General features: G+C 65.7%; 48 protein-coding genes, 1 pseudogene and 2 riboswitches (2 of these 51 cut by a window edge). Of the genes and pseudogenes, 21 read left to right on the top strand and 28 right to left on the bottom strand.

Annotated elements, in window-relative coordinates:
• The 20 genes from M2282_RS13475 to rfbB all read right to left on the bottom strand — a co-directional run.
• Positions 1-920: the 5' portion of a glycosyltransferase gene (locus tag M2282_RS13475; protein ID WP_280809281.1), read on the bottom strand. It extends 151 nt beyond the left edge of the window; only the first 920 of its 1,071 coding nucleotides appear in the window; it begins with the start codon at positions 918-920; the stop codon falls past the left edge of the window.
• Complete coding sequence (locus tag M2282_RS13470; protein WP_280809280.1) at positions 917-2,089, bottom strand: glycosyltransferase family 2 protein; 1,173 nt, start codon at positions 2,087-2,089, stop codon at positions 917-919. Before M2282_RS13470 ends, M2282_RS13475 begins: the two co-directional genes overlap by 4 nt.
• Positions 2,086-3,186, bottom strand: coding sequence for a DegT/DnrJ/EryC1/StrS family aminotransferase (locus M2282_RS13465; RefSeq protein WP_280809279.1), 1,101 nt, complete (start codon positions 3,184-3,186; stop codon positions 2,086-2,088). Before M2282_RS13465 ends, M2282_RS13470 begins: the two co-directional genes overlap by 4 nt.
• A gap of 34 nt (positions 3,187-3,220) precedes the next feature.
• Positions 3,221-3,868, bottom strand: coding sequence for a NeuD/PglB/VioB family sugar acetyltransferase (locus M2282_RS13460; RefSeq protein ID WP_280809278.1), 648 nt, complete (start codon positions 3,866-3,868; stop codon positions 3,221-3,223).
• A 164-nt stretch (positions 3,869-4,032) separates the two neighbouring features.
• Positions 4,033-5,202, bottom strand: coding sequence for a glycosyltransferase family 4 protein (locus tag M2282_RS13455; protein WP_280809277.1), 1,170 nt, complete (start codon positions 5,200-5,202; stop codon positions 4,033-4,035).
• Positions 5,202-6,395, bottom strand: a complete 1,194-nt coding sequence (locus M2282_RS13450; protein WP_280809276.1) for a hypothetical protein — start codon at positions 6,393-6,395, stop codon at positions 5,202-5,204. The genes M2282_RS13455 and M2282_RS13450 overlap by 1 nt, the downstream gene beginning before the upstream one ends.
• Before the next feature lie 295 nt (positions 6,396-6,690).
• Positions 6,691-7,131 carry a GtrA family protein gene (locus M2282_RS13445; protein ID WP_280809275.1) on the bottom strand — a complete coding sequence of 147 codons (441 nt, stop codon included), beginning with the start codon at positions 7,129-7,131 and terminating at the stop codon, positions 6,691-6,693.
• Positions 7,128-8,078, bottom strand: a complete 951-nt coding sequence (locus M2282_RS13440) for an NAD-dependent epimerase/dehydratase family protein (protein ID WP_280809274.1) — start codon at positions 8,076-8,078, stop codon at positions 7,128-7,130. Before M2282_RS13440 ends, M2282_RS13445 begins: the two co-directional genes overlap by 4 nt.
• A complete protein-coding gene (locus M2282_RS13435) occupies positions 8,075-9,046 on the bottom strand; it encodes a glycosyltransferase (protein WP_280809273.1) in 972 nt (323 codons plus the stop codon). The genes M2282_RS13440 and M2282_RS13435 overlap by 4 nt, the downstream gene beginning before the upstream one ends.
• Before the next feature lie 70 nt (positions 9,047-9,116).
• A complete protein-coding gene (locus tag M2282_RS13430) occupies positions 9,117-10,685 on the bottom strand; it encodes a glucosyltransferase domain-containing protein (RefSeq protein WP_280809272.1) in 1,569 nt (522 codons plus the stop codon).
• A gap of 120 nt (positions 10,686-10,805) precedes the next feature.
• Positions 10,806-13,049 (bottom strand): glycosyltransferase, encoded by a 2,244-nt coding sequence (locus tag M2282_RS13425; protein WP_280809271.1) that lies wholly within the window; start codon positions 13,047-13,049, stop codon positions 10,806-10,808.
• 188 nt (positions 13,050-13,237) lie between these two features.
• A complete protein-coding gene (galE, locus tag M2282_RS13420) occupies positions 13,238-14,236 on the bottom strand; it encodes a UDP-glucose 4-epimerase GalE (protein WP_280809270.1) in 999 nt (332 codons plus the stop codon).
• Positions 14,233-14,787 carry a dTDP-4-dehydrorhamnose 3,5-epimerase gene (gene rfbC / locus M2282_RS13415; RefSeq protein WP_280809269.1) on the bottom strand — a complete coding sequence of 185 codons (555 nt, stop codon included), beginning with the start codon at positions 14,785-14,787 and terminating at the stop codon, positions 14,233-14,235. The genes galE and rfbC overlap by 4 nt, the downstream gene beginning before the upstream one ends.
• Before the next feature lie 231 nt (positions 14,788-15,018).
• Positions 15,019-18,426, bottom strand: a complete 3,408-nt coding sequence (locus M2282_RS13410) for a glycosyltransferase (protein WP_280809268.1) — start codon at positions 18,424-18,426, stop codon at positions 15,019-15,021.
• A gap of 75 nt (positions 18,427-18,501) precedes the next feature.
• A complete protein-coding gene (locus M2282_RS13405; RefSeq protein WP_280809267.1) occupies positions 18,502-19,428 on the bottom strand; it encodes an NAD-dependent epimerase/dehydratase family protein in 927 nt (308 codons plus the stop codon).
• A 2-nt stretch (positions 19,429-19,430) separates the two neighbouring features.
• Positions 19,431-20,147, bottom strand: a complete 717-nt coding sequence (locus tag M2282_RS13400) for a sugar phosphate nucleotidyltransferase (protein WP_280809266.1) — start codon at positions 20,145-20,147, stop codon at positions 19,431-19,433.
• A 13-nt stretch (positions 20,148-20,160) separates the two neighbouring features.
• Positions 20,161-21,165, bottom strand: coding sequence for a GDP-mannose 4,6-dehydratase (locus M2282_RS13395; protein WP_013539237.1), 1,005 nt, complete (start codon positions 21,163-21,165; stop codon positions 20,161-20,163).
• Positions 21,166-21,197: 32 nt separating this feature from the next.
• On the bottom strand, positions 21,198-22,100 hold the full coding sequence (rfbA, locus tag M2282_RS13390) for a glucose-1-phosphate thymidylyltransferase RfbA (RefSeq protein WP_280809265.1): 903 nt from the start codon (positions 22,098-22,100) through the stop codon (positions 21,198-21,200).
• A 34-nt stretch (positions 22,101-22,134) separates the two neighbouring features.
• Positions 22,135-23,025 carry a dTDP-4-dehydrorhamnose reductase gene (rfbD, locus tag M2282_RS13385; protein ID WP_280809264.1) on the bottom strand — a complete coding sequence of 297 codons (891 nt, stop codon included), beginning with the start codon at positions 23,023-23,025 and terminating at the stop codon, positions 22,135-22,137.
• A complete protein-coding gene (gene rfbB, locus M2282_RS13380) occupies positions 23,022-24,092 on the bottom strand; it encodes a dTDP-glucose 4,6-dehydratase (protein ID WP_280809263.1) in 1,071 nt (356 codons plus the stop codon). Before rfbB ends, rfbD begins: the two co-directional genes overlap by 4 nt.
• A 114-nt stretch (positions 24,093-24,206) precedes the next feature.
• Positions 24,207-24,303, top strand: a riboswitch (glycine riboswitch).
• A gap of 7 nt (positions 24,304-24,310) precedes the next feature.
• Positions 24,311-24,425: riboswitch (glycine riboswitch) on the top strand.
• A 90-nt stretch (positions 24,426-24,515) separates the two neighbouring features.
• Between rfbB and M2282_RS13375 the strand changes: the two genes are divergently transcribed.
• Positions 24,516-25,817 carry a D-amino acid dehydrogenase gene (locus M2282_RS13375; RefSeq protein ID WP_280809262.1) on the top strand — a complete coding sequence of 434 codons (1,302 nt, stop codon included), beginning with the start codon at positions 24,516-24,518 and terminating at the stop codon, positions 25,815-25,817.
• Positions 25,818-25,835: 18 nt separating this feature from the next.
• Here M2282_RS13375 and M2282_RS13370 read toward each other — a convergent pair whose 3' ends face one another.
• The 3 genes from M2282_RS13370 to M2282_RS13360 form a co-directional block, all read right to left on the bottom strand.
• Positions 25,836-27,113: an FIST signal transduction protein gene (locus tag M2282_RS13370; RefSeq protein WP_280809261.1), complete on the bottom strand. Its 1,278-nt coding sequence runs from the start codon at positions 27,111-27,113 to the stop codon at positions 25,836-25,838.
• Between the two features lie 44 nt (positions 27,114-27,157).
• Entirely contained in the window at positions 27,158-27,907 is a 750-nt protein-coding gene (locus tag M2282_RS13365) for a PhaM family polyhydroxyalkanoate granule multifunctional regulatory protein (RefSeq protein WP_280809260.1), read from the bottom strand.
• A 65-nt stretch (positions 27,908-27,972) separates the two neighbouring features.
• Entirely contained in the window at positions 27,973-29,418 is a 1,446-nt protein-coding gene (locus M2282_RS13360; protein WP_280809259.1) for a PLP-dependent aminotransferase family protein, read from the bottom strand.
• A gap of 90 nt (positions 29,419-29,508) precedes the next feature.
• Between M2282_RS13360 and M2282_RS13355 the strand changes: the two genes are divergently transcribed.
• From M2282_RS13355 to M2282_RS13315, 9 genes and pseudogenes are all read left to right on the top strand, one after another.
• A complete protein-coding gene (locus M2282_RS13355; RefSeq protein ID WP_280809258.1) occupies positions 29,509-30,108 on the top strand; it encodes a LysE family translocator in 600 nt (199 codons plus the stop codon).
• Positions 30,105-31,049 (top strand): annotated as a pseudogene (locus tag M2282_RS13350) (DMT family transporter); the annotation flags it as partial. The gene M2282_RS13355 and the pseudogene M2282_RS13350, both read left to right, overlap by 4 nt.
• 120 nt (positions 31,050-31,169) lie before the next feature.
• Positions 31,170-32,372: a PLP-dependent aminotransferase family protein gene (locus M2282_RS13345; protein WP_280809605.1), complete on the top strand. Its 1,203-nt coding sequence runs from the start codon at positions 31,170-31,172 to the stop codon at positions 32,370-32,372.
• 7 nt (positions 32,373-32,379) lie between these two features.
• Positions 32,380-33,042 carry a LysE family translocator gene (locus M2282_RS13340; RefSeq protein ID WP_280809257.1) on the top strand — a complete coding sequence of 221 codons (663 nt, stop codon included), beginning with the start codon at positions 32,380-32,382 and terminating at the stop codon, positions 33,040-33,042.
• 5 nt (positions 33,043-33,047) lie between these two features.
• On the top strand, positions 33,048-33,689 hold the full coding sequence (locus M2282_RS13335; RefSeq protein WP_280809256.1) for a glutathione S-transferase family protein: 642 nt from the start codon (positions 33,048-33,050) through the stop codon (positions 33,687-33,689).
• A 5-nt stretch (positions 33,690-33,694) separates the two neighbouring features.
• Entirely contained in the window at positions 33,695-34,618 is a 924-nt protein-coding gene (locus M2282_RS13330; protein ID WP_280809255.1) for a PhzF family phenazine biosynthesis protein, read from the top strand.
• Positions 34,619-34,639: 21 nt separating this feature from the next.
• Positions 34,640-35,332 (top strand): VOC family protein, encoded by a 693-nt coding sequence (locus M2282_RS13325; protein WP_280809254.1) that lies wholly within the window; start codon positions 34,640-34,642, stop codon positions 35,330-35,332.
• A 2-nt stretch (positions 35,333-35,334) separates the two neighbouring features.
• Positions 35,335-35,967 (top strand): LysE family translocator, encoded by a 633-nt coding sequence (locus tag M2282_RS13320; RefSeq protein ID WP_280809253.1) that lies wholly within the window; start codon positions 35,335-35,337, stop codon positions 35,965-35,967.
• A gap of 7 nt (positions 35,968-35,974) precedes the next feature.
• Complete coding sequence (locus M2282_RS13315; protein WP_280809252.1) at positions 35,975-36,946, top strand: threonine dehydratase; 972 nt, start codon at positions 35,975-35,977, stop codon at positions 36,944-36,946.
• Positions 36,947-36,952: 6 nt separating this feature from the next.
• On the opposite strand, the gene M2282_RS13310 is transcribed toward M2282_RS13315, so the two are convergent.
• On the bottom strand, positions 36,953-37,780 hold the full coding sequence (locus M2282_RS13310; protein ID WP_280809251.1) for a creatininase family protein: 828 nt from the start codon (positions 37,778-37,780) through the stop codon (positions 36,953-36,955).
• Between the two features lie 347 nt (positions 37,781-38,127).
• Between M2282_RS13310 and pgaA the strand changes: the two genes are divergently transcribed.
• From pgaA to M2282_RS13285, 5 genes are all read left to right on the top strand, one after another.
• Entirely contained in the window at positions 38,128-40,665 is a 2,538-nt protein-coding gene (gene pgaA / locus M2282_RS13305) for a poly-beta-1,6 N-acetyl-D-glucosamine export porin PgaA (protein ID WP_280809250.1), read from the top strand.
• A gap of 8 nt (positions 40,666-40,673) precedes the next feature.
• Positions 40,674-42,728, top strand: a complete 2,055-nt coding sequence (gene pgaB, locus M2282_RS13300; RefSeq protein ID WP_280809249.1) for a poly-beta-1,6-N-acetyl-D-glucosamine N-deacetylase PgaB — start codon at positions 40,674-40,676, stop codon at positions 42,726-42,728.
• Entirely contained in the window at positions 42,725-44,002 is a 1,278-nt protein-coding gene (pgaC, locus tag M2282_RS13295) for a poly-beta-1,6-N-acetyl-D-glucosamine synthase (RefSeq protein WP_280809248.1), read from the top strand. The genes pgaB and pgaC overlap by 4 nt, the downstream gene beginning before the upstream one ends.
• Entirely contained in the window at positions 43,992-44,582 is a 591-nt protein-coding gene (gene pgaD / locus M2282_RS13290) for a poly-beta-1,6-N-acetyl-D-glucosamine biosynthesis protein PgaD (RefSeq protein WP_280809247.1), read from the top strand. Before pgaC ends, pgaD begins: the two co-directional genes overlap by 11 nt.
• 96 nt (positions 44,583-44,678) lie before the next feature.
• Complete coding sequence (locus M2282_RS13285) at positions 44,679-45,476, top strand: SDR family oxidoreductase (RefSeq protein WP_280809246.1); 798 nt, start codon at positions 44,679-44,681, stop codon at positions 45,474-45,476.
• Between the two features lie 302 nt (positions 45,477-45,778).
• Here M2282_RS13285 and M2282_RS13280 read toward each other — a convergent pair whose 3' ends face one another.
• On the bottom strand, positions 45,779-46,762 hold the full coding sequence (locus tag M2282_RS13280; protein WP_280809245.1) for a LysR family transcriptional regulator: 984 nt from the start codon (positions 46,760-46,762) through the stop codon (positions 45,779-45,781).
• A gap of 85 nt (positions 46,763-46,847) precedes the next feature.
• Between M2282_RS13280 and M2282_RS13275 the strand changes: the two genes are divergently transcribed.
• Positions 46,848-47,858, top strand: coding sequence for a zinc-binding alcohol dehydrogenase family protein (locus tag M2282_RS13275; RefSeq protein WP_280809244.1), 1,011 nt, complete (start codon positions 46,848-46,850; stop codon positions 47,856-47,858).
• Positions 47,859-47,870: 12 nt separating this feature from the next.
• On the opposite strand, the gene M2282_RS13270 is transcribed toward M2282_RS13275, so the two are convergent.
• Entirely contained in the window at positions 47,871-49,616 is a 1,746-nt protein-coding gene (locus M2282_RS13270; protein ID WP_280809243.1) for a chloride channel protein, read from the bottom strand.
• Positions 49,617-49,702: 86 nt separating this feature from the next.
• Here M2282_RS13270 and M2282_RS13265 point away from each other — a divergent pair, with 86 nt between their 5' ends.
• A complete protein-coding gene (locus tag M2282_RS13265; RefSeq protein WP_280809242.1) occupies positions 49,703-50,257 on the top strand; it encodes a GNAT family N-acetyltransferase in 555 nt (184 codons plus the stop codon).
• A gap of 12 nt (positions 50,258-50,269) precedes the next feature.
• On the opposite strand, the gene M2282_RS13260 is transcribed toward M2282_RS13265, so the two are convergent.
• A complete protein-coding gene (locus M2282_RS13260) occupies positions 50,270-51,646 on the bottom strand; it encodes a PQQ-dependent sugar dehydrogenase (protein ID WP_280809241.1) in 1,377 nt (458 codons plus the stop codon).
• Positions 51,647-51,775: 129 nt separating this feature from the next.
• On the opposite strand from M2282_RS13260, the gene M2282_RS13255 reads away from it, so the two are divergent.
• The 4 genes from M2282_RS13255 (at position 51,776) to M2282_RS13240 (ending at position 57,048) form a co-directional block, all read left to right on the top strand.
• Positions 51,776-52,540, top strand: a complete 765-nt coding sequence (locus M2282_RS13255) for an alanyl-tRNA editing protein (protein WP_280809239.1) — start codon at positions 51,776-51,778, stop codon at positions 52,538-52,540.
• A gap of 47 nt (positions 52,541-52,587) precedes the next feature.
• Positions 52,588-54,807, top strand: a complete 2,220-nt coding sequence (locus M2282_RS13250) for a protein-disulfide reductase DsbD family protein (RefSeq protein WP_280809238.1) — start codon at positions 52,588-52,590, stop codon at positions 54,805-54,807.
• Positions 54,808-54,900: 93 nt separating this feature from the next.
• On the top strand, positions 54,901-55,593 hold the full coding sequence (locus M2282_RS13245) for a redoxin domain-containing protein (RefSeq protein WP_280809237.1): 693 nt from the start codon (positions 54,901-54,903) through the stop codon (positions 55,591-55,593).
• A gap of 114 nt (positions 55,594-55,707) precedes the next feature.
• The gene (locus M2282_RS13240; RefSeq protein WP_280809236.1) at positions 55,708-57,048 is read left to right on the top strand and encodes an MFS transporter; all 1,341 of its coding nucleotides are present in this window, start codon (positions 55,708-55,710) and stop codon (positions 57,046-57,048) included.
• Positions 57,049-57,055: 7 nt separating this feature from the next.
• On the opposite strand, the gene M2282_RS13235 is transcribed toward M2282_RS13240, so the two are convergent.
• Positions 57,056-57,671, bottom strand: the 3' portion of a protein-coding gene (locus M2282_RS13235) for an SDR family oxidoreductase (protein ID WP_280809235.1). The gene runs 104 nt beyond the window's last position; 616 of the gene's 720 nt are visible here — the last part of the coding sequence; the start codon falls outside the window, past its right edge; its stop codon occupies positions 57,056-57,058.

Below are 57,671 nucleotides of genomic sequence, written 5' to 3'. Positions count from 1 at the left end.
CGCTCGGTTTCGGTCGGCGGGATCAGAAAGCCGTTGACCCCGTCGGCCACCAGTTCAGGAATTCCGCCCACCGGGGCTGCGATCACGGGAACGCCGCACGCATTCGCCTCCATCACCAGAACGGGCCTGCCATCGAATTTCGACGGCAGGACGAGCACATCCAATTGATGCAGTGCATCTCTGGCGTGCTCGACAAAGCCGTGATATCTCAGCCTCTCAGCGATCCCACTGGTTGCCACGCGCTCCTTGACCATGGCCGCATCGGGACCCGTACCGAACATCTCGAAATCGAGCACGGGGTTCAGGGGCGCGAGCCGCCGTGCCAACTCGATGAATCCGACCGGATTCTTCTCATCCGACATCCGGCCGACATAGCCGACCTTGAGTCCGGAGCCGCTCTGCGTAGCTGCAGGGGAAAACTCGTCCAGATCGACACCGCTGCGAACGACGACGACGGGAGGATCGGGCCTGCGGGACGATCGCCTGATGTAGTCGCCCATGAAATCACTCTCGACGATCACGGCATCGAAGCATCCTTCATAGAGGAAGTGATTCAACGTATGGCCGATTTCGTTGTAAAGAATGTCGGCGATCCGCAGAGCAGGCAACCGCTCTTTCCAATAGGGAAGCAAGTGATAGAGCTCTCCGGCGCCTATCTGCAGCACGAGATCCACCTTGCTGTCGACAAGCCGTTCCAGAACCAGATCGAACCGGGTCATCGCTGTCATGCCGGACAGATCGAGAAGATGCCCGGTCGAAGCGAAATCCTCCAGCGGGTCAGGTTCGTAGGCTGCCGATGCATCGCCGCAATAGGCAACCGTGATATCCACACCGCGTGCTCTGAGCGCACGGAAGATGGCAATCGAGAGAGCACCCTTCACCAGGAAGGGGAGCAGCGCCAGGATACGAGGCGAATTCATTTGGTCAGGGTCCGGACAAGACGCGACCATGCACGCCGGGGCAAAGAGGGTGAAGAGCCTGAGGCCGGAGCCGGAGCTTCGGCGACCGCCTGGCGCTCAAGCACGAGCGAGCGATAGGCCTGCTCCCATTTTTCGCTTTCCCCCCTGAAATAGTCCCTTGCTTCGATGTAGGCCCGGATGTCGCTGTGAAGCTTGTCGACCTCCTGATATGCATCGGCACTCGGTCCCACGAACGCAAAGGAACGTCGGCCGACTTCGGCAAGTTCAGGCTGAACGCCGTAGTTCCCCAGCATTGCGAGGAAATGCTGGAAATCAGATGCCGCCGTCGATTGCATCATCACGCCGATCAGTCTGTGGGCCTGCAATGGCGGCAATTGGCTCAGCGCCGGATGGCGACACGTCCACGCAACCATTCGAGTGATGGAAAGAAGCAGCGAGCGAGCTTCTGCAAGAGGCACCAGATTGCGCTGCATCGCGTAGCTGACCTCGAGCAGCGTGCCGACCGGATCACCATGTGTCACGCCGCGCGAGTGCGCACGAATAAAGGTCAGGCGCTGCGGAATGATGGCGAACTTGCATCCGTGCTGCAAGGCGCGAGTCCACAGCTCGTAGTCTGGCGCACGCACCATCAGCGGATCATCCAGCCCGATTCGCCTGTGCGCCGAGGCACGCACCATGGTGGAAGACCGGCACAGATGGTTGGCACCGATCCAGGTGTCGACCAGATTCAGGTCGCGCGGCTTGTTGTATCCCGCCTCCAACGCGTCGGCCGATGGGTGCCGATCGTCATTCTCGTCATAGATCTCGACATAGGTGCCGATGACATCGAGTTGTGGATTCCGGGCTGCCGCCTCCAGCTGGATTTCAGCCTTTCGCGGATCGATCCAATCGTCTGCATCCAGGTTGACCAACCACTCGCCGCGCGCCTCCTGAACCGCCCGGTTGTAGCTCGCCGCCCCGCCCAGGTTCTTTTCATTGACGAACAACCTGATGCGCGGGTCTTCGATGGCCGACACGACGGCCACCGAGCTGTCGATGGATCTGTCGTCCACCACCACGATCTCGAAGTCCTGCACCGTCTGGTCCAGGATGCTGCGCAGCGTCTTTCCGATGTAGCGCTCGTAGTTGTACGAGAGAACGATGTACGAAAGAAGCGGGCTCTTGCTCATTGGAGGCAGTCCGCGACGCGATCCAGGTCGTCCGGCGACAGGTCGTCGTGGAAGGGCAAGCCGACGACACACGGCGCGAGAGTGTCGGTGACGGACAGGTTGGACATCGGCACGTCCTTGAACGCCGAATGCCGATGGCAACCCAGTCCCCACCAACGGCGCCACTCGACCTTGGCATCGTCGAGCCGCTGCGTGGTCGCAGCGACGTCTGCAGCCGGAACGATCACGTTCAACGTCATCGTGACCCAATCGGTTCCGACGCCGCGTTGCAAATGCACCGCCTTGCCTTCCAGGCGCCTTGCGTATGCGGCCGTCAATTCGCGCATTTCCTGGATGCGCTTTGGCAGCCCGTCCAACCCCGCCAGGCCCACTGCGGCCGAGTACTCCGAAATGCGGTAGTTGCCCGCGCGCAGCGAAGACTGGCGCTCCTGGCCGACGAACCCGAAGCCGGTCATGGCCGTTGCGCGTTCCATCAGTTCCCGGTCGGCACAGAAGATGGCCCCGCCTTCGCCGATGCCCAGGGTCTTGGTGGCATGAAGGCTCACGCAAACGGGTTGCCGGCCGATGCCCGAGAGCGAGGTCAATGCGGCCGCGGCATCGAAGACGACGGGGATGCCGTGTTGTTGCTCGAACGCGGCCCAGGCGGCGAAGTCCGGCGGCGCGCCGAAGGCGCTGACGACCAATACCGCGGCAACCGGACCGGGCACTGCGTTCAGCGCTGCAGCGGCGATTTCGGGCGTGAGCGCCAGGGAGTTCGGGTCCGTCTCGAGCAGATACGGTGTCAGGCCGGCATTGCACACCGCATGCGCACTGGCGATGAAGGTGAATGCAGGCATCAGGCAATGACCGCCTTGCTGGCAACGCAGCCTCAACGCCAGCTCGATCGCGGTGGTCCCATTGGAGGTCAGCGTCACATGGCTCCCACCGACCAGCTCGCCGAGGCGGCGGGCGAATTCGCCATTGAGCGGCCCGTAGTTGCTGTACGTGCGCGAGCTGTCGATGCGTTCGAGATATGGCAGGAGGCTGGCTGCCGCGGGCAGTCGCGGTCGCAGGACCTTGATCGTCGCAGGGGAAATATTTCGGTCTTGAACGGGCATGACTGTAGGCATCTGGGCAGTTGGACGATAGGAACTAGACCGGAGGCGGGACGGAGGCCGCGGTGCCGCCCCTGCGCTGAATCGGGCGCGCCGGAACGCCAACGACGGTGGAACCGGGCTCGACGTCGCGGATCACCACGGCACCCGCACCCACGGTCGACCAGGCGCCGATCACGACACCAGGCGCCACCGAGACACCCACACCCAGGTTGGCGCCTTCCTGAACGGTGACCCGTCCTGCAAGAGAGCAAGAAGGGCCGAGATTGACGAAATCCCCAAGAACGCAATCGTGGGCGATCGTGCTGCCCGGATTGATCAGCGTGTGGGACCCGATCGAAACGTCCGTCGTGATGCTGCAAAGACCGATGATCAGGGCGCCCGCGCCGACCGAGACGCCCGAACCGATCACTGCGGCCGGATGCCGCACCGCGACGCATTCGACTGCGGTGCCGATCGACAGCGCGGCGCGTTGGCGCGCCCGACCATCCCCGACCGCGAGGACAAGGCGCACGCCAGGATCCGAAAAAGTCTCCAGGCGCTCGGCTCGTACTTGCAGCCCTCGGATATCCGCCACCGGGAAACCCGGGTCAACGACGAAGCCTGCGACGTGCTCCCCGCATGCCTGCAGAGCGGAAAGAACCTCACGGCCCAGTCCGCCTGCTCCATAGATCAAAAGCGTCATGCGCAACGGTGAGATAAATCAGAAGGAGGGGTGGCCGCGCCGGAGCAAGGCAGGCGAGTATACGGCCGCAGTTAACATTGAGTTAACAACAGATACCCGGGCCGCTCTGACATTTGGCGGGGCCTGGAGCTCGGGAAACTCGCTCCAGCGAGGCTGCAGGTACGCTATGGGGCGAGCTGCAATGCACGCAGAACAGCCCCGGTCTGTTCCTGCCAGCTGAACTTCGACAGTGCATCGTTGCGCGCTTCCTGCGCCATCGATTCGTAAGCGTCGCTGCGGTCCATGGCACGCAGAACGACTTCGGCCCATTCGTGCGCCTTGGCCAGGTAGCCGTTTTCGCCGTCGCGAATGGCACGGCGATAGGTGAAGCTCGGCGAAGCGATGCTCAGGGTGCCGACGCTCGCCGCCTCGAAATACTTCAACTCGGACTTGCAATCGGTGAACGTATTCGACTGCAGCGGCATGAGGTTGAACTGCACCGTCCCGAGCAGGCGCTGGAGGTTCACGTAGTCATGAAAAGGCTGGCGGCTGACGCGGTGCGCAAACTCTTGCATCACCGGCCCGTGGTCGATGTAGCCGACGACCATGACCTCGGCCTCCGGTCGCCTGGCCAGCACCTCGGCCAGCGCGGACTCCACGATCGCATAGTCGAGGCGATGCGAAGGAGAGCCGCTGAAGTAGCCGAGCGTCACCTTGCCGTTGCCGGCAAAACGCGCGCGCTCCTTCTCTGCAAAGACGCTCTGCGCGAGCGCGAGCTGCTCCCGGTTCATGAAGTTCGGCACCACGTGCACCGGCAGGCCCGAGTAGTCCGCGAGCTTCTGCGCAAGAAAATCGTTGGTCGTGATCGCGCCGTCGCACAGCTTCAGCGTCTGGCCCATGCGGGCGATCATCGCGAACCAGTCGTCCCAGAGGCCGTTCTGCGTGACGTCAAGGCCCAGAGTGGCGACCACCAGGTGCGCATAGTCGGTGTCGAAGACCAGATCGTCGACATCGAACAGCACGCGTTTTCGGCGCGCGCGGAACTTGGTGACGAGGCCGTTGACCCGATGGCAGTAGCGCGAACGGCAGATGACCAGCACATCGGCAGCGTCGGCGATCTCATCGAAGCGCTCGCTGTCGGACAGAAAAAAATAGCTCGCCGAGACGTGGCCCGCCGCATCGTCGTTGAGTACGTGGGCCATGTTGTAGGCCCGGTAGCGAAACGTGCTGTTGTTCGGCTCCTCGTAGAAATAGGCCACCCGCACCTTGCGCCGGTACAGCATGGCCAACCGTGTCGACAGCGGCTGAAGCCAGGGATCCGCATAGGGAACGGGCGGGGTCTGCAGTGCAAACATCAGCGTCCCGCGGCGAGCGACTCGAGGGTCGATTCGAACGATTGCGTCCAGTCCGAGCCCAGGGCATTGGCTGCGAAATTGCGGCTGCGCGCCTCGTTGTCCCCCGCGAGCGCCACGCCGGCCCTCAGCGCATCGAGCATCGCCTGCGTGTTCAGTTCTGCGGAGAGGATGTTGCGCGAATAGCCCGACAGATCCTGCTTGTTGGCGAACTTGTTGGTCACCACGACGGCACCGCTGGCAGCCAGGTCCAGGGGGGGATAGCTGGGGTGCGGCGTGTACATCAGGCAGAGCCCGAGATCGATCGTTCCCACCAGGCCGGCATAGGCTTCCCAGTCGAGTCCTTCGATGCGCCGGGGCGAATAGCCGTCGCCGAAGGTCACATTGGGAATGTCCTTCCCGACCAGGAAGATGTCCCACTGCTCGAGATCGAGAATCCCTTCGTTGACCGCTCTGTCGATGAGGTCCATGCCAATGTGGAAGAGATTGCGCGAATTGTTCGGGCGCGCATAGAAGAAGAACCGCTTCTTGCCACCTGGCTCGCGCTCGCGCTCGTGGAACAGCGACTTCGGGAATGCGGGCTCGAACCAGCATCCGGCACGCCGCAGGTGATCCAGGCCCGTTGCGATCAGGTGGTCGTACAGGAGTCGGGTGTTGACGACGAACCGGATGTCCTGGTCTTGCAAGACCCGCTCGCATTGAACGCGCTCTTCTCCGAAGGGATAGAACATCCGTTCGTCTTCCTGGAGCAGATAGACGATCGAGGCGCGCGGAACGCTGGGCAGCGCCGCCGCAGTCGTCCACCACGAAGTGGTGACGAAGATTTCGTCGGGGAGGACGTCCAGGCTGGGCGCCGTTGCGCCGGCAGGAAGGGCACTCGGATAGTCGCCTCCGACGTGCGTTGCGTAGGCAAACTGGATTTCCTGCCGCAGCCGGATGCCGTAGGCGCCCAGGACCTGCGAGGCATTCGCCGGTGAGGGCTCCTCGGTCCGGGTCACGATCCGCAGCGTTGCATTCATTCGATTGGCCAGTTGGGCCGCAAACAGCAACGCGGTGCCTACGCCGCCGAAGAGGCTCCCCGAACCGATGCTGTCGGTCACCAGGCTGACTCGCGGCAGCGAGGACTTCGGGATCACATAAGTGTGCAGCGGCTGCTGCGAGACGAATTTCAGCGCCCAAAGTTCGGGCAGCGTCATTTTCGGGTCGTTCGTTTCGCCAGACTTCCTGTTCACACCAACGATCTCGCCCAGCTTCCTGCGAACCAACCGTGCAGCCCCCGGGGTTCCTTGGTCCCACCAGAAGGCTATGAATCTCCGAATCCGCCCAATCATCATGAATTCCTAGTTTTTATTAAATTTTTGATGCAAACATCGATCAAGACGCATGACAACGACGACGAGCCCGTCACGAACTCAATAGAAACAGAATGCAAAATTCTTTCATCATTATTCAACTTGTCGAATAGAAGCCAAGCTGTCGTGGGTCGGCGCCCTACTTCATCGCTTCTACCGGTCGGAACACTATATATCTGCTTGCCACGTAGGCGGTAACTGTATATACGGGCATGCCCATCGCCTGCGCAAGATAGCTATTGAGCCCGAAATAGTTTATTGCCATGATGACCGTCAGGAGATTTGCCCCATAAGCGACCGCAGTGCCAAGAAGAAATTTCGCTGCCGCAGGCAGCACGGCCCCCTCGTAGGCAAAGGTCCACCGGCTGTTGAGAAAGAAACTGACGCAGATGCCGATACCGTAGCCGATGGCATTTGCGACGACATCGCCTGCATGAAAAAAATATTTGGCAGCGTAGATCACCGACAGCCCGACCAATGTATTGGCGACGCCCACGATGAGGAATCGAATGAACTGAAACGAAAGAATCTTGTCCGTCTTCATTTTTGTGGCGCCGCGCGAATCAATATCGCGCTTCATCGACCACCCGGATTGGCGTGCGTGAATCGCTCGGCTTCGAGCAATTGAGCGACACCAACCGCCAGGCTGCGAATTTTTCGGCTTCGACCTCGGCTCGGCACCACGGAGGAAAATCGGATGCGCCGAGAATAGAGCCCGGAGGACTTGTTCACTCCCGTTGTAATTCGGGGCGACTTTCTGGCAATTCTTTTGAATATGGAAATTATTTCGGAAATGGTCGTCGGCTGCTCCGATGCAATGATCTTCGTCAATACGCCCGGGGCCGAATTCAAAACACGGAGTGTTTCGATGATTTCCAGCGCGGCATCGTCGACCGAGATGTAATCGCGAATGGTGTCGATGGGAACGTAGATTCCTATCGGCTTGTTTCGAACGATGCTGCGCGCAATATGAGTCAGAAGCCCTTGCGGCTTGACTGTCGCCTGCCCCACGCCATAGAGCGTGGAAATGCGGGCGAGGAGCACCGTCATCCTCGGATTCGCGGCGCAGAACGATCGCAACAACTCCTCCTGGCTCAATTTCTCCCGCGCGTAAGCGCAGTTGGGCGCCGGCACAGATTCCTCCGTGATGATCTCGTCCGGACAGGCACCATAGATCGCCCCGGCGGAGCTTGAGAACACCAGCGAGCCGGGCATGCCCATCAGAACGGCATCCGCCGCGATCAATTCAAGCAGCAAAGCCAGCGCACGAGTCTCCGGTACGAGGACTGCCTCGGAACTGCCCATCGTGCCGGCGCCAGCCGCCCAATATATTTCCCAGCGGGTGGCACGGCTCGCACTGGCGGAAAACCCGCGAACCGCAGTCTCGATCTGCGAATGCAGCGTCGATTCATCGGTCCATTGGAAGGGCTCGCCGGGCGTGAAGGGCGCCGCGCCGGCCGTCGAGAGCGCGCGGCAAAAAGCCGATCCCAGAAGACCTCGAGCACCCACTACCCAAGACGTTTTCATGGGCGGTTCGGCCGGGTCGGTTTGGAACTCACCACGTAAAGCGGCTTGCCCATCACGATGCCCATCGTCACGGCGAGGTATTCGGCAATCACGCCGAGCGCGGTAAGTATCACGCCCGAAAAGAACGCAACCACGACCGCCAGGGAAGTCCATCCCTCAATGGGAACCTGCCCCGTGTATTTTTTGTACATGGCGTATATCGCAAAACCGATGGCAAACAGGATCGAGAAAAAACCAACAATCGTGATCAGCCTCAGTGGGCGCGTCCCGGTGGTCAGGACAAGGCTCCAGAAATGCTTGACCAATGCCAGAAAAGAATAACCGGAAGGCCGGCCAAATTCCTCCCTGAGCTTCAACGGGCAGTGCCCGACTCGGCCTGTTATCCAAAAAAGTCCGACATCGAGATATACGCCATTCCCGCAGTACGCGGACAAGGTCCGGGCTATTTCACCGTCGATCAATCTGAAACTGTTGAAACGGCCAATCGATTTATTTCCGAGAAGTCGCGTACTGATGATTTTTGCAGTCTTGCTGAAAAAATTCCTGACCAACCCGTGCGGGGCGGCGTTCGTTGGCTGCGCATAAACAAGCTGGAAATTCTCTCGAATTCCCAGATCAATCAGGGCCTTGATGCTTTCCGGGTCCTGTTGGCCGTCCTCGTCCATGGTGACCACCCAGTCGCCGGTTGCGCTTGCCATGCCTGCCATCGTCGCAGCGTGCTGCCCGTAATTCCGCGACAACCATATCGGCCGAATAAAGGAGTGTTTTGCAGCCAATGCATCAATGACTGTGTCCGATCGGTCGGGTCCGCAATCGTGAACAAGCAATAATTCGCACACGACGAATTCGTGGCCTTCGGGCGAAATCTGAGGCGAATTGAATTTTTCGATTTCCGCGACAACCATGGGGAGCGAGCGCTCCCCTGCATAAACCGGGATGACAATGGATACTCTTTGAAGGTTTTTCATTGCAGCGCGTTAATATTCAATTTCAATTGATGGATTCCAGCCTTCGGCCGCCAAGAGCCGCCGAACACCTTCAAGGACTTAATTCCAGGCAAACGATCGCCAAACTCCCGACAATAGAAACCGATTGCTCGCTCGGCCAAGCCGGTGCAGATTTGCAATAGCCTTCACCAAAAGCAATTTGTGTGCCTGTCGCCGGTTTGAACGCATATCCAGAGGCTTCGATCAAGAGCGGCACCCTTGAGTACTCGGGGGTAAGAGCAGATACGTTCATGTCACCGTGAATACTGTTCAACTTGGCAGGATATTTCCACTCGCCTTTGCTAAGGAAAATATATTCAACCTTCGAAAAATCACTCATTTGCTCGAGACGAGCGATAATTCGATTGATCTTCATCTTCTCCCAGGAATTAAGTCGTTGCTGATCGGCAAAAACCTGGTTATTCTTGAATACGAAAAACGTGATCAAAATCGCCGGGAGCAATGCAAAGGCACCGCCCGGAATTTTCGCGAACATCCGACGCAATATCGGATAGGCGAGCAGAAAAAACAATCCGATGATCAGTCCAGCCTGAGACAACACACGGGGCATTGGCCACCAATCCTTGAATGGAAGGATCACACCAACTGTCGCTGGCACAAGGAGCAAGACCGCAGGCAGGACGGCCAAATTCCCAGGCCATTGCCCCTTCGCCCTCGCATTCCGAAGGACTTCAATGCTCAACGCCAGCCCGGCGACGACGAGCATTGCGGCAAGAAGGACTTTCAGCCAATGAGCGCCCAACGGCTCTTCGCGCCAATATATGGTGGCAATCAGGTCGAAAATCTTCGAAATTCTCTCAGGGACTTCCTTCAATTCGATGAATTTTGCCCTGCTCGTTATTTCGATGACGCCGAGCCGTTTGAACACGCTCAGGACCACCAAGAAAACCAGAACAGAAACAATGCAGACAAGCAGCAAATTGATAATCCGCCTGCGGTGATCGCTGCCGACTCCTGCGTTCGCTTCCGGCGCATTCCCTGAAATTTCGCTGAACAAAAAACAAAAGATGAGCGCAACCGAAAAATAATTCAAGAACCCCTGGTACACGAACAGCATTCCAACGGTTGCAGCAAGCGAGATCAGCAGATTCCGGGTTTTTTTCTCTCCGGCCCGGGCGGCAGATTCCAGCGTGATGATCGCGAGCAATGTACCCACGCAATACCCTGGAAGCACCATGCGAAATGTGAGTATTTCTGCAAAGTACGGATGCGCCACCATCAGCGAGCCCGCGATGGCTGCACCTGGTCTGTCCGCGGCTCCAACGAAGCGCAATATAGACAACACAAGTCCCGCTTGCAGCAATAATGCAGAAAATCCCAGGGAAACATAAATATCGTTTATGTTCACGCCGAGTGAATTGATGACCCGGTCGATGACCGCCAAGAGAAATCTTCCTTGCGTCAGAAAACTCGCGAATTCCCCATTCGTGAAGCCTTGCCCGTAAAAATAATCGTCGATGGCAAAGCCTCGGGAGAGGACGCCACCTCTTGCGAGCAGTGCAACGCCGACAAATATGAGCAGCAACCTGAGATGTCCCGGCGCCATTCGATTGCTGATTTCAATACCTGATGTTTTCATCGAGCAAGGCGATTCGACCAAGTCGAATCTTCTTCTTCAAATTAATTAATTAATCAATCAACCAATTCCAGACACCGACGAAGGTTTTATTTCGTCGATTCCATTGATCACGCCTGTTGCAGATCCGTTTGAACGCTTTTTTCAGCGCCGGCCACGAACGGCACGATAGGCCCGCCATGTCCAACGCGCCGCGAGCATGCTGCCTCGAATCATCCAGGGCGCCTTGCGCTCGAGCCAACGGGACGCCTTGAGGCTCGCAAAGACGACTTGCTCATCGTATTGCCCCTTGGATCCAAAGAGCCCGTGGATGAGCTCCTCGGCCGTGGCTTCGGTATTGTCCGGGGGCTCTTCGCTCGGCTCCGGTTCGGCACCGGCCCGGTTGCCGGCCACCGCCGCTCCGATTCCGACCAGCAAGTGCCTGGATTTCTGCGCGATCGCCTGGGGAGCACTCGTTCGCAACAGATCGCTGTATTCGATGCGCTTGCGAGCAAGATCGCGCGACGCATGGACCATCGAATTCGATCTTCTTCTGTAGAAAAAGAAAACATCCGTCGTGACGAGGAATCGCCGGCCTGCATCGCACATCCTCATGAACAGCGACCAGTCTTCGTAGCAGTTCAAGCTCTCCACGTACGGGAAATCGTCGAGTGCCGATTTCCTGAACAGCGCCGTCGCGGTGGAGAACCGGTTCTCCAGAAGACCGGCGACCACGGCCTCGCCGGAGAACATCGCGTAGTCGCAGAAGTTCGCCGCCTCCCCCGGTGTGGGCTGCGCCTCTCCGTCCAGAAAGTACCCGGCGGGGGTCACGACGATGTCGAATTCCGTGCTGTTCTCCAGCGCAGCCACGCCGACTTCGAGGAAGTGCGGATGGATCAGATCATCGGCATCCAGCGTCAGCACGTAGCGGCCCGTTGCAAGACGAACGCCGATGTTTCGCGCCGCGGCCAAGCCGACGTTCGCCGTGAGGCGAGCGATCTTGAGGCGGGCGTCTTCCTTGCACGCGAGCTCATCGATCACGCGCAGGCTTTGCGTGTCCGTCGATGCATCGTCCACGAGGACGATCTCGATGTTCCGGTAGGTCTGGGCGGCGAGGTTGTCGAGCGTCGCTGTCAGGTAGCTTCCCAGGTTGTGGTGCGGCACCACAACGGAAACCAGCGGCCGCTCCTGCAGCGCATGCCACACAGGCCTTTGCCTGGTTGCGACACGCCATGGCCACGGTTCTTGCGAGTACTGCACCGGGGTCAGCTGCGCTTTGTTCTCAAAATTGCGCTCCAGCGCGCCAACCAGCCCGTCGACCGTTCCGTCGAATTTCAGGCAACTGACACCGTCACGCCATCGCGTGCCTTCGCCGAAAGCCGGATTCGTTTCGTTCAGGATCACGCGTGCGCCCGAGAGCGAGGCTTCGATGGCAGCCATCTCGCAAGCAGGGGACGCACCGGGAAAAACGACAGTTGCTTTTCCGACGAGTGCTTCACGCTCCTGCGGGGCCAGTTCCGGGATGAAGCTGGCGCGCTCGCTGAATATCGACGGAACCAGGCGCTCGATCTGCGCAAGGTAACTCTCGTCCGGGGCATGGCCTGCGAGCTTCATCGAGCCCGTGTAGCCTGGACACCGGCGCATGAAACCGGCAACGGCGCGCACGAAGAGATCGGGGCGTTCCGATCTCCGGAGATCGGCGCTGAAGACAATGGCCTGGTCGGAAGACGGGGAGACTGCATGTTCCACGCCAGAGACACCGCCGGACAGCACGGGCGGTGCGTGGCAAATGACCCTCGGCTCCCATTCCTGCGGAGAAAAACCAAACATCTCGCGCGTGGCTTCGCTCACTGCAGGGCTCGGCGCAATGACGACATCGCAATCGCGCAGGCATTTGCGCTCCAGATCGCTGAGATTCAGATCCTCGATGGACAGCGGCAAGGCCTCGGCATGCATCAGCGCGGTGTGAGATCCGCAAAGGCGAACCGCGACGGTGGCGTCGGACAGGAAGCCCTGGAGCCGGCTTTCCTGCAGCGTGCAAAAGGCGAGCCCGCCCGCGTCCTGGAACTCCAGGTACTTGATCGACTGGCTCTCGCTCAACGCAGAAAGCGCCCTGAACACGCATGCAGAACGCCAGTGCGCAGAGGTGTTCGAGTAGGCCGAGGCGGGTGGATGCTGACGCGAATCCGTGAATCGATCCTGATCGATGCGGGTATCGACCTCGACGAGTGCCACGTTCGGAAATGCGGCCTCGAACGACACACGGTCCACGGCGGCATCGACCATGACCAGGGTCGCACGTTGGCGGTCTGCTTCGTCGAGGGCGCGGAGCATGTCGGACGTCACCCGGCCTGCCGCGCCAGGTGTGCGGGAAAACAGTCCGGTAGAAACGAAGACGAGGCGATCCATTCAGCCTCCAGGGAACTGGCGATGCCGAGAGACCAGCTCGTGGGCTTGTTTATCCGACACCCAGGATTTCACGCCCCGGGCGCTTTGGCAAATTTGAATCAAACGCTGTTCCCCACCTTCCCATTTCGGGATTCTTATTGACCGTCATTCGTCGGCGGATCTTTCCGGCGGCCGCCCCCGCGTTCACTTCACTGGCCGTTTGCGGATTGCCATCGCCACGCATCGCGGCACATGTCGTCGAGGTCACGCTTGGCGACCCACCCCAGCAACTCGTTCGCGAGGCTGACGTCGGCAAAACTGATTCCGATGTCCGCCGCGCGGCGCGACACGATTTCATACGGGATGCGCCGGCCGCTCAGGCGCTCGAACGCCTTGATCACGTCCATCACCGAAGCACCGCGCCCCGTGCCGAGGTTGACCACGATGTGCGTCTGATTCCGTTCGAGGAAACCCAGCGCGGCCACATGTCCGTCCGCAAGGTCCATGACATGGACGAAGTCGCGGATCCCCGTGCCATCGGGGCTCGGGTAGTCGTCGCCAAAAATCTGCACGGCGGGCCGGAGACCCGCGGCAACCTGGCACACGAGCGGCATCAGGTTGCTGGGTGTGCCCAGAGGGCTCTCGCCGATCAGGCCGCTGTCGTGCGCACCCACCGGATTGAAATACCGCAGCGTCGCAATCCGCCACTGCGGATCCGAACGGCTCAACTCGTAAAGCAAGTCCTCCACGACCAGCTTGGTGCGGCCATAAGGATTGCTCACAGTGAGCGGTGCGCTCTCGGCCACGGGCATCGGCTGATCGGGGCCATAGACCGTGGCCGACGAGGAGAACACCAGGGTCTTGCACCCTGCGCGCTGCATGGCCCCCACGAGGGCGATGGAGCCATGAACGTTGTTGTCGAAATAGTCGATCGGGCGATCGATCGACTCGGTCACGGCTTTCAGTCCGGCGAAATGCAAGACGGCGGAGATGGGGTACTGCGCGAAGATCCGGTCGAGCGTCGCCCGGTCGCGGATATCGCCTTCATGCCAACGCACCGGCTGCCCGGTAATGCGCCCGATGCGTTCGAGGACAACCGGGGTGCTGTTGGAGAAATTGTCCAGGATGACGAAGTCGTACCCCGCGCGCGCCAGCTCAACGCATGTGTGAGATCCGATATACCCGGCGCCTCCGGTCACCAGAATCAAGGGCCATCTCCGGCGATGCTTTCGGCAAGCGTTGGGGCCGCGGCGTCCTTGGCGGATAGCACCGGCGAGGCGCCCGAAAGAGGCCAATCGATCCCGATCGCCGGGTCGTTCCACGCGATGCTCCGCTCATGGGCGGGCGCGTAGTAGTCGGTGGTCTTGTAGAGAAAGTCTGCCGTCTCGCTCAATACGAGAAAGCCGTGCGCTAGGCCGGGCGGCACCCAGAGTTGTCTATGGTTGCTTTCGTTGAGCTCTACGCCCACCCACTTCCCGAAAGTCGCGGAGGTTGGGCGGATGTCCACTGCAACGTCGAACACCGCGCCCTGAGCCACGCGCACCAGCTTTCCTTGCGCCTGCTTGACTTGATAGTGCAAGCCACGCAGCACGCCCTTGGACGAACGCGAGTGGTTGTCTTGCTTGAACGCCAGATCCGAGCCGGTCGCACGGCGGAAAACTTCTTCGTTGTAGCTTTCGAGGAAGAAACCTCGGGCGTCACCGAAGACCTGGGGCTCCAGGATCAAGACATCCGGAATGATGGTGGGAGAAATCTTCATGCTTCAACGTTGTGGGGAACATCCGCGCCGCAATCGATCGGCTGCGTACCAGGGATTGTTACGCAGAAACGATCACCGCCGTCTTTCTGCACGCATCCCGTGCTGGTGCGGCCGGAAAGATCAAACAAGGGTCAAGGCGAATTTATTTTGCGCATTTCCTTTTATTCGGAATAAAACCTTTAGCACCCGAATGAAATACAGCGCGATATCCGCCGCACAAAAAGCCTCTCTTCAATCCTTCGAATTTTTCATCAGCTTAACAAGCTCTTCTTCGTACCGTCGGAGCATTTTCTTTATGTCGAATCGACGCTCGGAAAATTCTCTCGCGCTCAGTTTGAAATCGTCGAGCTTTTCTTTGTTTGCAGCCAATTCTTCGATTTTTCGAGCGAATTCATCGTAGGCTCCGGGTTCGCACAAATAACCTTGCCGTCCCTCTTCCATCATCTCCGGCAGTGCACCGACTCTTGACGCAACGATCGCCGTACCGCTCGCCAGTGCTTCCATGACGATGTTCGGGCGCCCGTCCAAGCGGGAGGGCAGGCACAGAATGTCGCACGCTTGCAGGTACGGTTTCATTTCCGGCACGGTTCCCCGCAGCAGAAAGCGCCCTGCCGGAAAGTTGGCCGCCGCAACCGCGGTTTTTACTTCTGATTCGAGATGCCCGGCGCCGGTCATCAAGAACACGACATCCATATCCTTGGACAGGCGTTTGGCAATCTCGACAAATCCAAGAGGATCTTTTTCCTCGGACCATCGCCCGAAAAATCCGACCACGACCGATTCGCTGGAGATTCCGTCAAAGCCAACTGGCAATTGGTCTTTTGCCGCGGGTGCATTCTGGTCCAGGTCGACGCCGCTCTCCACCATCTCGATGCGCTCGGGCGCCTCCCCTGCAGCAATCAGCCACTGCCGGACTTCCGAGTTTTCGACAAAGGTGAGATCGATGCAGTCGGCATATCGCCGATTGTTGGCGGTGTGGCCGACCGTATTGAAAAGCAGATCGGCCACGGCAAGGCGCGGATGCCTTAATTTCAGCGCTGGCAATTGGTCATAGACAAAAGAACTGCCGATCACCCAGAGCAATTGGATATTTTTCGATTGCAGCAGATGATCGAGAAAATCCCGCCAGTATTCCTGCTCGAGAAACCTCGGCAAATGGAATATTTCGGGGGTAGCCGATTCAAACCAAGATGTGGTGTCGCCGTGCGCCTGGCCCACCGGAACGGTTGTCACGATGGTCACGCGCCAACCGTTCTTTGCCAATTGCGAGACGATGCCGCTCAATAGACGTTCTGCACCACCCAAAACAAGGAACGGCATCGCGATCAGAAGCGAGGGACCAGCAGCCCGAATATGAAAACGCCGCCGGATCGCAAATGATTGGGGCAAGCGTGGAGGCGGCGATGCGCCGTTCGTTCGCGCGGTGCGTAGGGCCTCTTCCGTCAGCACGTCCTCGTTGAAACGATGAACCAGCATTTTCTGAACTTCGTTTTCCAGGACGGCTCGGCTGTTGCTCAAGGTTTCGCCGTGGCTGCGGTAAAGAAAAAGTGGTTCGCGAATACCGATAAAGCGTGCTCCAAGCGCGGCGAGCCTCACCCAAAACAGCCAGTCCTCGTGAACATGCCCGGTCGCCGGATCCGAATCCCGATATCCGCCCGCCCTGCGCCAGAGGTCCTTGGGATACACCGCGCACGTGAGCGCGTTGTTACCTTCCAGCAACATATCCAGTGTCGGGCGTTCGTGCGGTGTCCAGACTTCCGACTTGTCGCCGAAAAACTGCAGTCCCGGCGAGACCACCTGGTAACCGGAATGCTCCAGCACGAAGACGGCTTTCTCGATGTAGGTGGCGGCAATGCGGTCGTCGGCATCCAAGCAGCAGATGTATTTGCCCCTCGCGTGGCTGATGCCGAAGTTGCGGTTGGCCCCGGCACGGTACGGCCTGTCCTGCAGCAGCAGCCGCAGCTTGGGCGAGGCCTTGCCGACTGCCTCGACGAGGCGCTGGCGGGACTCGGGGGAGCTCGAGCCCCCTTCCACCACGATGATCTCGATGTCGGTGAAGGTCTGCGCCTCGACCGAGCGGATCGCATCGCCGACGAGGTGACCGTAGTTGAAGCAAGGAATCACGATGCTGACGAGCGGACGATCCGATGGCCAGTCCGGTCCGCTCGGCGGGTTCACGGCATCCGGCACAACGCCCGCCGGCGGAAGGAGGCGAACCGCCGCCGCGGTGCGCCTTGCGACTTCCAGGCTCCCTGCGCCACTCCCGGCCAGCACGCGCCGGCGCCTGAATTCCCGAAGGTGGTCGAAGATACGGCCCCGCAGCGTCCACCACACCAGCTTTGCGAGTTGCTTGGCCCGCCTTGCAGCGCGAGGATTGTTCGTCGCCCAGCTACGCACGGGCGCCGTGGCTCGCCATGCGATGGTTTGCTGCATGGCCTCCAGCCGACCCGCAACCTCCAAAGCCCGGTGTTCGATGGCGGCGGTCTTCCCGACCTCCTCGGACAGCTTCCTGCGAAGCGCTGCCGCTTCCCCCTCGCGCTCCGCAGCGCGCCTGATCTCGAAGTTGATGGCCTCGGTGGCCTGCGCCGCATTGAGGCGCGCGTCCGCGAGGATCACGTCGACTTCGCTCTTCAGGCGCTGGATCTCGCGGCTTGCGGCCCCGCAATCCGCCAGTTGCACGGCACTGGATTGCAACCTCTTCAGGTCGAACGACCAGAGCTGGGCGATGCGTGCAACGAGCGGCGGCGTGAACTCGCTGCCGTCCAGCCGTGTGAGCGATTGCACCGAAGCCTCGGTCGCCTGCCCGGCGTGCAGCAGGTGCAGGTGCGTCGAGGCCCTGACCTCCTCGGTCGCCGCGCTGTCGAAATCGGCCTTCAGCAAGCGTTCGAAAACTTCCTTGACGCGTGCAGCCTGGCGTTCGTTCTTCGTGACGATGCCGACATAGGTCGAGGCGTAGTCCTTGATGGAAACCTCCGCACCGGTCAGATGAACGCCCAGTTCCGTCTCGACGATGTGGCGGATCGCCTGCTCGGTCGGATAGTAGATGTGCTCCAGCGAACTGTTCAGCCATGCCGCATTGCTGGACTTGGCCGACATGACGGGAACCTCGAACAGCAGGAACCCGTCGTCTTTCAGCAGGTCGACGGCTGCGCGGAATCCGCCGCGCAGATCGAGCAGGTGCTCGAAGACCGCGATGGCGGTTACGACGTCGAACGCGGCTCGATGGTCATGCACCAGTTGCGGATCCAGCAGGTCGTTGCCAAGAAGCTTGATGCCCTTGTCCTGCGCCTGCCCGGCTGCCCTGGCGTTGACCTCGATGCCGAACTTGTCGAAGGCGTCCGCGAACTTGTCCAGCAGATAGCCGTCGGCGCAACCTATGTCGAGAATCTTTCCGTGATCGGCCAGCAGCCGAACCAGCGCAAACGCCCAACCCAGCCCATGCTCGGCCATGAAGCTGTAGTCCGCATAGCCGCTGCGCTCTCCGTTCACGTAGTAGTTGTCGTCGTAGTACGCCTCTGTGTTCTCGGGCAAGCGGGCAATCACACCCAGGCCGCAGCGGGTGCACTGCTGGATTTCCATGCCATCCACCCGAATGGCGAATGGCTCGAAGCGGGTACCGGAGCACGCGTTGCAGATCATCTTTTGTTGGTTTGCCTGTGAAAAACGAAGGGCCGTCCGGCACCGGGCTGGACGCGTTCCTTGCGAGCCCTCGTTCTAGGTTGCGGAGATCGCTTCGCGCGCGCTGTGCAGGATTGCTTCGAGAACGGCATCCATGTCGGAGGGCTCGGTGCGAAACCCCAATGCCTTCAGCCGGGATGGATCGCCGACGAAAGCCCTGACATCGCTGTTGCCGCGCCGCGATTCGTCATGCTGCAATTCGACAGGCACGCCGGAGACGGCGATCAAACGCTGTGTCAGGTCGAGCAGCCGCTGGCCGTCGCCGGTGCAGATGTTCACCACCTCCGCAGAGGCATCGCTCACCAGGGACAGATCGACGAGAAGCTTCGCAACGATCCGTACATCCATGAAGTCGCGCACCACATCGAGATCGCCGGTCGCGAGCACGCCTCCTTGCCCGCCCATGCTCGCGATCTGGTGCGCGAAGCTTCCCAGGGCCAGGGACTTCGGCATGCCGGGCCCGATGGGATTGAACAACCGGGCCACCACGACGGACAAGCCGCGTGACGCGGCGATGAAGGCATGGCTTGTCTGGGCGAACTTGCTGGCGCCATAGGCCGTGTTGGGGCGGCAAGCCGCGTCCTCCCGCACAGGCTGAAGGGCGGCGGACACCGGCCCATACTCGGCCGCACTGCCCGCAAGGACCACGCGCGGCTTGCGCGGCATGGCGAGCGCGGCGTCCAGAAGATTGGCCGCGAAGGCGACGTTGGCCTCGTAAAGCTCGCTGTAGGAGGGCGCAGCGGAAACACCCGCCAGATGCATGACGATCTGCGGCTCCGCGGACAGGAGCAGATCGCGGACCTCGGCCGCATCGCCAGGGTTGGAAAGCAGGCGCCTCGTCTCGCCTGCGACGGCAGCCCGTTCGGTTCTGCTGATGGCGATGGTTTCAAGGCCACGCGCCCGCAGTTCATCAAGCACCGCCCGTCCGACGAATCCGCTGGCGCCGGTGACAAGCACGCGCATGGTTATTCGGGCAGGAAAAGCTCGCGACTCTCGTCGAACATCTTCTGCGCCGTCGAGTAGTCTTCCGGCCGGCCGATGTCCAGCCAGAAGCTCTCGGGCTGCTGATGGCAGCGAACCTTCTTGCCGGCCGCACTCAGCTTGAGCAACAGGTCCGGCATGTCCAGGTGAACGCCCTCGCTGACATGCGGCTTCACCGCATCGCGATTGAGCATGTAGAGGCCCATGCTGACCAGGTGCTTGCTCATGGGCTTCTCGAGGTAGCCCTGGAGATTCATCTCCGCATCGACCTGGATGAGCCCGAAATCGATCTTCACTTCTCTTTCGTAGACGCAGATCGTGGCATCCGACTCCCGCTCGGCATGGGTGCGGATCAGCTGGCCGATATCGAAAGTGGTGAGCAGGTCGCCGTTGGTGACGATGAAATTCTCGCCGACCTTGTCGATCAATGCGCCGAGCGGGCCGGCCGTACCCAGGGGGCTGTCCTCGAGGCTGTAGTCGATCTTCAGCCCGAATCGCGAACCGTCGCCGCAGAACGCGCGGATCAGATGATGCAGATGGTTGACCGCAAGGATGACTTCGTCGACGCCGGCACGGCGAAGCTGCCGCAACAGCAACTCCAGCACGGGCATGTCCCCGAGGGGCATGAGAGGCTTCGGAAACGAGGCGGTGAACGGCTGAAGGCGCGTGCCCTTGCCGCCGGCCATGACGACTGCTTTCATGGTGCTTGCTCCCTTAGACGGTGTAGACCGCGGGGCGGTACAGGTGGATATTGCGCCGGATGAATTCGATGCTCTGGCGCAATCCCTCATCCAGGTCGACTTGCGGAGACCATCCCATCAACTTCGCGGCCAGCGCGTTGTCGGAGACGAGCTTCAAGACCTCGCTCTTGTCGGGACGCATGCGCGCGGTGTCCGCAACGATCTCCTTTTCCACGCCCATCAGCTTGAGGATGCGCTCGGCAAAGTGGCCGATCGTGTAGGTCGAGCCGGTTCCGAGGTTGATGGTTTGTCCCTCGATACCGGGCGTCACCGAAGCAGCGACGAAGCCGGCGACCGTGTCCGTGACGAAGGTCATGTCGCGCTCGGGTGTCAGCGACCCTAGCTTGATCACATCCTGCGTCAGTGCCTGCGAGATGATGGTCGGAATGAATGCCCTGGCCGACTGGCGCGGACCGAAGGTATTGAACGGGCGCAAGGTCACGACGCCGGTGTCGAACGAACGGTAATAGCTCTCGGCGATCTTGTCCGCTCCGATCTTCGAGGCCGAGTAGGGCGACTGTCCTTGCAGCGGATGTTCTTCGTCGATCGGCACCCGCACCGCGGTGCCGTACACCTCCGAGGTGCTCGTGTGGACGACGCGACGAACCGACAGCCGGCGCGCGGCCTCCACGACATTGAGCGTTCCCTCGACATTGGTGCGCACATAGCTGCGCGGGGCAACGTACGAATACGGAATGGCGATCAGGGCCGCCAGATGGCAGACCACGTCGATGCCCTGCATGGCATGCATGACGAAATCACCGTCGTCGATGTTGCCCGCCACGACGCGAAATTGCCCCTTCACGTCATCCGGTGCGAATTCGAGGTTGCCCCAGCTCGATGCAGAACCGTAACGGACCATGGCTGTCACGTCGGCACCGGCACGCACGAGTGCTTCGACCAAGTGGCTGCCGATGAAACCGCCTGCGCCGGTTACGAGGTACTTCTGACCTGTCAGGGTCTGGCTTGATGAATGCATGGCTTGTATTGCTGAAGTAATTGTTTTAGGTGTCAGAGACCGGAGTGAGCGTCTTCGACAAGCAGGCGATTGAGGTACTTGCCATAGGCATTCTTTTGCAATGGCACGGCCAGCCGCGCCAACTGCTCCTTGTCGATGTAGCCATTGCGCCAGGCGATCTCTTCGGGGCAGGCAATCTTCAGGCCCTGGCGGTGCTCCAGCGTGGCGATGAACTGGCCGGCTTCGAGCAGGCTTTCGTGCGTGCCCGTATCCAGCCACGCGTAGCCGCGCTGCATGATCTGCACGTTGAGCTTGCCCAGGTCGAGGTAGGCCTGGTTGACCGCCGTGATCTCGAGTTCGCCGCGCGCGCTGGGCTTCACGGCCTTGGCGATGTCGACGACCTGGTTGTCGTAGAAGTAAAGGCCGGTCACCGCATAGTTGCTCTTGGGCTTCAGCGGCTTTTCTTCGATGCTGCTGGCCTTGCCCTGGGCATCGAAGGCCACCACGCCATAACGCTCGGGGTCTTGCACGTGGTAGGCGAACACGGTTGCGCCGGACTGCTTTGCGTCGGCGTCGGCGAGCAGGTGCACGAAGTCATGCCCGTAGAAGATGTTGTCTCCCAGCACGAGCGCGCTGGGATCGTTGCCCAAAAACTTGTCCCCGATGATGAACGCCTGCGCCAACCCATCCGGGCTCGGCTGCACCGCGTACTGCAGGTTGATCCCCCACTGGCTGCCGTCGCCCAGCAACTGCTGGAAGCGCGGCGTGTCCTGCGGCGTGCTGATGATCAGGATGTCGCGCATGCCACCGAGCATCAGCGTGCTCAGCGGGTAATAGATCATCGGCTTGTCGTACACCGGCAGCAGCTGCTTGCTGAGCGCCAGCGTCGCAGGATGCAGGCGCGTGCCCGAACCACCGGCGAGGATGATGCCTTTGCGTTGCGTCGTCTTGGTCATGGGGTGTTCGTGTCTCTCTCTTGCTCTGCAGATGTCAGAAGGTTTCGCGCAACATGCGGGCGACGCCGGATTGCCACTCGGGCAGCATGAGGCCGAAGGTCGATTGCAGCTTGGTGGTGTCCAGGCGCGAGTTGTGCGGCCGCGTGGCCGGCGTCGGGAACGCCGTGGTGGGCACGGGCTCTACCGCTTCCGGCCCGGCCTTGAGCTCGACGCCCGCGGCCTTGGCTTGCTCGATCACGAAGCGCGCATAGCCATGCCATGTGGTCACGCCGCCGGCCACCGCGTGGTAGAGGCCAGCCTTGGAAGGGTCCTGCAGCGTCGCGCGAATGGCATGCGCGGTGATGTCGGCCAGCAGTTCCGCACCGGTCGGCGCGCCGAACTGGTCATCGATGACGGTGAGCTTGTCGCGTTCCTTGGCGATGCGCAGCATGGTCTTGGCAAAGTTGCCGCCGCGCGCCGCATACACCCAGCTGGTGCGAAAGATCAGGTGCTTCGCGCAGTGCTGCGCCACGAGCTGCTCGCCTTCGAGCTTGGTGCTGCCGTACACGCTGAGCGGGCCAGTCGCATCGTCTTCCTGCCATGGCTTGCTGCCGCTGCCATCGAAGACGTAGTCGGTCGAGTAGTGAACCATCAGCGCGCCGATCTGCTGCGCGGCTTCGGCCACCACGCCAGGCGAGGTGGCGTTGAGCTTGCGGGCGAAGTCGGGCTCGCTCTCGGCCTTGTCGACCGCGGTGTGCGCGGCGGCATTGACGATGACGTCGGGGCGGACCTTCAGCACCGTTTCGGCCAGTTGCTCGGGGCGGCTGAAATCGGCGTTGAAGTCGGTGCTGTCGAAATCGAGCGCGACCAGTTCACCCAGGGGGGCGAGGCTGCGCTGCAGCTCCCAGCCGACCTGTCCGCCTTTGCCGAGCAGCAGCAGCTTCATGCCGTGGCCTTCGCGTCGTATTGCTTTTCGACCCACTCGCGGTACGCGCCGCTTTGCACGTTGCGCACCCATTCGCCGTTGGCCAGGTACCACTCGACGGTCTTGCGGATGCCGCTGTCGAAGGTCTCGGCGGGCTTCCAGCCGAGCTCGCGCTCGAGCTTGCGCGCGTCGATGGCGTAGCGGCGGTCGTGGCCGGGACGGTCGGTGACGTAGGTGATCTGTTCCTTGTACGGCTTGCCGTCGGCCTTGGGGCTCAGTTCGTCGAGCAGCGCGCAGACGGTGTTGACGATCTCGATGTTCGGCTTCTCGTTCCAGCCGCCCACGTTGTAGGTCTCCCCGAGCTTGCCGGCTTCGAGCACGCGGCGGATGGCGCTGCAGTGGTCCTTCACATAGAGCCAGTCGCGCACCTGCATGCCGTCGCCGTACACGGGCAGCGGCTTGCCGGCCAGGGCGTTGACGATCATGAGGGGGATGAGCTTCTCGGGGAAGTGGAACGGCCCGTAGTTGTTCGAGCAGTTGGTGGTGACTACCGGCAGGCCGTAGGTGTGGTGCCAGGCGCGCACGAGGTGGTCGCTGGCCGCCTTGCTGGCCGAGTAGGGGCTGTTCGGCTCGTACTTGTTCTCTTCGGTGAAGGCCGGGTCGGTCTTGGAGAGGGAACCGTAGACTTCGTCGGTCGATACGTGCAGGAAGCGGAAGGCAGCCTTCTGGTCGGCCGGCAGTGCATTCCAGAAGCCGCGCACGGATTCGAGCAGGCGGAAGGTGCCGAGCACGTTGGTCTGCACGAAGTCTTCTGGGCCGTGGATCGACCGGTCGACATGCGATTCGGCAGCGAAATTCACGACGGCGCGGGGTTTGTGCTGGGCCAGCAGGCGGTCGAGCAGGGCGCTGTCGCCGATGTCGCCCTGCACGAAGATGTGCTTCGGGTTGTCCTTGAGCGAGGCGAGCGTCTCGAGGTTGCCTGCGTAGGTCAGTTTGTCGAGATTCACGACCGGCTCATCGCTCTGCGCGATCCAGTCGAGTACGAAATTGGCGCCAATGAAGCCTGCGCCGCCGGTTACCAGGATCATGGGGTCCCCTGTTGTTGTCGAACCTTCGCCCTCTGGCGAATGAACGGATGATTATCCCATCAGCCCGCAAGGTGAAACCCGGGGTTGGCGTAGCCAAAGGTACCCACCTACAATCGCCCGACTGCAGGAGAGCGGGCCACCACGGTGGCCCTACCGAAGGCGCAAACTCCCATAAACGCTCAGGTCGGCCCGAACAAGGGGTCTGTACTGCACCACATCAAACGCCGTCTGGAGAGCCATCAGCCATTTCACGTGGCGATGCACCGAAGGAGCAAACCTGTTGCGAAGTCGCAACAGGTGAATCTCTCAGGTACCGAGGACAGGGGGAGCGGCAACTTGGACGGCGGACGTCCGGTTGCTTGCTATTGAATCAATAGCACACCACATCCGCCATTCAAGCGCTGCACCTCAAAGGTACTTGCAATGCGCGTGATCGTTCTTGGCGCCGGCCTGCTCGGCGTGACCTCGGCTTACTACCTCCAGCAACTCGGCCACGAAGTGACCGTGATCGACCGGCAGGCCACCCCGGCCGCCGAAACCAGCTTCGCCAACGGCGGGCAGATCTCGGTGAGCCATGCCGAGCCCTGGGCCAACCCCAGCGCGCCGCTCAAGGTGCTGCAATGGCTGGGCAAGGAAGACGCCCCGCTGCTCTTTCGCATCCGCGCCGACATGCGCCAGTGGCTCTGGGGCCTGCAGTTCCTGCGCGAATGCACGCCGGCACGCACGAAGCACAACATCGAGCAGATCGTTCGCCTGGGCACCTACAGCCGTGAAATGTTGCAGCAATTGCGCCGGGATACCGGCCTGAGCTACGACCAGCGCACCCAGGGCATCCTGCATTTCTATACGACGCAAAAAGAGTTCGACGGCGCCCTCGCGCCCGCCGAGCAGATGCGCGCGCTGGGCTGCGAACGGCTGGTGATCTCGGCCGACGAGGCCGTGAAGATCGAGCCCGCCCTCGCCCACATCCGCCCCCAGCTGGCGGGCGCCACCTACACGGCCGAAGACGAGTCCGGCGACGCCAACCGCTTCGCGCGCGAACTGGTCAAGCTCGCGACCGGGGCCGGCGTGAAGTTCCTCATGAGCCACACGGTGACCGCGCTGCGCGAGACCGGCGGCAGCATCGACCACGTCGAGGCGACCGACAGCGAAGGCCGCTTCCAGCGCATCCGCGGCGATGCCTTCGTGCTGGCGATGGGTTCGCTGAGCCCGCTCTACGCCGCGCCGCTGGGCATCCGCCTGCCGATCTATCCAGCCAAGGGCTATTCGGTGACGCTGCCCGTTAAGGACGCCTCGAAGGCGCACCAGGTCTCGCTGACCGACGACGAATACAAGCTCGTGTTCTCGCGCTACACCTCGGAATCGGGCGATCGCCTCCGCATCGCCGGCACGGCCGAACTCAACGGCTACGACCGGGACCTGAACCGCGTGCGCTGCGAAGCCATCGTGCGGCGCGTCGAAGAACTGTTCCCCGGCGCCGGCGACACCGAGCAGGCCCAGTTCTGGACGGGCCTGCGCCCCGCGACGCCGAGCAACGTGCCGATGATCGGCAAGACAAAGCTGCCGAACCTGTACCTGAACACCGGCCATGGCACGCTCGGCTGGACGCACGCCTGCGGCTCGGGCAAGTCGATCGCGCGGATCGTGAGCGGGCTCGCGCCGGAGGTGGATTTCGCGTTCACCGGCATGCCGGCGCCGCAGCCGCGCGTGCTGCAGCCGGCCTGATCCCGGGCCCGGTCGCGCTCAATCCTTGCTGGTGAACACCGTCAACACGCCGGTGTAGCCATACAGGTGGTGCCGGGCGATTTCGCCCGCGGCGAAGAAGCCGACCAGCGGCACGTCGCCCAGCGCGTGCCGCACGATCTGCAGCTCGGCGCCCGGCGCGCCGAAATGCGGACCGCCGCGTCCCGAGCAGCTCACGTACACCGCGCCCGCGATGCGGCGCGCGGGGTGCGGCGCCGCTTCGGCCTCGCCAGCCGCGACGGCCCTGGCGGTCGCCAGCGTCTGCTCTTCGGGCTCCAGCTCCTCGCGAATCTCCGCGCAGATACGCATCAGGTCGGCGCGCGCCGCCTGCGCGTTGCGGCGGCAGAAAGTCAAGCGCATGCCGGCCTCGGCCACGTCGGCGATCGCGATGCCGCGGCGCGTCGGGTCCAGGCCGATGATGTGGCGCACCAGCACGTCGGCGCCCAGGTCGCCGGTGCGGCGCACGCCGTCGCTGCCCGCATCGGCCAGGCCCACCAGCGTGCTGCGCACCGCGTCGATGGCTTCCTGCGGCCGTTCGAGCGACACCTGCAGGTCGGCCAGCAGCACGTCGAGCGCGGGTTCGCCGTCGAGCTTGAGCAGGAGGTTGCCATCGGCCTCGGTGATCTCGCGCTCGCGCACGCCCGAGCGCAGCGGCTGGCAACCTTGGGTGACGCGCGACACCACCCGAACGCCTTCGCCGAACACCACGCCCGACAGGCCGCCCGAGAACACACCGCCGGCCGCGCCATGGCCGCGGATGTTGCCGTTGCCGCCCACCGCGAACTGCAGCGCGCCGCCGCGGCCCGACGAGAGCCCGCCGAAGAGGTAGCCGGTGTCGGTGCGGCCGGCCATCTCGCCGATCAGCTCGGTGAGGTCGGGCGTCGCGGGGTCGGCATGAACCAGCGCGGTGTGCGCCTCGAACCCGCTCATCTCCGAATTGCTCAGCGGCGCCACGCCCGAGAACACGCGGTACTGGTCGCTCGGCAGTGCACAGAGCATGAGGCTCATGCCCGGTTCGTCGAAGTACTCGGCGTTGTTGGCCGAGACGCCGATGCCGACGGTGCCCGACCAGTCGGTCACTTCGGGCAGCTCGGCGCTCAGGTGATCGAGGATCTCCTGCGCCTCGGCCGCGTAGTGGTCGGTGATGTAGAGCAGCCCGAGCGTCGGCGACGCCGCGTAGTCGGGCAAGGCCATCTGTGCGCGCAACTGGGCCAGCACGAGGCCGGCCGCCATGCGCCATTGCGGATGGGTGGCATGGCCGGTGGGAAACAACTTCATGATGCGTGCCAACCCGTTCTCTTCAAAAGTGGATGTGTGTGACGTCAGCGACGGCCGGTGGTTCGCTTGCGCGCGGCGGTCGGGGTCTTTTTCTTGGCGGCGGGCGTTTCCGCCTTTTTTGCCGCGGCCTTGGCCGCGGGCTTTTTCGCGGCGGCCGGCTTGCCCATCGCCTTGCCGACCGCATCGGCCAGCGGCTGGGCCATGGCGGGGACCTTGAGCTGGGCCGCGTCCTGCAGCGCCGTGCTGGCGATCTGCTGAAACTGCTCGGTCAGCGAGCCCCACCACTGCATCGGATCGACCACGCCGGCGGCGTCGGTGGCGGCGGCCTTGCCGCGCGGCTTTTTCTTCGGTGCCGGTGCTTCTTCTTCGTCGACCTCAGCGTCGTTTTCTTCCTCGACCGGCTCGGGTTCGGGTGCAGCGGCTGCAAAGGAGGCGGGCGCCGGAGCTGCTGTGGCTGCTGCCGCCTGCTTGGTGAACGCACTCGCCAGGTCTTCCATCCGCACGTTCATGCCGCGCAGGGTCGAGAGCGTCATCTTCTGAACTTCCAGCGCCTGGATCGTGGCCTTGAGCGCATGGCCGTTCTGCTCGAGCCAGTACTGCACGGTCTTGAGTTCCTGAATGCGCTTATCGACCTCCTCCACGCTCAGCGTGGGCGCCACCCAGCTCGCCAGGCTCGGGATGCCCGGCACCGACGCGGCGCCGGTGCCCGCTGCGGCGCCCCCGGCCAGGTTCTTCAGGAAGTCGAATCCGGGGACGAACTGGCTGAAGTCGAAGGGTTTGCTGGCATTGGTCATGCGGAGGGTCTCCAGGCTGGGTTTTCTTGTGCTGCCAGCTTACTCCAAGCCCCCGGAACCCGGCCTCAAAGCTCGCTGCGAACCTTGCTGAAAACTTTCCAGAAAGTGGCGTCCTGCGAGGTCGCGAAGTTGATCCGCATCATCGTGCTGGGCGGCCGGCGCGCATGGAACAGCGACCCCGGCGCCAGCAGATAGCCCTGGTCGAGCATGCGCTGGGTGAGCGCGTCGGTGTCGACGCCCGTGTCGACCCAGCCGAACAGCCCCGCCGGCTCCGAGGCGAAGGTGCAGCCGTGCGACATCGCGAGCTTCACCGCCCGCCCGCGCGCGCCGTCGAGCCGGATGCGCACGCGCTCCGAATGCCTGCGCAGCTGGCCCTGGTCGATGCACCACGACAAGGCCCGCTCGAACAGCGTGGGCGAGGTGAGCGTGGCCAGCAGCTTGGTCTCCAGCAGCCGATCCTTCAGCGCGGGCGGCGCGGCCAGGAAGCCGATGCGCCAGTTGGGCGCGATGATTTTTGCGAAGCCGCTCACGTAGACGGTGCGCTGCAGCCCGTCGAGCGCACTCAGCCGCGTGGCGTGCTCAGGCGCGAGGTGGCTGTAGGTGTCGTCCTCGACGATGTGGAAATCGTGCTCGTTCGCGAGCTTGAGCACCCGGTGCGCGCTGCCGGGCGTGAGGCTGTAGCCGGTCGGGTTGTGCAGCACGCTCACGCTCACGAAGAGCTTGGGCTTGTGCAGCACGCAGTACTGCGCCATCACCTCCAGGTCGGGCCCGTCGGCGCGGCGCGGCACCGGCAGGATGCGCATGCCCAGCGCCTCGAGGCGCGCGAATTCCAGCGCCCAGCCGGGCTCCTCGACCATCACCGGATCGCCCGGCCGCAGCAGCGTGCGGCTCACGATGTCCAGCGCATGGGTGGCGCCGATGGTGGTGATGATCTGGTCGGGCGCGGCCGGCACGTTGATGCCCACCAGCTTCTGCGAGAGGCTGCGGCGCAGGCTCATGTCGCCGGCGGGCTCGCCGTATTGGAGCGACAGCTCCTGCAGCACGGCTGTACTGGTCATGCGACGCACGGCCGTGGGCATGAAGGTGGACGACATCCAGTCCGGCGGGAACACGCCCATGCCGGGCTGCGGCTTGTCGCTCGGGCGATGGAACATGCTGCGGATCAGCGAACTCGCGTCGGCCGGCACGCGCGAGGCCATCATCTGCACGGCCATCGCCGCCGGCATGCCGCTCACGCCTTGCGCAGCCGCGCCGCTGCCCGGGCGGCTGTCCTGTACCGGTGCCGAATCGCGCACGTAGAAACCGCGCTGCCGGCGGGCTTCGACGAGCCTCTGCGCGAGCAGTTGGTCGTACGCGGCGACCACCGTGTACGGGCTCACGCCCTGCTGCCGCGCGCATTCGCGCACCGAGGGCAATCGGGCGCCGGGCGGCAGCAGCCGGGTGCGGATGCGTTCGGCCAGGCGGTCTGCGAGCTGGCTGGTCAACGATTGGGTGGAGGTGCGTGTCAGCATGCTGTGTCGACGGATTAACCAATACAGATGCCGTGTTTGTTCGACCATCTGTACTGGAACTGTAATGGTCACAAGTTTAGAGTCTGTGTCATGAACTGGCAAGAATTCACCGCGCTGCTGGTGCTGGCCACGGCGATGAGTTTTTCGCCCGGACCCAACACCACGCTTTCCACCGCCCTCGCGGCCAACGGCGGCCTGCCGCGCGCGATGCGCTTCGTGGTCGCGGTGCCGGTCGGCTGGACCTTGCTGCTGGCGATCTGCGCGGCCGGCCTCGGCGCGCTGGTGGTCGCGGTGCCGCCGCTGCGCCTGGCGATCAAGGGCCTGGGCATCGCCTACCTGCTGTGGCTGGCGTACAAGCTCAGCGGCAGCGCCAAGCTCGGCAAGGCCGACAGCGCCAGCCTCACCGTCGGTTTCGGCCAGGGCGTGATGCTGCAGTTCGTCAACATCAAGGCCTGGCTCCTCGCGCTCACGCTGGTGGCCGGGTGGATCGCCGGCCAGCCCGATGCGCTCTCGCGCTTTGCCATCGTCGCGCCGGTGATGCTGTTCTATGCCTTCGTCAGCAACTTCGCCTATGCGCTGGTCGGCGCGCTGCTGCGCGACTGGCTCGCGAAGGGCAAGCGCCTCCTGTGGTTCAACCGCGCGATGGGCGTGGTGCTGGTGCTCACGGCGTGGTGGATGGTGAGCGTATGAGCAAGGGATTCAACATCAAGGACGAAACGCTGGGCATGTGGCTCGGCGTGATCGGCGTGGCGCTGTTCGCGGTGACGCTGCCGATGACGCGGCTGGCCACGGGCACGCAGGCCGCGCCGCAGCTGTCGCCGTGGTTCGTGACGCTCGGGCGCGCGGCGCTGGCCGGTGTGCTGTCGGCCATCTTCCTGCTCGTCACGCGCTCGCCACGGCCGGCCGCGCACCAGTGGAAGCCGCTGGGCATGGCGGTGCTGGGCAACGCCATCGGCTATCCGCTCCTGCTCGCCTATGCGCTGCGCGTGGTCACGGCCAGCCATGCCTCGGTGGTGACGGCGCTGCTGCCGCTCGTGACCGCAGCGGTCGCCGCATGGGTGCTGCACCAGCGCGCGCGGCTCGGCTTCTGGCTCTGCGCCATCGCAGGCAGCCTGCTGGTGGTGGTGTTCTCGGTGCTGCGCGCGAGCCAGAGCGGCCATGGCTTCGGCTTCGAATGGGCCGACCTGCTGCTGGTGGGCGCGGTCATCGCCGCATCGTTCGGCTACATCTACGGCGCGCATGTCACGCCGTCGCTGGGCGCCGAGCGGGTGATCTGCTGGGTCTGCGTGATGGCGCTGCCGGTCACGCTGCCGGCCACGCTGGCGCTGTGGCCGACGCAGCCCATCGCCACGGCGTCGTGGCTGGGCTTCGTCTACGTGGGCATGTTCTCGATGTGGATCGGCTTCTTCGCCTGGTACCGCGGTCTCGCCCTCGGCGGCGCGCTGCGCGTGAGCCAGACGCAACTGCTGCAGCCCTTTCTCTCGATCCTCGCGTCGATCCCGATCCTCGGCGAACCGCTCGACCTGGTGACGCTGGGCTTCGCGATCGCGGTGGTGGCCACGGTGGTCATCGGCAAGCGGCTCTCGCAGCCTCAGGCCGCACCGGTCGCCGCGCCGCTCCCAGCGGGCGCGGCCGGAAGAAGCCGATGCCACCCCACTTCACACCGGCTGCAACAAAATCCATGTTGCATCCCTTGGCGACCTGCCATCGAATCTCACCTCACCCGCTTGAAGCCTGAAAGAAGAAACGCCATGAACTGGAAACTCGCCGCCCGCGCCGCCAAGATGAACCCGTCGGTGCTGCGCGAAATCCTCAAGGTCACCGAACGCCCCGGCATCATCAGCCTGGCGGGCGGCCTGCCCTCGCCCAAGACCTTCCCGATCCAGGCTTTTGCCGACGCCTGCGCCGAAGTGCTGCACAACGACGGCCAGGCCGCGCTGCAGTACGCCGCGAGCGAGGGCTACGCGCCGCTGCGCCAGGCCGTGGCCGACATGCTGCCGTGGAACGTCGACCCCGCGCAGGTGCTGATCACCACCGGCTCGCAGCAGGGCCTGGACCTGGTGGCCAAGGTGCTGATCGATCCGGGCAGCAAGGTGCTGGTGGAAACGCCCACTTACCTCGGCGCGCTGCAGGCCTTCGGCCCGATGGAGCCGAACCCGGTGAGCGTGGCGAGCGATGAAGACGGCGTGATCGTCGACGACCTGGTCGCCAAGGCGAAGGACGCGCGCTTCGTCTACCTGCTGCCCAACTTCCAGAACCCGACGGGCCGCACCATGACCGAAGCGCGCCGCGCCGCCGTTTCGGCCGCCGCCGCCGAGGCGGGCCTGCCGATCATCGAAGACAACCCTTACGGCGAGCTCTGGTTCGACGAAGCCCCACCGCTTCCGCTGACCGCGCGCAACCCCGAAGGCTGCATCTACCTGGGTTCGTTCTCCAAGGTGCTGGCGCCCGGCTTGCGACTGGGCTTCCTGGTGGCGCCCAAGGCCATCTACCCGAAGCTGCTGCAGGCCAAGCAGGCCGTCGACCTGCACACGCCGATCTTCACGCAGCGGATGGTGTCGGCCGTGATGAAGGACAACTTCCTCGAGCGTCACGTGCCCACGATCCGCGCGCTCTACAAGCGCCAGCGCGACGCGATGATCGCCGCGCTCACGCGCGAGATGGCTGGCCTCGACGTGAAGTTCAACGCGCCCAAGGGCGGCATGTTCCTGTGGGCGCGCCTGCCCGAGGGCATCGACACCGTGAAGCTGCTGCCCAAGGCGGTCGAGCGCAACGTGGCCTTCGTGCCCGGCGCGCCGTTCTACGCGGGCCTGGGCGATCCGCGCACGCTGCGCCTGTCGTTCGTGACGGCCAGCGTGGAAGAGATAGATACCGCCATCGCCGCACTCGCGGTGACGCTGCGCGAAGAGCTGGCGCTGCTCGGCGAGCACAAGCTCGCGCCCGCATCGGTGTGAGGGAACGATGATCGGCATCGCGACGCTCTCGCTCTTCCTGCTCGCCGTGCTGGCGCTGTTCCTCTCGCCCGGACCGAACATGGCCTTCGTGCTTTCGCACGGCGTGGCGCATGGTCCGCGCGGCGGATTCGCGGCAGCCATCGGCATCTCTGCGGCCGACCTGGTGCACACGCTCTTTGCAGCAACCGGCGTCACCGCGCTGGTGGCCGCATGGCCGCCGTCGTTCGACGTGCTGCGCTATGCAGGCGCGCTGTACCTGGTGTGGCTCGCGGTGCAGGCGCTGCGCAATGGCGGCCTTCGCATGGACGCGCAGGCCCAGCCCGCCGGCTTCGGGCGCATCGTGCGCATGGCGCTGCTGAACAACCTCGTCAATCCGAAGGCGCTGCTGTTCTTCATGGTGTTCCTGCCGCAGTTCGTCGATCCGTCGCGCGGCAGCGTGCCGCTGCAGCTGGTGCAGCTGGGCGTCGTGCTGTCGATCGCTGCGCTGGCCTTCAACACGCTGCTGGGTGCCTGCAGCGGACAGGTCGGGCGCTGGCTGCAGCGCCGACCCGGCGCCGAAAAATTCCAGCGCGCCCTGCTCGCCCTCGTGATGATCGGCCTGGCCATTCGCCTGCTGATGCTCGACAGACCCGCCGCCCCCGTGGCCGCACTTCCCGCACAAGGACATTGAAAATCATGCTCAACATCTGGGGCCGCATCAGCTCGATCAACGTCCGCAAGGTGGTGTGGTGCGCGCAGGAACTCGGCCTGGACTTCCAGCGCACCGAGGCCGGCGGCAGGTTCGGCGTGGTGCAGACGCCCGAATACCTCGCGCTCAATCCGAATGCGATGGTGCCGACCATCGACGACGGCGAAGGCGCCGAGCGCGTGACGCTCTGGGAGTCGAACGTGATCGTTCGCTACCTCTGCGCGAAGCATTCGCACGGCAGCTTCTACCCGAGCGAGCTGCCCGCGCGCTTCGACGCCGAGCGCTGGATGGACTGGCAGCAGACCACGCTCAACCGCGCGAGCCGCGACGCATTTGTGCAATGGGTGCGTACGCCGCCTGCCGAGCGCCAGCCCGCGCTCATCGATGCGTCCGTGCGCGAGAGCGAAGCGCTGTTCGCCCTGCTCGATGCGCACCTCGCGAGCCGCCCCTACCTGGCCGGCGAGCGCTTCACCATGGCCGACATCCCCGTCGGCTGCGAGGCGCACCGCTGGTTCGGCCTGCCTGCCGTCGAATACCAGCGGCCCAGCTGGCCGAACGTGGAGCGCTGGTACGCCGATCTTCTTTCCCGCCCGGGCGCGCGCGGCGTGCTCGACCTGTCCCTCGAATGAATCCGATGAAATCCCGCCCCTTCAAGCAAGTCGACGTCTTCACTGCCACCGCTTACTACGGCAACCCGCTGGCCGTGGTCATCGACGGGCAAGACCTCGACGAGGCCGCGATGCAGCGCTTCGCGCAGTGGACCAACCTGTCCGAGACCACCTTCCTGCTGCCGCCGACCGACCCGGCCGCCGACTACCGCGTGCGCATCTTCACGCCCGGCGGCGAGCTGCCCTTTGCCGGCCATCCGACCATCGGCAGCTGCCATGCGTGGCTGCAGGCCGGCGGCAAGCCCAAGGTGGCGGGCCGCGTGGTGCAGCAATGCAACGCCGGCCTGGTGCCGTTGCGGCGCGATGGCGACCGCCTGGCCTTCGCCGCGCCGCCGCTCAAGCGCAGCGCCCCGAGCCCCGCGCTGCTCGCCAAGGTGGCCGGGGCGCTGGGCCTGAAGGCGCAGCAGGTGGTCGCGGCACAGGTGCTGGACAACGGCCCGGTCTGGTTCGGCCTGCTGCTGAACGACGCCGACGCGGTGCTCGCGCTGCAGCCCGACCACCGCGCGCTGAAGGAGCTGGGCGTGAAGGCCGGCGTGGCCGGCGTGCCCGCGGCGCACGACACCTCGCTGCTCATCGGCCGCTCCAACCGCGAGGCGCGCGCCTTCGGCAACCGCCCCGCCACGCCAAACGACGACGGCGCGAAGATCGATCTCGAGGTGCGCGCCTTCGCCGAGCCGATCGGCGTGCAGGAAGACCCGGTCACCGGCAGCCTGAACGCGAGCCTGGCCGAATGGCTGATCGCCGACGGCCACATGCCCGAGCGCTATCTGGCCGCGCAGGGCCAGTGCCTGGGCCGTGCGGGCCGCGTGTACATCGAGCGCGACGGCGACGGAAAAATCTGGGTCGGCGGCGACGCCGTGACCTGCATCGACGGCAACGTCACGCTCTGAGAGCCCGAGAGGCAATCCGACATGCACGCCGAACTCGACCACCTGGTGATCGCCGCCGCCTCGCTGGCCGAAGGCGTGGCCTGGTGCGAAGAAACCCTCGGCGTCACGCCCGGGCCGGGCGGCGCGCATCCGCTGATGGGCACGCACAACCGGCTGCTGAATGTGGCCAGCGATGCGTTCCCGCGGGCCTACGCGGAAATCATCGCCATCGAGCCCGGCAAGGAGCCGTCGCGGCCCGGCACGCGCCGCTGGTTCGACCTGGACGATGCGGCGCTGCAGGCGGGTCTGGCGCAGCACGGTCCGCGGCTCATCCACTTCGTGGCGCGCGTGCCCGATGCCGCCGCCGCAATCCGCGCGCTGGCCCACGAAGAGCATGCGCACATCGACCGCGGCCAGTTGCTCGAAGCCTCGCGCGACACGCCGGCCGGCCGGCTCGAATGGCAGATCGCGGTGCGCGATGACGGCCAGCGGCTCTTCTATGGCGCGCTGCCGACGCTGATCCAGTGGGGGCCGGTGCACCCGACCCATGCCATGCCCGCCTCGGGCCTGGCGCTGCGCTCGCTGCATGTGGCGCATCCGCGTGGGCCCGCGCTCGCCGCCGCGCTCTCGGCCATCGGCATGGGCGCGCTGAAGGTGAATGCGGGCCCGCCCAACCTCGTTGCGGTGTTTGACACGCCACGCGGCCCCGTCACGCTCGAATCCAAAGGACTCTGACCATGTTGAGCCTCACCGAAATCGCCTGGTTCGCCCTCGCATCGCTGCTGCTGGCGCTCACGCCGGGGCCGAACATGATCTATTGCGTCTCGCGCACCCTGATCCAGGGCCGCCGTGCGGGAATGATCTCGCTGGGCGGCGTGCTGATGGCGTTCCTGGTGCACCTCTTCGCCGCCGCGCTCGGGCTCACCGCGCTGCTGCTGGCGGTGCCGCTCGCATTCGATGCGATCCGCATCGCGGGTGCGGCCTACCTGCTCTGGCTCGCGTGGCAGGCGGTGCGCCCCGGCGGCAACGCGCCCTTCGAGGCGCGCGCGCTGCCGGCCGATCCGCCGGCCAAGCTCTTCCGCATGGGCTTTCTCACGAACCTGCTGAACCCGAAGGTGGCGATGTTCTACCTGTCGTTCTTTCCGCAGTTCATCCATCCCGAACGCGGCTCTGTGTTGCTGCAGAGCATGCAGCTGGGCATGGCACAGATGGCGAGCAGCGCGGTGGTCAACACCGTGATGATCTTCGGCGCCGCGAGCATCACCGCAGCGCTGTCGCAAAGCGCCGGCTGGCTGCGCGCGCAGCGCTATGTGATGGGCAGCGTGCTGGCCGCGCTCGCCGTGCGGGTCGCCCTGACCGAAAGAAAGTAAGCCGCCCATGCGATTCACCCGCGAAGAGATCGAAGCCGCGCAGCGCACCGTGCACGCGGCCATGCCGCCCACCCCGCAATACACCTGGCCGCTGCTGTCGCAGCGCCTGGGCGCGACGCTCTGGGCCAAGCACGAGAACCACACGCCGGTCGGCGCCTTCAAGATCCGCGGCGGCCTGACGTACTTCGAGACCCTCGCGCGCGAAGAGCCCGAGGTGCGCCACGTGATCAGCGCAACGCGCGGCAACCACGGCCAGTCGCTCGGCTTCGCGGCGCGGCGGCACGGGCTGGGCGCGACCATCGTGGTGCCGCACGGCAATTCGCAGGAGAAGAACGCCGCGATGCGCGCGCTCGGCGTCACGCTGGTCGAGCATGGCGACGACTTCCAGGCGGCATCGGAACACGCGGCCCTGCTGGCGGAGCGTGACGCGCTGCACCGCGTGCCGTCGTTCCATCGCGAGCTGGTGCGCGGCGTGTCGACCGCGTATGTCGAATTCTTCAGCGCGTTCAAGGACGCGCCGCCCGACGTGCTGTTCGTGCCCATCGGCCTGGGCTCGGGCTTTGCCGGCGCGGCCGTGGCGCGGGCGCATTGCAGCGTGGCTACAAAGATCATCGGCGTGGTGTCGGCACACGCCACCGCGTACCGCGATTCCTTCCGCGCGGGCAAGCCGGTCGAGTCACCGGTCAGCACGCGGCTGGCCGACGGCATGGCCTGCCGTGTGCCGGTGCCCGAATCGGTCGAGGTGATCCTGCGCGAAGCCGACGACGTGATCGCCGTCACCGACGACGAAGTGGGCGAAGCCATGCGCATCCTCTTTTCCGACACGCACAACGTGGCCGAAGGCGCCGGTGCCGCCGCATTGGCGGGCGCGCTTCAGCAGCAGGCGCGCTGGCGCGGCAAGACGGTGGGCATCAGCGTGAGCGGCGGCAATGTCGATTCGGACATGTTCGCCGGGGTGCTCGCGCGCAGCGCTGCCTGAAGCGGATCAGGGCAGCGGCTGGGTGTTGGCCGTGGCCAGCGGCAGGCGCGACACCTCGACCAGCAACAGCGCCAGTTGCTGCGCAGCCGCATCGATCACCGTCTGCCCCTTCGCCGCCGTCGCCGCGGCTGCATTGCCGGCCGCACCCTCCGCGTTGTAGTCCTCCATCGCCCAGCCGAGCTTGGCGCTCTTGCCGTTGCCCAGGATCTCGTAGTCGGCCGCGCGCTGCTCGGAGGTCGAGCGGAAATCCTTCGCCTCGCCCATGCGCACGCGCTCGGGCGTCAGCGCCAGCATCATCGAGGTCTCGATCTCGCCCGCGTGCACGCCGAAGCGGTGCTCCTGCGCGCTGAACTGCGCACCCGCATCGCCCAGCGGCAGGTTGAACCAACTCACGCTGTAGACGATGAGCCCGTGCGCCGCACGCAGCTCGCGCGCCACGATGTCCATCGCGCCCACATGGCCGCCGTGCGCGTTGAAGAGCACCAGCTTCTTCACCCCGGCGCGCGCCACGCCCGCCCCGATTTCGTTCCACATGCGGATCAGGGTCTCGGCCGACAGCGTGAGCGTGCCCGCAAAACGGGCATGTTCCGGGCTCAGGCCGATCTGCTGGGTCGGCAGGAACAGCACCGGCAGATCCGCAGCCAGCAGCGGCAGCGACGCGGCCACGATGCCGTCGGCCAGCACCGTGTCCACGCCCAGCGGCAGGTGCGGACCATGCTGCTCGGTGGCGCCCAGCGGCAGCACCGCGACGGTGGCCGCCGCATCGAGCGCCGCGAAGTCGCGCGTGGTGAGCTGGGACCAGAAGCGGGGCAAGGGGACCGGTAGTACGTTCATCCGGGCGATCTTAGGCCGGCGCCTTGCCCTGCCCAAGTTGCACCCGCATACAACTTGCTGGAAGCCAAAGGCCAAACCGAGCTTTAGTTCACATTTCAGACTTTGCTTTAACGAATGTTCACTATTTGTTAGCTGCTTCAACTAGAGTCGTTTTTTAAGTACTTTTCGGCCGCGTTTCCAGCGGTTTGAAGAGTTTCCCCTGTGATGGCACAAGAGGCTGCGCAGGGGGTGAAGTCACAGGGAGCAGAGTGTCAATCCACCAAAAAGATGGGGGCACGGTCACGGCTGGGCGCAAAACCGCGCTTGTCCGTTCGTTGTCGCTACACCTCGCCTGCATTGCGCGAGGCTTGCCGCCGATCGTTTGCGTGCTGGCCCTGGGCGTGTCCCAGGCGCATGCGCAATCCGCCGTCGCGACTCCGCCCGCCGCCGAGCGCAGTGCGGTGGGCTACGACCCGCGGCAGCACGACGCATTGATCGTCGAGCGGCGCGCCGGACGCATCACGTCCGCGCAGGCGCTGCAGCAGCTCAAGGACTGGCTCGCCCTCCCGCCGGGCGCGCTGGACGACGCCGCACGGCGGCGCCTGGCCTCCGATGCCATCGCCATCGCGGCTGGCGACGGCCGGTTCGCCGAGGCCGTGGCGCTGGGCAGGCAGTTCCCGCCTGGCCAGTTGCGTGACTACGCACTGGGTCCGCTCGCCATTGCGGCGCGACGGACCCAGGATCTCGCATTGCAGGGCGAAACCGTGGCCACGTGGCGCGCCCGGCAGCCCACAGCGCGCGAGCCCCGCATCCATGAAGCCTTCTGGCGCCTGGACAGCGGCGACATCGCCGGCGCACAGGCGCTGTACCGCGAACTCGCGCAGCCCATGCCGACCGAACTGGCCGACCGCGTCGCGCTGCTGGAACTGCGAGGGGCCGTGGCACGGGCGGGCGGCGACACGCTGCAGGCGATGTCCGCCTACTCGGAAGCCAGCGTGCTCAGGCCCGATCGGCCCGACCTGCGCCGGGAGACCGACTTCCTGCTGGCCGACAGCGGCGCCGAATCGTCCGCGTACGAAGACGCCGAAGCGGCCGAGCGCGCGAAACCGGGCAGCTTTTCAGCCCTGGCGCTGGCCACGCTGCAACAGCAGGCGCTGGGACAGCGGCTGCGCTGGGCCATCAAGGAGCGCGACGAACGGCTGGGCCCCGCACGCGTGGTCGCCCTGGACCGCGTGCTGGCCGACCAGGAGGCCGCGCTGAGCCGGCTCGATGCGGCGGCCGCCGCCGCCCCGCCCGCCGACGCGCCGGAATGGCACGCGGTGCGCGTTCGCCTGCAGTCCGATCGCCTGCTCGCGCTGGTCGAACGCGGCCGTCCCGCCGACGCCATCGCGCTCTACGGCACGCTGAACGCCGCCGGCATCGAACTGCCGTCCTACGGCCTTGCGGCCGCCGCCCGCGCCTTCGCGCAGGAGCGCCGCTCGGTCGATGCGGTGCCGCTGTATGAAGCCGCCATCGCCAAGGCCGGCCCCGCGCTGCAGATGCCCGCCGAAAGCCATTTCGGGCTGGTCTACGCCTACCAGGACACCGGCCGCTTCGAAGAAGCCGAGGCACTGCTCGAGCGCATCGAGGAAGCCACGCCCGCCTACCTGCGGCTCGCGCCGGAAACCCGGCGGCCCAACAGCCAGTACACCGACGTGAACGGCATGCGCGGCCTGCTGGCGCTCTACAGCGACAACCCCACGCTCGCCCAGCAACGCTTCACGACGCTGACCGGCGAAGCCCCGCTGAACGCCGGCTACGCCTACGGCGCCGGGGTCACCGAACGGCTGCGCGAACACCCCGAGGCCGCCGTCGCGCGCTTCGAGGCGCAGGCCGCCGACGCGCCCTTCGACATCAGCGCGCGCGCCGGCCATGTCGAAGCCCTGATGGACGCCGGCGAATTCGCCGAAGCCCGCCGGCGCGCCGAATCGCTGGAGGCCGATGCGGGCGACGACGCCGAGGTGCGCAACCTCGCGCGCAAGCGCCGCGCCATCACCGGCCCGCAACTGGAGGTCGAAGCCGGCGCATCGACCGGCGGCGGCGCCCTCGCGAACCGCGAATGGCGCGTCGACAGCCGGCTCAGCTCGGGGCTCATCGACGACCAGTGGCGCGTCTTCTACGACCAGTCCCTGGGCCATGGCGACACGTCCATCGGCGATGCGAACCGCGCACGCGCAGGCCTGGGCCTGCGCTGGGAGCAGGGCCGCTGGCTGGCCGAAGGCCAGGTGCAGCGCGGCAACGGCGGCCCCTACCGCACCAGCGTCGCCGGCCGCGTGGACTACCGCGCGGGCGATGCATGGCGCCTGTCGGCCACCTACGACGGCGACAGCAAGGAACTGCCGTGGAAGGCGAAGGTCACGGGCGTCGGCGCGCGCGAGGCCGGTGCCAGCGTGGGCTACGTGGTGAACGAATCGCGCCGCTTCGACCTCGGTTGGAAGCAGCTGGACTTCAGCGACGGCAACCTGCGCAACGGCGTGGACTTCAGCTGGCGGGAGCGCTGGATCAGCACGCCGCGCTTCCAGCTCGAGACGAAGCTGGGCGTCGATGCCAGCCGCGGCCGCGCGCAGGACGTTGCGTACTTCAGCCCGTCCAGCGATGCGAGCGCGCAGCTTGCGGTGCGCGCGCAATGGCTCAACTGGAAGAGCGACGAGCGCCAGTTCTTCCAGGCGGTCGAAGTCAGCGGCGGCGGCTACCGGCAGGCGGGCTTCGGCACCGGCCCGCTCTGGAGCGTGCGCTACGAGCACCGCTGGGACCTCGGCCCGCGCATGACGCTGCGCTACGGCGTGAGCATTTCCAGCCATCCCTACGACGGCGTGCGCGAACGACAGCGCGGCGTCTTCCTGAACCTTTCGATGCCCCTGCCGTGAAGCTGCCGATGAATCCCCTCTCCTTTTTGCGCGCAGCCATGCTCTGGCTGCTGGTGGCGCTCGCGCTGCCGGCGCTCGCGCAACCGCTGCCGCCTGCCGACCCGGACGACGGCGTGAGCTTTCGCGTGCTGTCCTTCCACGACGTGCGCACCAATGTGCGCGCCAGCTTCGAGACCTCGCCAGACGAAACCGCCGTGGACGAACGCTCGCTCGCCGAAGTGTTCGCCTGGCTGCAGTACAGCGGCTACCACCCGGTGAGCCTGCAGCAGATCGTCGACGCCCGTGCGGGCCGCACGCCGCTGCCCGCCAAACCGGTGCTGCTGACCTTCGACGACGGCTACAAGAGCGCCTACACCAAGGTGTTCCCGCTGCTGCAGCGCTACCGTTATCCGGCGGTGCTGGCGCTGGTGAGCAGCTGGCTCGAGGTGCCCGAGGGCAGCCTGGTGCACTGGGGCGACAAGCCCGCACGGCGTGAAGAGTTCCTGCGCTGGAGCGAGGCGGCCGAGATGGCGCGCTCCGGCCTGGTCGAACTCGCGAGCCACAGCGATGCGATGCACACCGGCATCCTGGCCAACCCGCAGGGCAACATGCTGCCCGCCGCGTCCACGCACCGCTACGACGCGGCCACCGGCCGCTACGAGGACGACGGCGCCTACGCCCGGCGCGTCGAGGCCGACCTGCGCCGCAGCCGCGAGATCATCGAGGCCCGCACCGGCGCCAGGGTGCGCGTGATGGTGTGGCCCTACGGCGCGTACAACGACGCGGTGCTCAAGGCCGCCGAGCGCGCCGGCATGCCCGTCACCCTCACGCTGGACGACGGGCCGAACACCGCGGCCGTGCCGCTCTCGCGCATCCGCCGCGCGCTCGCGGCCTACGACAACGAGGCCCCCGAGTACGCGCGCCTCCTGCGCAGCCCCGTGGGCGGCGAGGGGCGCCCGATCAACCGCGTGATGCACGTGGACCTGGACTACGTCTACGACCCCGACCCGGCCCAGCAGGAGCGCAACCTCTCGGCGCTGGTGGAGCGCGTGGCGGCGGTGCGCCCACGCTCGGTGTTCCTGCAGGCCTATGCCGATCCCGACGGCGACGGCGTGGCCGACGCGCTGTACTTTCCCAACCGCCACCTGCCGATGCGCGCCGACCTGTTCAGCCGCGCGGCCTGGCAACTGCGCAGCCGCGCCGGCGTGAAGGTCTACGCCTGGATGCCGGTGATGGCCTTCCGCCTGCCGGGCTCCAACCCGCTCGCCACCCACACGGTGCGCACGCAGGACGGCACGGTGCCGGCCGACCGCTACCAGCGGCTGTCGCCCTTCGACCCTGCGGTGCGCACGCTGGTCGGCGACCTCTACGAAGACCTGGGCCGCCACGCCTTCTTCGAGGGCCTGCTGTTCCACGACGACGCGATGCTCTCCGACGACGAGGACGCGAGCCCCGCCGCACTGGCCACCTATGCCAGCTGGGGCCTGCCGCCCGACGTGGCTGCCATCCGCGCCGATCCGGCCCTGATGGCGCGCTGGACCACGGCCAAGACGCGCTACCTCACCGGCTTCACGCAGGAACTCGCGGCGCGCATCGGCGTGTGGCGCCCGGGCCTGGAGACCGCGCGCAGCCTCTACGCGCGCCCGGTGCTCGAACCCGCGGCGGAACAGTGGTTCGCGCAGAACTACGAGAACGCGCTCGCCGCCTACGACTACGTGGGCCTGATGGCCATGCCGCGCATGGAACGCGAAGCCAAGAATCGGGCAGAGAGCGATGCATGGCTGGCACGGCTGGCACGCCGCGCAGCCGACACGCCGCGCGGCCTCGACGGCACCGTGTTCGAACTGCAGGCGCGCGACTGGCACACCGGCGAGCCGGTGCCCGACGAAGAGCTCGCGCGCCAGTGGACGCTGCTCCAGCGCGCGGGCATCCGGCACCTGGGCTACTACCCCGACGACTTCCTGAACAACCAACCCTCGCTGGACGTGGTGCGCCGCGCCATCTCGGTCCGAACCCTGCTGTCGCGCCCCGTGCGCCAGGAAATCCCGTCTCCGTCGACGGCAGAAAGAACCGGCTCGCCATGACCACGCTCCAAGCCCTTTCGCAGAACCTGCCGCCGCTGCTGTTCGGCTTCGTCTTCTACTACCCGTTCTTCATGGCCTATGTGTGGATGGCCGGCGGCCTCTCGCATGCCTGGGTGTTCGAGCGCGGGAACCATACGGACGTCGATCCGCTCGAGACGCTCCCCTTCCATCCGCTGGTGACGGTGGTGGTGCCTTGCTTCAACGAGGCGCCGCACCTGCGCGAGGTGATCGAGCAACTGATGCGCACGCGCTACCCGCACTACGAGGTGATCGCGGTGAACGACGGCAGCACCGACGGCACCGGCGAACTGCTGGACGCGATGACGACGGAATACACCCGCCTGCGCGTGATCCACAACGCCAGCAACCAGGGCAAGGCCGTGGGCCTGAACACCGCCTGCCAGCTGGCGCGCGGCGAATACATCCTGGGCATCGACGGCGATGCGCTCGTGGACGTGAATGCCATCGCCTGGATGCTGCAGCCGATGCTCAGCTCCGAGCGCATCGGCGCGGTCACCGGCAACCCCCGCATCCGCACCCGCACCACGCTGCTGGGCCGCATGCAGGTGGGCGAGTTCTCTTCGATCATCGGCCTCATCAAGCGCTCGCAGCAGCTGGTGGGCACGCTGTTCACCGTCTCGGGCGTGCTCGCGATGTTCCGTCGCCGCGCGGTGATCGACGTGGGCTTCTGGAGCCCCGACGTGCTCACCGAGGACATCGACATGAGCTGGAAGCTCCAGCTGGCCGGCTGGAAGCTGCGCTTCGAGCCGCGCGCGCTGTGCTGGATCCTGATGCCCGAGACCTTGCGCGGCCTCTGGAAGCAGCGCCTGCGCTGGGCCGTGGGCGGCATCCAGACCATGCTGCGCTACACGCCGCGCATCCTGCGCCCGCACCACTGGCGCATGTGGCTGGTGTTCGCCGAGTACATGGTCAGCGTCGTCTGGGCCTATGCCATGGCGCTGGTGCTGGCGATCGGCCTTGCGCGGCCTTTCCTGCCGGAAGACTCGCCCTGGCATTCGGCGCTGCTGCCGCACTGGCAGGGGACGCTGCTGGCCATGACCTGCATCCTGCAGATGCTCGTGAGCCTGTGGATCGACCGCCGCTACGACAAGGACCTGCTGCGCTATTTCGCCGGAACGATCTGGTACCCGATCGCTTTCTGGACCATCACGATGGCGGCCACCGTCGTCGCTTTACCCAAAGCTCTGATACGCCGTCGCGGCAAACGCGCGGTGTGGACGAGCCCTGACCGAGGAGTCTCCGATGCCCCATGAATCCAATGCCCATGCAATCGATCTTCAAGCCGACGCCTATGCCGACGCACCGCCCCCGGCGCGAAGCCGGTCGTGGGGCCAGCCGAAGGGCGAAGCGCCCATCATCGACGCCGCACGCATGCCGCTGCGCGCCTACGGCAACAGCCGCTCGCCGGCACGCACGCTGGCCATGTACCTGTGGCTGCGCGTGCTGCGGCCGGCGGTCACCGTCGCCATCTGGTTCTGCGCCATCTGGTATGCGTGGCCCTACGTGCTGGGTGCGCGCTCGCAGCCCGAGGTGCTGCACCTGCTGGCTCTGTACGCGGTGGTGATCGGCCTGATCCTGGGCGCGATGCTGATGATGGCGCCGCTGCGCCTGCGCCAGCAGGAACGCGAGGCCTCCCCCGACCAGGAACAGTCGTCGCTGTTCGCGCTGGCTTCCTACATCGAGGTGCCGCCCGCACGCCTGTCGGGCTGGCAACGCGCGCGCCAGTTGCTGGCGCACCACGACCGCCATGGCCAACTGCGCGACGCGGTCGACACCGCGCACAGCGCGCTGGAGCCCGAGATGCCGCAGCGCCGCGCCAGCCCAGCGCACTGACCCGGACGCCCGGACAGCCACGTCCGTGCAGGGGTTTCGCCGCGGTGCTTCAATCGCCGCCGGCGAATCGTTTCAACCACCCTTTCAAGGACCTTCATGGATCTCCAGCTCCAGGACCAGCACGTTCTCATCACCGGCGGCAGCAAAGGCATCGGCCTGGCCTGCGCGCTGGGGTTCCTGCGCGAAGGCGCGCGCGTGAGCCTCGTCTCGCGCGACCTGCAGAACCTGGAGCAGGGTCGCGAGACGCTGATCGAGGCGTTCGCAGAGGCCAAGGGCCGGGTCTCGGTGCATGCCGCCGACCTCAAGGACCCCGCGAGCGCCGTGGCCGCGCTCGATGCGGCCGAGCAGGCGTTCGGTGCGGTCGACGTGCTCGTCAACTCGGCCGGCGCCGCCCGCCGCACCCCGCCCGACGACCTGACCCCCACCGCGTGGCACGACGCGATGGATGCGAAGTACTTCACCTACATCCACATGATCGACCCCGTGGTCAAGCGCATGGGCCAGCGCGGCCGCGGCGCGATCGTCAACGTGATCGGCCAGGGCGGCAAGGTCGCCAGCCCCGTGCACATGGCCGGCGGCGCGGCCAATGCGGCGCTGATGCTGGTGAGCGCCGGCATGGCCGCCGCCTATGCGGCCAAGGGCGTGCGCGTGAACGCGGTGAACCCCGGCCTCACGCTGACCGCAAGGCTGCAGGAAGGCATGAAGGCCGATGCGAAGCTGCAGGGCATCGACACCGACGAGGCGCTCAAGCGCGCCACCGCGCGGCTGCCGCTGGGGCGCATCGCAACGCCGGAAGAGATTGCGAACACGGTGGTGTTCCTCGCGTCGCCGAAGGCGAGCTATGTGACGGGGGCGATCGTGGCGATGGATGGGGCGGTCACGCCGATGATTTGAGCGCGCGGCGTTCGACCGCCGCTGCCCTCACCCCAGCCCTCTCCCCAAGGGGAGAGGGAGAAAATCCAAAGCCGAGCGAAGCGAAGGCCCGAAAGAAATCAGAGGGCCGAGCAAAGCGATGGCCCGCCCCGAAGCCCTTCTGTGTGCGCCGAGGAGCGGAGCGTTTCGCGGATCAGGGCTCGCAGCTGTCTGAGCGGAACGAAGTGGAGCGAGTTCTGCGAGACCCCGCGAAACGCGAGCACCGCAGGTTGCCCCGTAGCGCAGCGAAGGGGTCGCACACAGCAGGGTCGCCTTTCTTTTGCCTACGTTTCTTTGGCGAAGCAAAGAAAAGTAGGTCGGCCGCCGGGCCGAGACCCGGCCAGCAGCCTCAAAAAATTCACCCCCCCCCTCGTCAGCCCCTCGAACTTGAGCGCAAGAAAGTCGACCAACGCCCTCACCCGCGCCGGCACAAACCGCCCACTAGGCAGCAGCGCATGCAGCGGATAAGGCTCCGTCTGCCAGTCGCTCATGAGGTGCACCAGCCGCCCACTGCGGATGTCATCACGCACATCGAGCGCCGACTTCAGCGTGATGCCATGCCCCGCCACCGCCCACTCCCGCGCCAGCGAGGCGTCGTCCACGCTGCGGTTGCCGTTCACCCGCACTTCCGTCCACTGCCCGTTCTGCGCAAACCGCCAGACCCGATGCCGCCGCCCGCCCCGATTGAAGATCAGGCAGTTGTGGTGCAACAGATCCTGCGGCATCTTCGGCGCGGGATGGCGGCGCAGGTACTCGGGCGATGCGGTCAGCAGCGGATTGGTCATCGCGAACGGCCGCGCCACCAGCCGCGAATCGGCCAGCGCGCCATAGCGCAGCGCCACGTCGACCTCGTCGCGCATCACGTCCAGCGGACGGTCACCGACCGACAGCGACAGCTGCACGCCCGTGTGCAGCGCAAGGAATTCATCGAACCACGGCAGCAGCGTGCTGCGGGCGAGGTCCGAGGGCGCCGCCACACGCAGCGTGCCGACCAGTTCGCCGCGATCGGCCGTGACCAGCGACTCGCCTTCGTCCAGCAGCTCGAAGGCGCGCACCGCGTAATCGAGCAGCGTCTGACCCTGCGGCGTGAGGCGCATCGCGCGCGTGGACCGCTCGAAGAGGCGCGCACCGAGCTGCGTTTCGAGCCGCTTGAGCGTCGCGCTGGCAGCCGCAGGCGTGATGCCCAGCGCATGGGCGGCGGCCGTGAGCGTGCCGCCGCGCGCGGTCTGTACGAGCACCTGCAGGTCCGAGGTATTTTCAATCTTCATTTGAAAGTGTTGCTGTTGGATCCCGGCTTATCAAATGCCCGTTGCCATCCTACAGTCGAGGCATCGTTTCAGAAAGGTCCCCGTCATGAAAGCCATCGGCTACTACCAACCCCTTCCCATCGAAAACGCCGAATCGCTGCAGGACATCGAACTGCCCGCGCCCGTGCCCGGCGCGCGCGACCTGCTGGTGCGCGTGAAGGCGGTGTCGGTCAACCCGGTCGACACCAAGGTCCGCAAGAACACCGCGCCCGAAGCCGGGCAGGCCAAGGTGCTGGGCTGGGACGCGGTCGGCACGGTCGAAGCCATCGGCAGTGACGTGCAGAACTTCAAGGTCGGCGACCGCGTGTACTACGCGGGCTCGATCATTCGCCCCGGCGCCAATTCGGAGCTGCACGCGGTGGACGAGCGCATCGCCGCCATCGCGCCCCAGAGTCTGGACGACGCGCAGGCCGCCGCGCTGCCGCTGACCACGATCACCGCGTACGAACTGCTGTTCGACCGCCTGCAGGTGCCCAAGGGCGGCGGTTCGGGTCAGACGCTGCTGATCACTGGCGGTGCCGGCGGCGTGGGCTCGATCCTCATCCAGCTCGCGCGCCAGCTCACGCAACTGCGCGTCGTCGCCACCGCTTCGCGCCCCGAAACGCGCGAGTGGTGCCTGTCGCTCGGTGCGCACGTGGTCATCGACCATTCGAAGCCGCTCGCCGCCGAGCTCAAGGCCGCAGGCATCGGCGAGGTCGACATGGTCGCCAGCCTCACGCAGACCGAGCAGCACTACGCGCAGATCATCGAGAGCCTGAAGCCCCAAGGCCAGCTCGCGGTGATCGACGACATGAAGGTGCTCGACGCGATGCCGCTGAAGACCAAGTGCATTTCGCTGCATTGGGAAATGATGTTCGCGCGCTCGCGCTTCACCACGCCCGACATCGCCGAGCAAGGCAAGCTGCTGGCCGAAGTGGCCGCGCTGGTCGATGCGGGCCGCATCCGCACGACGGCGAATGCGAGCTTCGGCACCATCAACGCCGCGAATCTTCAGCGCGCGCATGCGCTCATCGAGAGCGGCAAGGCGCAGGGCAAGGTGGTGCTGGCCGGGTTCTGACGCGCTGCTGACTCAGGCCTGCCAGGGCAGGCCGCGCATGCGCTCGCGCTTTTCTTCTTCGTCGAAGTGCGCGAGCGAGGGCTTGATGAGGTCGCTGCGCGCCACAAGACCAACGAGCGCCAGCGACTGCGCATCTTTCACGACCGGCAGCCGCTCGAGCCGGTGGCGCGCGAGGCGCGTCGCCACCACGCGGCAGTTCTCGCCCGCGAGCGCGAACAGCGGCGCCGAGCCGGTGCAGGCATCGCCCACCGTTCCCACGCTGAATGCTGCGAGCATCGCGCGGTCGGCCATGCCGATCACCGCGTTGCCGCGCAGCACCGGGTAGGCGCGGTGCGCCTGGCCCTCGCCGAAGTACTGCGCGAGCGCCTCGCCCACAGGCAGTGCGGCATCGATGCTGCGCACCTCGCGCGTCATCACTTCTTCCACCGAATGGCGCTCCAGCGGATCGATGCCGTATTCGCGGTAGATGTGATAGCCGCGGCGCGCGATCTTCTCGGTGAGGATCGAGCGGCGCATCGTGAGCACGGTGAAGCCATAAGCGACGGCTGAGGTGGTCAGCAGCGGCAGCAGCGCATTGCTGTCGTGCGTGAGCCCGAAGGCGAAGATGGTGGCGGTGAGCGGCGCGCGCATCACGCCGCCCAGCGTGGCGGCCATGCAGACCAGCGGCCACAGCATCGGGTCGTTGCCGGGCAGCACATGCGAGAGCACCACGCCCAGGCCCGCGCCCATCATCAGCAGCGGCGCGAGCACGCCGCCCGAGGTGCCCGAGCCCAGCGAGATGACCCAGATCACCGCCTTCACCGCGAGCAGCGCGGCCACCACGCCGAGCGCGAGGTGGTTGTGCAGCAGGTCGCCGATGACGTCGTAGCCCACGCCCAGCGCACGCGGCTCGAAGTAGCCGCCGATGCCCACCGCCAGGCCGCCGATGGCGGGCCACCACATCCAGTGGATCGGCAGCTTGCCGAACAGGTCTTCCACCTTGTAGAGCGAGATCGAGAGCGACGCCGAGAGCACGCCGCACAGCAGGCCGGCGATCACGCAGGAGAACATCGCAAGCGGGCCGGGCACGGCCGTCTGCAGCGGGAACAGCGGGCCTGCATCCATCAACAGAGGCCGCGTGAAGCCGGCGACCGCGCAAGCCACGGCCACCGGCAAGAGGCTGCGCGGGCGCAGCTCGAACAGCAGCAGCTCCACCGCCAGCAGCACCGCGGCAACCGGCGTGCCGAACACCGCCGTCATGCCGGCCGTGGCGCCCGCCACCAGCAGCGCCTTGCGCTCGGCGGCGGTGAGGTGGAAGTACTGCGCGATCAGCGAGCCGATGGCACCGCCCGTCATGATGATCGGCCCCTCGGCGCCGAACGGCCCGCCGCTGCCGATCACGATGCCCGAGGACAGGGGCTTGAGCAGCGCGACCTTCGGCGACATCTTGCTCTTGCCGAACAGGATCGCCTCGATGGCCTCGGGGATGCCGTGGCCGCGGATCTTGTCGGAGCCATAACGCGCGATCAGCCCGACGATGAGCCCGCCGATCACCGGCACCACGATGACCCAGGCGCCCAGCGTGTGCGTGGCCGGCGAGCGGTCGGCCAGCGAGAAGGTCTGGAAGAAGAACAGGTTGGTGAAGAAGCGGATCAGGTCGAGCAGCACGCGCGCGGCCACGGTGCTGATGGCGCCGATGACGATGGCCATGGCGGTGATGCGCAGCAGGCGGGCGTTGAGGGCGAAGTCGCCGCGCGGGGGGTGGGAAGCAGCAGTCATGACGAGGGTGTTTGCGCGCGGTGGCGTTCGGAGGAGCCCAGATTACATCACGACGTGATGTATGTGCGATCGCTCACAATCGCCGGATGCCTGCTCCCCTGATCGAATTCGACACCGACCGCCTTCGCCTGCGTCAGTGGCGCGAGAGCGACTGCACGCCCTTCGCCGCGATGGCCGCCGATCCGCAGGTCATGGAATTCCTGCTGCCGCTGCCTACGCGCGCCGACAGCGATGCGATGGTCGAGCGCGGCAGGACCCGCATCGCCGAGAACGGCTGGGGCTTCTGGGCCGTTGAGCACAAGGCCACGGGCGAATTCATCGGCTTCACAGGGCTGAACGTGCCGCTGGCCACGCTGCCCTTTTCACCGTGCGTGGAAATCGGCTGGCGCCTTGCGCGCCACACCTGGGGCCAGGGTTTCGCGACCGAGGCGGCGCGCGGCGCGCTGCAGGTCGGCTTCGAGCGGCTCGGGTTCGACGAGATCGTGGCCTTCACCGCGGTCGGCAACTTGCGCTCGGCCGCGGTGATGGAGCGCATCGGCATGCGCGAGGACGTGGCCGGTGCGTTCGACCATCCGCTGGTGCCCGAGGGCCATCCGCTGCGCCGGCACCGGCTCTTCCGCATCGCCCGGCCGCAGCGCTGAGGCCCTCGCTGATTACTGCGGCTTCGCGCGCGACACGCGCCACACCGCATTGCCCACGTCGTCGGCCACCAGCAGCGCGCCGCTCTTGTCGAGCGTCACGCCCACCGGCCGGCCCTGCGCCTTTTCGTCGGCGGTGAGGAAGCCGGTGAGGATGTCCACCGGCGGCCCGCTCGGCTTGCCGCCGATGAAGGGCACGAACACCACCTTGTAGCCCGACTTGGGCTTGCGGTTCCACGAGCCGTGCTCGCCGATGAAGACGCCGCTCGCGAACTCCGGCGGCATGCCGCGCGCGTGCGAGAAGGTCATGCCGAGCGGCGCGACGTGCGAGCCGAGCGCGTAGTCGGGTGCGATGGCCTTGGCCGCCATCTCCGGGTTCTGCGGCGTCACGCGCGCATCGACGATGCCGCCGTAGTAGCTCCAGGGCCAGCCGTAGAACGCGCCCTCCTTCACCGAGGTGAGGTAGTCGGGCACGAGGTCGCTGCCGATCTCGTCGCGCTCGTTCACCACGGTCCACAGCGCGTTGGTGTCGGGGTCCCAGCCCATGCCGTTGGGGTTGCGCAGGCCGCTCGCGAAGAGGCGCTTTTCACCCGTCTTGGCGTCGACCTCCCAGATCGCGGCGCGGCCCTCCTCGGCTGCGAGGCCGTTCTCGCCGATGTTGCTGTTGGAGCCGACCGTCACATAGAGCTTGGTGCCGTCGGCGTTGGCGATCACGTTCTTGGTCCAGTGGTGGTTGATGCCCGCTGGCAACTGCGTGACCAGCGTGGGATTGACCTTCACCGAGGTCTGGCCTTCGGCGTAGGGCACCTTCACGAGCGCATCGGCGTTCGCGATGAAGAGCTCGTTGCCCACCAGCGCCATGCCGTAGGGCGACATCAGGTTGGTCATGAAGACCTGCTTGACCTCGGCCACGCCGTCGCCATCGGCATCGCGCAGCAAGGTGATGCGGTTCGGGCTGGGCACGCCGGCACCGGCGCGGGCCATGACCTTGCCCATGACCCAGTTGCGGATCTTGGCGACCGGGCCGCTGCCGCCGTCGCTGCTGCCGCCGGGCTTGGGCGGCTTGTTGCTCTCGGCCACGAGCACATCGCCATTGGGCAGGGTGTAGACCCAGCGCGGATGCTCCAGCCCGCGCGCCAGGGCGGTCACCCTCAGGCCCTCGGCGGGGGTGGGCGTGGCGGCGTCGGTCCAGCCGATGGCGGTCGCCACGTTGACGGTGGGAATAAGGGTCTTGTTCGGCTCGACCAGTTGCGGACGCGGCCCGGTCGTGACTTCCGGGGCGAGCTTGGCGGCTTCGCCGCAGCCGGCCACAAGCAGGGCGGTGGCGACGGCCAGGGCAGACATCTGCCAGGCGCGGGTGATGCGGGTGGGTGCTTGCTGCGGAGCTTTCATGCGTGATCCTTCGCGGCGAGGCCGCATACCGGGCGGATCATCCACCGCCGGCCGGCCTCGGGGTTGTCGGTCGTGGGCGCTTTCTGGCGTGGGCGCACCCCAATCGCGCATCGCCGCTACCATCGCCGCATGACCGACGACCTGTTCCGTGCCGACGCCTACCTGCGCGCCTGCGAAGCCCGCATCCTGCGCATCGACGAAGCCGGCATCGTGCTGGACCGCACGGTGTTCTATCCGCTGGGCGGCGGGCAGGCGGGAGACGCCGGCGTGCTGGCCCTGGCCGACGGCCGCGAAGTCGTCATCGCCGACACCCGCAAGGCCAAGAACGAAGAAGGCCAGCCGACCAACGAATTCGTCCACGTGCCCGCCCCGGATCAAGCCGAGCTGCTGGCCGCGCTGGAGCCCGGCGACACCGTCACCGCCCGCCTCGACTGGGAGCGCCGCCACCGGCTGATGCGCTTCCACACCGCCTCCCATCTGCTGTGCCATCTCGTGCCGGTGCCGGTGAACGGCTGCTCGATCACGCCCGACTACGCGCGCATCGACTTCCACATGACCGATCCGCTCGACAAGGAAACGCTCACCGCCGGCCTCGCCCGGCTGGTCGGCGCGGCCCATCCGCTGACCGTGGGCGCCATCACCGACGAGGAGCTCGATGCGAACCCGGCCCTCGTCAAGAGCATGAGCGTGCAGCCGCCGCGCGGCACGGGCACGGTGCGCACCATCCGCATCGGCGGAACGGGCGAGGGCGAGGCGCAGATCGACTTCCAGCCCTGCGGCGGCACGCATGTTGCGAATACCTCGGAAATCGGGGCGGTCGTGGTCACCAAGATCGAAAAGAAGAGCGCCAACAGCCGGCGCGTGGTGCTGGGCTGGGCAAGCGCCGCGGCCTGACGGACACCCCCGGAACTTCGACACGCCCTACCGCTCCGACTGACGGCATGATCCTCTCGCGCATCTATTTCGCTACGCTTCTGATAGCAATTTTCGCAGCCAGCATGCCGGCTGCGGCGCAATTGGCGTCCAAGACCGGGGCCGTCGTCACCACCCCCCACGTGCGCGCCGAACTGGTCGCCCATGCGCCCGATGGCGTGACACCCGGCGCACCCGTCTGGGTCGGCCTGCAGATCACGCACCAGCCTGAGTGGCACACCTACTGGAAGAACGCCGGCGATTCGGGCCTGCCCACCGAAATGACCTGGACGCTGCCCGCGGGCGTCTCGACCGGCGAGATCGCCTGGCCGGTCCCCAAGAAGATTGCGGTCGGCAGCCTCGCCAACTACGGCTACGAGAACACCGTGCTGCTGCCGGTGCCGCTGGAGGTGTCCACGCTCTACAAGCCGCCGATAGCGCTGGCCGGCGGCACGCCCGCGATGGACGTCAGGCTCAAGGCCTCCTGGCTGGTCTGCCGCAAGGAATGCATCCCCGAAGAGGGCGAGTTCACGCTCTCGCTGCCGCTGCAGGGCTCGACCGCGCTGCACAAGGCCGACTTCGACGCCGCAGAGGCCGCCCAGCCCCAGGCGCTGGCCAAACCAGGCGGCATCGAGGTCAATGGCAACAACCTGCAAGTGAAGCTCGAAGGCCTGCCGGCCGCCGTGCAGGGCAAGACGCTGGCCTTCTTCCCCGAAACCCCCGAGGTGATCCGCACCGCGGCCGTTTCCGGCAAGGACTGGACCCAATCCTGGCAAGGCGGCACCTGGACAGCCACCATGCCGTTGGCCGACCAGCGCAGCGCGAGCCCCACGGTGATGCCGGTGGTGGTGGCGCTGGCCGAGGCCGACCGCCAGCCGGGCCAACCGGTGGCTTGGCGCGCGGAAGCGCCGGTCTCGGGCACCTGGCCCGCCGCCGCCACGCCGGCGCGCGCCGAAGTCTCGCCCGCGCTGCAGGCCGCGCTCGCTGCCAATGCCGCGAACGCCGCTGCAAGCCCCACCACCGACCTGCCCCCCCAACCCACCCGCACCTTCGTCATGGCCTTGCTGGGCGCCCTGCTCGGCGGCCTGCTGCTGAACCTCATGCCCTGCGTGTTCCCGATCCTTGCGATCAAGGTGCTGGGCTTTGCGCGCCAGGCCGGCAACGCCAGCGCGCACCGCAAGGCGGGCCTGGCCTACACCGGCGGCGTGATGCTGTCCTTCCTCGCGCTGGGCGGCGCCATGCTCGCGCTGCGTGCGGCCGGCGCGCAACTGGGCTGGGGCTTCCAGCTGCAGTCGCCGGGCGTGGTGGCGGCGCTGGCGGCGCTCTTCACGCTGATCGGCCTGAACCTCGTGGGCGTGTTCGAGTTCGGCCGCGCTGCGCCCTCGTCGGTCTGCAGCGCGCAGGCCAAGCATCCGCTGGCCAACGACTTCCTCTCGGGCGTGCTCGCCGTGGTGATCGCCTCGCCCTGCACTGCGCCGTTCATGGGCGTGTCGCTCGGCTTCGCGATCGGCCTGCCCGCGGCGCAGGCGCTGCTGCTGTTCGCGGCGCTGGGCCTGGGCCTCGCGCTGCCGTACCTCGTGGCCGGCTTCGTGCCCGCCATCGCGCACCTGCTGCCCAAGCCCGGCCCGTGGATGGGCACGCTGCGCCGCCTGCTGGCCTTTCCGATGTTCGCCACCGTGGCGTGGCTGGTGTGGATCCTCGGTCAGCAAAGCGGCATCGACGGCGCGGGCACGCTGCTCGCGCTGCTGGTGTGCCTGGCCGCCATCGTCTGGGCGTTCACGCTGCGCGGCCGCACGCGGCTGGTGATCGCCACCGTGCTGATCGCCTTCACCGCCATGCTGACCGGTGCCATCGGCCGCAACGTGCTGCAGGTGGTGGAGCCCGCCAAGCTGGCCGCCAGCGGCGCGAACCAGCGCTGGCAACCGTGGTCGGCCGAGCGCGTGAGCGAGCTCTCGGCCGCCGGCCAGCCGGTGTTCATCGACTTCACCGCCGCTTGGTGCGTGACCTGCCAGTACAACAAGAAGAGCACGCTGGCCGACGCCGACCTGCTGGCCGATTTCGATGCGAAGAAGGTCGCGATGCTGCGCGCCGACTGGACCCGCCGCGACCCCGCCATCACCGCCGCGCTCACCGCGCTCGGCCGCAGCGGCGTGCCGGTCTATGTGCTGCAGGCGCCGGGCAAGGCGCCGGTAGTGCTGACCGAAATCCTGGGCAAGGACGAGGTCCGCGCCGCACTCGCCGCGCTTTGACCACTGCGTGACATGGGTTGTCACATGCACTTGAAGAAACCGTTCTAAGCTGCAGTTGTCGTTTGGAATTTTCTACTGGAGCTCAAGCTGGCCATGTCTCTCTCGCCAATCTCCGACTCGCGTTCCCTTCGTGCCGCGCGCCATGCCCGCGCCGCCCTGAGCCGGGCCTCCCGCCGTGCCGTCGTCGCCGCCGCTGTCGCGCTCGGCGGGGCCTTCCTGATGGGCACCAACGCCTTCGCCGCACCGGCCGTGGGCCAGCAGGCGCCGGACTTCGTGGCCGTGGACACCACCGGCGCCAAGCACAAGCTCTCGGACTTCGCAGGCAAGTTCGTCGTGCTCGAATGGACCAACCCCGGCTGCCCCTTCGTGCGCAAGCACTACGGCAGCGGCAACATGCCCGCCACGCAGAAGGCCGCGACCGACAAGGGCGTGGTGTGGCTGGCCATCAATTCCACCGAACGCGCCGCGAGCGACTACCTGAAGGCCGACGCGCTCGATGCCTGGATGAAGTCGCAATCGGCCGCGCCCACCGCCGTGCTGATGGACGAGGACGGCGTCATCGGCCAGGTCTACGGCGCGCGCACCACGCCGCACATCTTCATCATCGACCCGAAGGGCGTGCTGGTGTATGCGGGCGGCATCGACAGCATTGCCTCGGCGCGCGCGGACGACATCAAGACCGCGACCAACTACGTGAACCAGGCCCTCGGCGAAGCCTTCGGCGGCAAGCCCATTTCGGCGGCCACCACGCGACCCTACGGCTGCTCCATCAAGTACAAAGCCTGACGCGCACACGCCGTCACTCTTCGAGTGACAGCTACCTGACCCGCACAGTCAGGTAGCGGTCGGGGAGCCCGACCTACCCTTGGCGAACACACATCGCCCAAGGGGACAAACCAGATGAACACCGCGCCTTCCGCTGCGCAACAAGGCGCGGCCGCTCGCCCGTCTTCCACGGCCTCCTCCTCGAAATTCGCCACCGTCCTGCGTGTGACCGGTGGCAATTTCATGGAGATGTTCGACTTCTTTTTGTTCGGCTTCTACGCCACGCAGATCTCGAAGGCCTTCTTCCCCGCCGGCAACGAGTTCGCATCGCTGATGCTGACCTTCATGACCTTCGGCGCAGGCTTCCTGATGCGGCCGCTGGGTGCGATTTTTCTCGGCGCCTACGTCGATCGCGTCGGCCGCCGCAAGGGCCTGATCGTCACGCTCGCGCTGATGGCCGTCGGCACGCTGCTGATCGCCTGCGTGCCGGCCTACGCGACCATCGGCCTCGCCGCGCCGCTGCTGGTGCTCATCGGCCGGCTGCTGCAGGGCTTCTCGGCGGGTGTGGAGCTGGGCGGCGTGTCGGTGTATCTCTCGGAGATGGCCACGCCGGGCCGCAAGGGCTTCTACGTGAGCTGGCAGTCGGCCAGCCAGCAGGTGGCCATCATCGTGGCGGCGGCGCTGGGCTACTGGCTCAACGTGACCTTCACCTCGCAGGAGATCGGCGACTTCTACTGGCGCGTGCCCTTCTTCGTTGGCTGCCTGATCGTGCCGGTGCTCTTCATCATCCGCCGCTCGCTGCAGGAGACCGAAGAGTTCATGGCGCGCAAGCACCGCCCCGATGCGCGCGAGATCTTCCAGTCGATGATCGCCAACTGGGGCCTCGTGGTCGCCGGGATGATGCTGGTCTCGATGACCACCGTGTCGTTCTACCTGATCACGGTCTACACGCCGACCTTCGGCAAGTCAGTGCTGCACCTGAGCACCACCGATGCGCTCATCGTCACGCTGTGCGTGGCCATCTCGAACTTCATCTGGCTGCCGATCATGGGTTCGCTGTCGGACCGTGTGGGGCGCAAGCCGCTGCTGATTTTGTTCACCGTGTTGACCATCCTTACCGCGTACCCGTCGCTCAAGTGGCTGGTGGGCGCGCCCAGCTTCGCGCGCATGCTCGAAGTGGAGCTGTGGCTGTCGTTCCTCTACGCGAGCTACAACGGCGCGATGGTGGTGGCGCTGACCGAGGTGATGCCGGTCAATGTGCGCACAGCAGGTTTTTCGCTGGCGTACAGCCTGGCGACGGCGCTGTTCGGCGGCTTCACGCCGGCCATCGCCACCGGGCTGATCGAGATGACCGGCGACAAGGGTGCGCCGGGTCTGTGGATGACCGCTGCCGCCATCTGCGGGCTCATCGCGACGCTGGTGCTCTACCGCCGCAACGTGAGCCCCGCAGACGCGCAACGCGTGCCCGTGGTCTGAGTTTTTTTCAGACCAACCGCAGCCCGCCGTCGCACTCGATGACCGTGCCCGTGGTGTAGCCGTTCTCGATCAGGAACTCGATTGCATGCGCCACGTCCTGCGGCTGGCCCACGCGGCCGACGGGCAGGGTCTCTACCTGCTGGCGGAACAGGTCGTCCTTCATCGCGACGGGCACGCGGTTCCACCACGGCGTGTCGATCAACCCCGGTGACACCGCATTCACCCGGCTGGGTTTGAGCTCCCGCGCCAGGCTGCCGATCATCGCTTCGAGCGCGCCGTTGATGGCGGCGAGCCCCGCAGTCCCCGGCAACGCATTGCGCGCCGAGATCGCCGTCACGAAGGTGATGCTGCCGCCCTTCCGCAACACGCGCGCACCCGCCTGCGCCGCTTCGAGCTGTGGCCAGAACTTGGCCTCGAAGCCGCGCCGCAGCGATTGCAGGTCGAGCTGCGCGAACTCGCCCGCGCCCTCGCCGCCGCTGAGCGTGAGCACGAGGTGATCGATGGGTCCGGTCTTCCCGAAGAAGGCGTCGAGCGCGCCGCGGTCGCAGGCATCGAAGGCCGCGCCGCTCACGTTCGCGCCCATGCCGCCGATCGCCTCCTGCAACTTGCCGTTGTCGCGCCCC

Origin of the sequence: Variovorax boronicumulans, from assembly GCF_029892485.1 — a bacterium.
In the GTDB taxonomy this organism is placed as follows: domain Bacteria; phylum Pseudomonadota; class Gammaproteobacteria; order Burkholderiales; family Burkholderiaceae_C; genus Variovorax; species Variovorax boronicumulans_B.
The sequence above is the reverse complement of the archived record's forward strand: the minus strand, read 5'-3'. Positions and strand labels throughout refer to the sequence as shown.

Excerpts from the sequence above, each read along its gene's own strand:
- M2282_RS13370 (WP_280809261.1), bottom strand. The coding sequence starts at position 27,113 with ATGAAGTTGTTTCCCACCGGCCATGCCACCCATCCGCAATGGCGCATG.
- M2282_RS13245 (WP_280809237.1), top strand. The coding sequence starts at position 54,901 with ATGTCTCTCTCGCCAATCTCCGACTCGCGTTCCCTTCGTGCCGCGCGC.
- M2282_RS13470 (WP_280809280.1), bottom strand. The coding sequence starts at position 2,089 with ATGAGCAAGAGCCCGCTTCTTTCGTACATCGTTCTCTCGTACAACTAC.
- M2282_RS13355 (WP_280809258.1), top strand. The coding sequence starts at position 29,509 with ATGAACTGGCAAGAATTCACCGCGCTGCTGGTGCTGGCCACGGCGATG.
- pgaD (WP_280809247.1), top strand. The coding sequence starts at position 43,992 with ATGCCCCATGAATCCAATGCCCATGCAATCGATCTTCAAGCCGACGCC.
- M2282_RS13450 (WP_280809276.1), bottom strand. The coding sequence starts at position 6,395 with ATGACGCTGCCCGAACTTTGGGCGCTGAAATTCGTCTCGCAGCAGCCG.
- M2282_RS13285 (WP_280809246.1), top strand. The coding sequence starts at position 44,679 with ATGGATCTCCAGCTCCAGGACCAGCACGTTCTCATCACCGGCGGCAGC.
- M2282_RS13340 (WP_280809257.1), top strand. The coding sequence starts at position 32,380 with ATGATCGGCATCGCGACGCTCTCGCTCTTCCTGCTCGCCGTGCTGGCG.
- M2282_RS13405 (WP_280809267.1), bottom strand. The coding sequence starts at position 19,428 with ATGCGCGTGCTTGTCACCGGCGCCAGCGGATTCGTCGGACGGGCGGTG.
- M2282_RS13425 (WP_280809271.1), bottom strand. The coding sequence starts at position 13,049 with ATGGATCGCCTCGTCTTCGTTTCTACCGGACTGTTTTCCCGCACACCT.
- rfbB (WP_280809263.1), bottom strand. The coding sequence starts at position 24,092 with ATGATCCTGGTAACCGGCGGCGCAGGCTTCATTGGCGCCAATTTCGTA.
- M2282_RS13360 (WP_280809259.1), bottom strand. The coding sequence starts at position 29,418 with ATGCTGACACGCACCTCCACCCAATCGTTGACCAGCCAGCTCGCAGAC.
- M2282_RS13400 (WP_280809266.1), bottom strand. The coding sequence starts at position 20,147 with ATGAAAGCAGTCGTCATGGCCGGCGGCAAGGGCACGCGCCTTCAGCCG.
- pgaC (WP_280809248.1), top strand. The coding sequence starts at position 42,725 with ATGACCACGCTCCAAGCCCTTTCGCAGAACCTGCCGCCGCTGCTGTTC.
- M2282_RS13330 (WP_280809255.1), top strand. The coding sequence starts at position 33,695 with ATGAAATCCCGCCCCTTCAAGCAAGTCGACGTCTTCACTGCCACCGCT.
- M2282_RS13410 (WP_280809268.1), bottom strand. The coding sequence starts at position 18,426 with ATGATCTGCAACGCGTGCTCCGGTACCCGCTTCGAGCCATTCGCCATT.
- rfbA (WP_280809265.1), bottom strand. The coding sequence starts at position 22,100 with ATGACCAAGACGACGCAACGCAAAGGCATCATCCTCGCCGGTGGTTCG.
- M2282_RS13375 (WP_280809262.1), top strand. The coding sequence starts at position 24,516 with ATGCGCGTGATCGTTCTTGGCGCCGGCCTGCTCGGCGTGACCTCGGCT.
- M2282_RS13440 (WP_280809274.1), bottom strand. The coding sequence starts at position 8,078 with ATGAAAACGTCTTGGGTAGTGGGTGCTCGAGGTCTTCTGGGATCGGCT.
- M2282_RS13280 (WP_280809245.1), bottom strand. The coding sequence starts at position 46,762 with ATGAAGATTGAAAATACCTCGGACCTGCAGGTGCTCGTACAGACCGCG.
- rfbD (WP_280809264.1), bottom strand. The coding sequence starts at position 23,025 with ATGAAGCTGCTGCTGCTCGGCAAAGGCGGACAGGTCGGCTGGGAGCTG.
- M2282_RS13275 (WP_280809244.1), top strand. The coding sequence starts at position 46,848 with ATGAAAGCCATCGGCTACTACCAACCCCTTCCCATCGAAAACGCCGAA.
- M2282_RS13455 (WP_280809277.1), bottom strand. The coding sequence starts at position 5,202 with ATGTTTGCACTGCAGACCCCGCCCGTTCCCTATGCGGATCCCTGGCTT.
- M2282_RS13445 (WP_280809275.1), bottom strand. The coding sequence starts at position 7,131 with ATGAAGCGCGATATTGATTCGCGCGGCGCCACAAAAATGAAGACGGAC.
- M2282_RS13325 (WP_280809254.1), top strand. The coding sequence starts at position 34,640 with ATGCACGCCGAACTCGACCACCTGGTGATCGCCGCCGCCTCGCTGGCC.
- M2282_RS13395 (WP_013539237.1), bottom strand. The coding sequence starts at position 21,165 with ATGCATTCATCAAGCCAGACCCTGACAGGTCAGAAGTACCTCGTAACC.
- M2282_RS13265 (WP_280809242.1), top strand. The coding sequence starts at position 49,703 with ATGCCTGCTCCCCTGATCGAATTCGACACCGACCGCCTTCGCCTGCGT.
- M2282_RS13435 (WP_280809273.1), bottom strand. The coding sequence starts at position 9,046 with ATGAAAAACCTTCAAAGAGTATCCATTGTCATCCCGGTTTATGCAGGG.
- M2282_RS13310 (WP_280809251.1), bottom strand. The coding sequence starts at position 37,780 with ATGAACGTACTACCGGTCCCCTTGCCCCGCTTCTGGTCCCAGCTCACC.
- M2282_RS13315 (WP_280809252.1), top strand. The coding sequence starts at position 35,975 with ATGCGATTCACCCGCGAAGAGATCGAAGCCGCGCAGCGCACCGTGCAC.
- M2282_RS13320 (WP_280809253.1), top strand. The coding sequence starts at position 35,335 with ATGTTGAGCCTCACCGAAATCGCCTGGTTCGCCCTCGCATCGCTGCTG.
- M2282_RS13260 (WP_280809241.1), bottom strand. The coding sequence starts at position 51,646 with ATGAAAGCTCCGCAGCAAGCACCCACCCGCATCACCCGCGCCTGGCAG.
- M2282_RS13250 (WP_280809238.1), top strand. The coding sequence starts at position 52,588 with ATGATCCTCTCGCGCATCTATTTCGCTACGCTTCTGATAGCAATTTTC.
- M2282_RS13335 (WP_280809256.1), top strand. The coding sequence starts at position 33,048 with ATGCTCAACATCTGGGGCCGCATCAGCTCGATCAACGTCCGCAAGGTG.
- M2282_RS13465 (WP_280809279.1), bottom strand. The coding sequence starts at position 3,186 with ATGCCCGTTCAAGACCGAAATATTTCCCCTGCGACGATCAAGGTCCTG.
- pgaB (WP_280809249.1), top strand. The coding sequence starts at position 40,674 with ATGAATCCCCTCTCCTTTTTGCGCGCAGCCATGCTCTGGCTGCTGGTG.
- M2282_RS13240 (WP_280809236.1), top strand. The coding sequence starts at position 55,708 with ATGAACACCGCGCCTTCCGCTGCGCAACAAGGCGCGGCCGCTCGCCCG.
- M2282_RS13460 (WP_280809278.1), bottom strand. The coding sequence starts at position 3,868 with ATGACGCTTTTGATCTATGGAGCAGGCGGACTGGGCCGTGAGGTTCTT.
- M2282_RS13270 (WP_280809243.1), bottom strand. The coding sequence starts at position 49,616 with ATGACTGCTGCTTCCCACCCCCCGCGCGGCGACTTCGCCCTCAACGCC.
- M2282_RS13255 (WP_280809239.1), top strand. The coding sequence starts at position 51,776 with ATGACCGACGACCTGTTCCGTGCCGACGCCTACCTGCGCGCCTGCGAA.
- rfbC (WP_280809269.1), bottom strand. The coding sequence starts at position 14,787 with ATGAAGATTTCTCCCACCATCATTCCGGATGTCTTGATCCTGGAGCCC.
- M2282_RS13365 (WP_280809260.1), bottom strand. The coding sequence starts at position 27,907 with ATGACCAATGCCAGCAAACCCTTCGACTTCAGCCAGTTCGTCCCCGGA.
- M2282_RS13345 (WP_280809605.1), top strand. The coding sequence starts at position 31,170 with ATGAACTGGAAACTCGCCGCCCGCGCCGCCAAGATGAACCCGTCGGTG.